At 50.3% G+C, this 57671-nt stretch carries 46 protein-coding genes and 1 pseudogene (2 of these 47 running past the window's edge); 22 read left to right on the top strand and 25 right to left on the bottom strand.

Annotation, left to right across the window (positions count from 1 at the left end):
- On the top strand, window positions 1-117 hold the 3' portion of the coding sequence (locus tag NDQ72_09875) for a hypothetical protein (GenBank protein WKD30225.1). 1953 nt of this gene lie to the left of the window's left edge; the window shows 117 of its 2070 coding nt (coding positions 1954-2070); its start codon lies off the left edge, out of view; its stop codon occupies window positions 115-117.
- A complete protein-coding gene (locus NDQ72_09870) occupies window positions 110-520 on the top strand; it encodes a hypothetical protein (GenBank protein WKD30224.1) in 411 nt (136 codons plus the stop codon). The genes NDQ72_09875 and NDQ72_09870 overlap by 8 nt, the downstream gene beginning before the upstream one ends.
- A gap of 102 nt (window positions 521-622) precedes the next feature.
- Here the strand turns inward: NDQ72_09870 and NDQ72_09865 are convergent, their stop codons facing one another.
- Together NDQ72_09865 and NDQ72_09860 are read right to left on the bottom strand one after the other, a co-directional pair.
- Window positions 623-5611 (bottom strand): DEAD/DEAH box helicase family protein, encoded by a 4989-nt coding sequence (locus NDQ72_09865; protein ID WKD30223.1) that lies wholly within the window; start codon window positions 5609-5611, stop codon window positions 623-625.
- Window positions 5612-5664: 53 nt separating this feature from the next.
- Complete coding sequence (locus NDQ72_09860) at window positions 5665-6228, bottom strand: recombinase family protein (protein ID WKD30222.1); 564 nt, start codon at window positions 6226-6228, stop codon at window positions 5665-5667.
- Window positions 6229-6440: 212 nt separating this feature from the next.
- On the opposite strand from NDQ72_09860, the gene NDQ72_09855 reads away from it, so the two are divergent.
- On the top strand, window positions 6441-6731 hold the full coding sequence (locus NDQ72_09855; protein ID WKD30221.1) for an MbcA/ParS/Xre antitoxin family protein: 291 nt from the start codon (window positions 6441-6443) through the stop codon (window positions 6729-6731).
- Window positions 6732-6798: 67 nt separating this feature from the next.
- Entirely contained in the window at window positions 6799-7011 is a 213-nt protein-coding gene (locus NDQ72_09850) for a hypothetical protein (protein ID WKD30220.1), read from the top strand.
- A gap of 262 nt (window positions 7012-7273) precedes the next feature.
- Here NDQ72_09850 and NDQ72_09845 read toward each other — a convergent pair.
- Window positions 7274-8687: pseudogene (locus tag NDQ72_09845) on the bottom strand (IS1182 family transposase).
- Window positions 8688-8905: 218 nt separating this feature from the next.
- Between NDQ72_09845 and NDQ72_09840 the strand changes: the two are divergent.
- A complete protein-coding gene (locus tag NDQ72_09840) occupies window positions 8906-10036 on the top strand; it encodes an ATP-binding protein (protein WKD30219.1) in 1131 nt (376 codons plus the stop codon).
- On the top strand, window positions 10011-10718 hold the full coding sequence (locus NDQ72_09835) for a hypothetical protein (GenBank protein ID WKD30218.1): 708 nt from the start codon (window positions 10011-10013) through the stop codon (window positions 10716-10718). Before NDQ72_09840 ends, NDQ72_09835 begins: the two co-directional genes overlap by 26 nt.
- 523 nt (window positions 10719-11241) lie before the next feature.
- On the opposite strand, the gene NDQ72_09830 is transcribed toward NDQ72_09835, so the two are convergent.
- From NDQ72_09830 to NDQ72_09805, 6 genes are all read right to left on the bottom strand, one after another.
- Window positions 11242-13023 carry an ATP-dependent helicase gene (locus NDQ72_09830; protein ID WKD30217.1) on the bottom strand — a complete coding sequence of 594 codons (1782 nt, stop codon included), beginning with the start codon at window positions 13021-13023 and terminating at the stop codon, window positions 11242-11244.
- Complete coding sequence (locus tag NDQ72_09825; protein ID WKD30216.1) at window positions 13023-15161, bottom strand: AAA family ATPase; 2139 nt, start codon at window positions 15159-15161, stop codon at window positions 13023-13025. The genes NDQ72_09830 and NDQ72_09825 overlap by 1 nt, the downstream gene beginning before the upstream one ends.
- Window positions 15162-15497: 336 nt before the next feature.
- Entirely contained in the window at window positions 15498-16166 is a 669-nt protein-coding gene (locus tag NDQ72_09820) for a hypothetical protein (GenBank protein WKD30215.1), read from the bottom strand.
- Between the two features lie 33 nt (window positions 16167-16199).
- Window positions 16200-16853, bottom strand: a complete 654-nt coding sequence (locus tag NDQ72_09815) for a hypothetical protein (GenBank protein WKD30214.1) — start codon at window positions 16851-16853, stop codon at window positions 16200-16202.
- A 111-nt stretch (window positions 16854-16964) separates the two neighbouring features.
- Complete coding sequence (locus NDQ72_09810) at window positions 16965-17117, bottom strand: DUF4113 domain-containing protein (protein WKD30213.1); 153 nt, start codon at window positions 17115-17117, stop codon at window positions 16965-16967.
- A gap of 53 nt (window positions 17118-17170) precedes the next feature.
- Window positions 17171-17482 carry a hypothetical protein gene (locus NDQ72_09805; protein ID WKD30212.1) on the bottom strand — a complete coding sequence of 104 codons (312 nt, stop codon included), beginning with the start codon at window positions 17480-17482 and terminating at the stop codon, window positions 17171-17173.
- 220 nt (window positions 17483-17702) lie between these two features.
- Between NDQ72_09805 and NDQ72_09800 the strand changes: the two genes are divergently transcribed.
- The gene (locus tag NDQ72_09800) at window positions 17703-17915 is read left to right on the top strand and encodes a DUF2384 domain-containing protein (protein WKD30211.1); all 213 of its coding nucleotides are present in this window, start codon (window positions 17703-17705) and stop codon (window positions 17913-17915) included.
- Window positions 17916-18086: 171 nt separating this feature from the next.
- Window positions 18087-22661, top strand: coding sequence for a hypothetical protein (locus tag NDQ72_09795; GenBank protein WKD30210.1), 4575 nt, complete (start codon window positions 18087-18089; stop codon window positions 22659-22661).
- Window positions 22662-23394: 733 nt separating this feature from the next.
- On the opposite strand, the gene NDQ72_09790 is transcribed toward NDQ72_09795, so the two are convergent.
- Window positions 23395-23667: a helix-turn-helix domain-containing protein gene (locus NDQ72_09790; protein ID WKD30209.1), complete on the bottom strand. Its 273-nt coding sequence runs from the start codon at window positions 23665-23667 to the stop codon at window positions 23395-23397.
- A gap of 196 nt (window positions 23668-23863) precedes the next feature.
- On the opposite strand from NDQ72_09790, the gene NDQ72_09785 reads away from it, so the two are divergent.
- Window positions 23864-24376 (top strand): hypothetical protein, encoded by a 513-nt coding sequence (locus tag NDQ72_09785; protein ID WKD30208.1) that lies wholly within the window; start codon window positions 23864-23866, stop codon window positions 24374-24376.
- A complete protein-coding gene (locus NDQ72_09780) occupies window positions 24373-25752 on the top strand; it encodes a DEAD/DEAH box helicase family protein (protein ID WKD30207.1) in 1380 nt (459 codons plus the stop codon). The genes NDQ72_09785 and NDQ72_09780 overlap by 4 nt, the downstream gene beginning before the upstream one ends.
- A 187-nt stretch (window positions 25753-25939) precedes the next feature.
- Here NDQ72_09780 and rnhA read toward each other — a convergent pair whose 3' ends face one another.
- Both rnhA and NDQ72_09770 read right to left on the bottom strand, forming a co-directional pair.
- On the bottom strand, window positions 25940-26449 hold the full coding sequence (gene rnhA / locus NDQ72_09775; GenBank protein WKD30206.1) for a ribonuclease HI: 510 nt from the start codon (window positions 26447-26449) through the stop codon (window positions 25940-25942).
- Complete coding sequence (locus tag NDQ72_09770; GenBank protein ID WKD30205.1) at window positions 26442-27239, bottom strand: class I SAM-dependent methyltransferase; 798 nt, start codon at window positions 27237-27239, stop codon at window positions 26442-26444. Before NDQ72_09770 ends, rnhA begins: the two co-directional genes overlap by 8 nt.
- Window positions 27240-27350: 111 nt before the next feature.
- On the opposite strand from NDQ72_09770, the gene gloB reads away from it, so the two are divergent.
- The 6 genes from gloB to NDQ72_09740 all read left to right on the top strand — a co-directional run bounded on the left by gloB (window position 27351) and on the right by NDQ72_09740 (window position 35268).
- Complete coding sequence (gene gloB / locus NDQ72_09765) at window positions 27351-28118, top strand: hydroxyacylglutathione hydrolase (protein ID WKD30204.1); 768 nt, start codon at window positions 27351-27353, stop codon at window positions 28116-28118.
- A gap of 29 nt (window positions 28119-28147) precedes the next feature.
- On the top strand, window positions 28148-29353 hold the full coding sequence (locus NDQ72_09760) for a transglycosylase SLT domain-containing protein (protein WKD30203.1): 1206 nt from the start codon (window positions 28148-28150) through the stop codon (window positions 29351-29353).
- 194 nt (window positions 29354-29547) lie between these two features.
- Complete coding sequence (locus NDQ72_09755; GenBank protein ID WKD30202.1) at window positions 29548-31428, top strand: extracellular solute-binding protein; 1881 nt, start codon at window positions 29548-29550, stop codon at window positions 31426-31428.
- Window positions 31429-31527: 99 nt separating this feature from the next.
- Entirely contained in the window at window positions 31528-32601 is a 1074-nt protein-coding gene (locus NDQ72_09750; GenBank protein WKD30201.1) for a microcin C ABC transporter permease YejB, read from the top strand.
- 2 nt (window positions 32602-32603) lie between these two features.
- Window positions 32604-33677, top strand: coding sequence for an ABC transporter permease (locus NDQ72_09745; protein WKD30200.1), 1074 nt, complete (start codon window positions 32604-32606; stop codon window positions 33675-33677).
- Window positions 33670-35268 (top strand): dipeptide ABC transporter ATP-binding protein, encoded by a 1599-nt coding sequence (locus tag NDQ72_09740; GenBank protein ID WKD30199.1) that lies wholly within the window; start codon window positions 33670-33672, stop codon window positions 35266-35268. Before NDQ72_09745 ends, NDQ72_09740 begins: the two co-directional genes overlap by 8 nt.
- A gap of 171 nt (window positions 35269-35439) precedes the next feature.
- Here NDQ72_09740 and NDQ72_09735 read toward each other — a convergent pair whose 3' ends face one another.
- Together NDQ72_09735 and NDQ72_09730 are read right to left on the bottom strand one after the other, a co-directional pair.
- Window positions 35440-36144 (bottom strand): pseudouridine synthase, encoded by a 705-nt coding sequence (locus NDQ72_09735; GenBank protein ID WKD30198.1) that lies wholly within the window; start codon window positions 36142-36144, stop codon window positions 35440-35442.
- On the bottom strand, window positions 36144-36959 hold the full coding sequence (locus NDQ72_09730) for an amidohydrolase (GenBank protein WKD30197.1): 816 nt from the start codon (window positions 36957-36959) through the stop codon (window positions 36144-36146). The genes NDQ72_09735 and NDQ72_09730 overlap by 1 nt, the downstream gene beginning before the upstream one ends.
- Window positions 36960-37031: 72 nt before the next feature.
- On the opposite strand from NDQ72_09730, the gene rarD reads away from it, so the two are divergent.
- Complete coding sequence (gene rarD, locus NDQ72_09725) at window positions 37032-37940, top strand: EamA family transporter RarD (protein ID WKD30196.1); 909 nt, start codon at window positions 37032-37034, stop codon at window positions 37938-37940.
- Here rarD and NDQ72_09720 read toward each other — a convergent pair.
- A complete protein-coding gene (locus NDQ72_09720; protein WKD30195.1) occupies window positions 37911-39566 on the bottom strand; it encodes a methyl-accepting chemotaxis protein in 1656 nt (551 codons plus the stop codon). The genes rarD and NDQ72_09720 overlap by 30 nt on opposite strands.
- Before the next feature lie 229 nt (window positions 39567-39795).
- Between NDQ72_09720 and sulP the strand changes: the two genes are divergently transcribed.
- The 5 genes from sulP (at window position 39796) to NDQ72_09695 (ending at window position 45120) form a co-directional block, all read left to right on the top strand.
- Window positions 39796-41496: a sulfate permease gene (gene sulP, locus NDQ72_09715; GenBank protein WKD30194.1), complete on the top strand. Its 1701-nt coding sequence runs from the start codon at window positions 39796-39798 to the stop codon at window positions 41494-41496.
- Window positions 41497-41600: 104 nt separating this feature from the next.
- On the top strand, window positions 41601-42731 hold the full coding sequence (locus NDQ72_09710) for an ABC transporter permease (protein ID WKD30193.1): 1131 nt from the start codon (window positions 41601-41603) through the stop codon (window positions 42729-42731).
- The gene (locus NDQ72_09705) at window positions 42731-43555 is read left to right on the top strand and encodes an ATP-binding cassette domain-containing protein (protein ID WKD30372.1); all 825 of its coding nucleotides are present in this window, start codon (window positions 42731-42733) and stop codon (window positions 43553-43555) included. Before NDQ72_09710 ends, NDQ72_09705 begins: the two co-directional genes overlap by 1 nt.
- Window positions 43556-43561: 6 nt before the next feature.
- Window positions 43562-44503, top strand: coding sequence for an MCE family protein (locus tag NDQ72_09700; protein ID WKD30192.1), 942 nt, complete (start codon window positions 43562-43564; stop codon window positions 44501-44503).
- A complete protein-coding gene (locus tag NDQ72_09695) occupies window positions 44500-45120 on the top strand; it encodes an ABC-type transport auxiliary lipoprotein family protein (protein ID WKD30191.1) in 621 nt (206 codons plus the stop codon). The genes NDQ72_09700 and NDQ72_09695 overlap by 4 nt, the downstream gene beginning before the upstream one ends.
- Here the strand turns inward: NDQ72_09695 and NDQ72_09690 are convergent.
- The 10 genes from NDQ72_09690 to NDQ72_09645 form a co-directional block, all read right to left on the bottom strand.
- On the bottom strand, window positions 45094-46959 hold the full coding sequence (locus NDQ72_09690) for a protein kinase (GenBank protein ID WKD30190.1): 1866 nt from the start codon (window positions 46957-46959) through the stop codon (window positions 45094-45096). The two genes, NDQ72_09695 and NDQ72_09690, sit on opposite strands and share 27 nt — an antisense overlap.
- A 63-nt stretch (window positions 46960-47022) precedes the next feature.
- The gene (locus NDQ72_09685; GenBank protein WKD30189.1) at window positions 47023-48270 is read right to left on the bottom strand and encodes a 2-oxo acid dehydrogenase subunit E2; all 1248 of its coding nucleotides are present in this window, start codon (window positions 48268-48270) and stop codon (window positions 47023-47025) included.
- Between the two features lie 17 nt (window positions 48271-48287).
- Complete coding sequence (locus NDQ72_09680; GenBank protein WKD30188.1) at window positions 48288-49265, bottom strand: alpha-ketoacid dehydrogenase subunit beta; 978 nt, start codon at window positions 49263-49265, stop codon at window positions 48288-48290.
- A 1-nt stretch (window position 49266) separates the two neighbouring features.
- Window positions 49267-50469: a thiamine pyrophosphate-dependent dehydrogenase E1 component subunit alpha gene (locus tag NDQ72_09675; protein ID WKD30187.1), complete on the bottom strand. Its 1203-nt coding sequence runs from the start codon at window positions 50467-50469 to the stop codon at window positions 49267-49269.
- A gap of 163 nt (window positions 50470-50632) precedes the next feature.
- On the bottom strand, window positions 50633-51409 hold the full coding sequence (locus NDQ72_09670; protein WKD30186.1) for an ABC transporter permease: 777 nt from the start codon (window positions 51407-51409) through the stop codon (window positions 50633-50635).
- Complete coding sequence (locus tag NDQ72_09665; GenBank protein ID WKD30185.1) at window positions 51399-52364, bottom strand: ABC transporter ATP-binding protein; 966 nt, start codon at window positions 52362-52364, stop codon at window positions 51399-51401. Before NDQ72_09665 ends, NDQ72_09670 begins: the two co-directional genes overlap by 11 nt.
- Window positions 52361-53554 (bottom strand): ABC transporter permease, encoded by a 1194-nt coding sequence (locus NDQ72_09660; GenBank protein ID WKD30184.1) that lies wholly within the window; start codon window positions 53552-53554, stop codon window positions 52361-52363. Before NDQ72_09660 ends, NDQ72_09665 begins: the two co-directional genes overlap by 4 nt.
- 3 nt (window positions 53555-53557) lie before the next feature.
- The gene (locus NDQ72_09655) at window positions 53558-54466 is read right to left on the bottom strand and encodes an ABC transporter substrate-binding protein (protein ID WKD30183.1); all 909 of its coding nucleotides are present in this window, start codon (window positions 54464-54466) and stop codon (window positions 53558-53560) included.
- A gap of 151 nt (window positions 54467-54617) precedes the next feature.
- Window positions 54618-56009: a cysteine--tRNA ligase gene (gene cysS, locus NDQ72_09650; protein ID WKD30182.1), complete on the bottom strand. Its 1392-nt coding sequence runs from the start codon at window positions 56007-56009 to the stop codon at window positions 54618-54620.
- Window positions 56010-56020: 11 nt separating this feature from the next.
- Window positions 56021-57671 carry the 3' portion of a glutamine--tRNA ligase/YqeY domain fusion protein gene (locus tag NDQ72_09645; GenBank protein WKD30181.1) on the bottom strand. The gene runs 29 nt beyond the window's last position, so the window shows 1651 of its 1680 coding nt (coding positions 30-1680); its start codon lies beyond the right edge, outside the window; its stop codon occupies window positions 56021-56023.

Raw genomic sequence — 57671 nt, 5'->3', positions numbered from 1 at the left:
GATGACAAGGCTACAACGTTTGGAGTCAAGCTGCTTGACAGGAAGGAGCTGGGCATCGAATACGGCAATGAGCTACTTGCCTGCCTAGATTTACTAAGGAACTCAGATAATGTCTAAGACGATCACTACCTTACAGCTCAACAAAATGGCGAAAATGATTCGTGATTGGCCGGAAAAAGAGGAGTTTAACTGGAATAATATCTGCATCGTCTCAAAAAGCATCCTGGGCTATGTGCCGACCCGCCAGGCGCTCTCCGGCAAACTAGTGTTAAAAAACGCTTACCAGATAAAAAAGAAACAGCGGAGAGATGCAATCGCTAAGGTCGAAGGTATCCTAAGGCCTAAAAGCATGCTTGATGCGATGGACAAGATTGCTCGGCTACAGCAAGAGAACGATGCGCTCAGAGCTGAACTAGGAAATATGGCTGAAGTCGCCCAGCGATTCATATATAACGCTAGCATTGCTGGTCTTTCTCAACAGAGGCTAATGGAGCCTCTTCCCAAGGCCCGGCGAGACTAGGCAAGAAGTGATACCGGCTATCTGCAACACGCCACTTAGCGCTAAATACAATACTCGCCCTATGAAGTGTTCAAGCTAGGCCATCCTTGGCCCTGCTGTTGATTACAAGATATCCAACTTCGGCAGGTTCCTGACGATCGCCTGAGTCCTGAGGCTGACCGTAATTACCCGCAGGAACAGCTCAAGTGGGTAGCGAGCATTGCCCATAGTTTCGATAGCCCAGTCGTTGGCATCATTGACGATGCCGGACTTCTTATCAGTAGTGACTGCCTGACGCTCCATCACCCATTCCAAAGCCGGCTTACCGTTAACCACATAGTCATAAGCGTCTTCAGGAATGTTCTCGATGGTGATTTTGCCGTTGTAGATAACCTTGGATTTGTCACCTCTTTTAGCAAACTTCATCTTGGTCACGGTGAAGTCGACATCCTGGCCACCTTTGACCCCTTGCTCCGTCACACGTAACCCCAGTGAGCCTGAAAGCGTAGCTTGGGTGTTCAAGTCAAGGGTTTCGTAATCTAAATGCAGCACAGCCAGATCACGACCGGCCTGAGCGAAGGCTGCAAAATCTTCATACTGTTTCAGGCGTGGAATGCGTGGTAACTGCTTACTCAAGTTGTCGGCGTAGCGTTCCCGGAAGTCTTCGTTGTGCAGCAGGCCATAGATATAATAGAAAATATCTTCCTTGATGATGGTGGCATTAGGGTAAGCGGACTGGAAGTGCTCAAGTGCATCATCTGTGATGGCATCTCTTTGTTCATAGCCGATTTCATTGCCCTGCGACAGCAAATCATCCCGCTGATTTTGCTTTGACTCATACAAATATAATGGAAAGGCCTGCCCTTTCTCAATATTATCAAAGCATGGCACGCAATTTGTAACAAATGCAGAAAATGAGCGAGCACCAACACCAGAGACATGAATCACCAAATTCTCAGTCCCAGCCTCGGGAAAGATTCTCGGCATCTGGTAAACCATTTCATTCAAGGTACGATTGAAATACATCCAGCGTTTAGAGAATGGACGGTACAACGAGGTTATTGTACATTCATGCTGGTAGTTAAACGTGCGATTCTTAGCAAGCTCCTGTTTCAAAGATCGAGTCCAGCTAATACACTCGGGATTAGTATCGATAAAGTCATTCAAAGCGACTTCACGACTCTTTTTATCTAAACCGGGATGAGCAGCGTTGAACCGCTCCACTTCATCGTTGTAGAAGTCAATCATGCGACTCATGTTGCCTTCTAGCTTGACCCGGCTGGCATTGTAGACCCAAAAATCTCGTGCAGTTAAAACTCCCTGAGAGAAATTTTCAAAGACCTTCATATCGTCTTCTTTTTTCTCCCCCAATACCATGTAGGTATCAAAGAAGGGATCACGCTGATTCAACCAGTCACCAAACTCATCGGGCTCTACCGTCTGCCAACCTGCTTGTTGAGTGATGCCTCCAATGCTGCCGAACTCAGAGACGATCTCCAGCTTCTGCTCACGGGTCAGGTAATTACCAATATCATGGAAATAAATCTTGCCGTGCTCTTTGGCCTGCGGGTTCTTAACCAGGATAGAGATCGCAATCGGAGCGCGGCTACCTGAACCAAAGATTTTCCCGCCTTCCTTGCGTGAACGCTCGCCCGACGTGCGCTGATTACCCCGCAAATGAAACACGTACAGGTTGCTAAACTCTTCTGACAGACAACGGCGCAAACCATCTGCCGTATTCGCCTCGATGAAGCCGCCGTTGGTAACAAAGCCGATGACTCCTCGGTCCTTAATTCGATCTGAAGACCACCTAATTGCACGGATGTAGCTATCGTACAATCCTTTTGAAAGTACAGCACCGGACCGTTTTACGTAGGTGGTGCGAATGCGCTCGTCCAGCAAAGGGTAATTGATGTTTTTATTATTATCGTTTTCACTAGTTTGGCCTGCTGAATACGGCGGGTTGCCTACAATTACACGGATATCCAAGGCTTGCTGCCGTTTGCGGCGAGCGCTGTTTTCTTCCAGCAGCTCATCGACCATATCGGCCTTCTCGCCCATTTGGAAAGTGTCGGTCAGGCAGATGCCAGTGAACGGCTCATACTCTGGCTCAAAAATCAGGTCATCCTTATCGCCACTGACATTGCCCGTCAGGATACCGTGGTAAGTAGCTTCAATATTGATCGCTGCAATGTAGTAAGCCAGCAGAACCAACTCATTGGCGTGGATCTCGTGCTTGTATTTATGGGGTAGTCGGTCCGCCGGAATGATGCCGCTTTGCAACAGCCGCGTAATAAAGGTGCCGGTACCAGTGAACGGATCCAAGATATGGACGTTCTCATCCGCCATGCTGCTGTTGAACTCGGTTTTCAGAATGTTTTCAACCGAATGAAGAATGAAATCCACCACCTCAATCGGGGTGTAGACGATCCCCAGTCGATCCGTCATGCGCGGGAAGGCATTGGCAAAGAACTTGTCGTACAGCTCCACGATGATTCGCTGTTTACCTTCAGCACTGTTAATGCCTTCAGCTCGCATTTTCACCGACGCGTAGAACGACTCCAGTGTGCTGCGCTCTTTATCTAGGCTGTGCTCTTGCAGTTTATCTAGCACCTGCTGCATCGCCTGAGACATAGGGTTGTGTTTGGCGAAGCTATATTCTTCAAACAGAGCGTCAAACACCGGCTTGGTAATCAGATGCTGAGCGAGCATTTCAATAATTTCAGCATCAGGGATGCTGTTGTTCAGATCGTCACGCAGCTCATGGGCGAATGCGTTGAACGCCTCTATTTCTTCAGTATTGCTGTCATCTTCCAGAATCGCCTGGATGCGGTCGATATGGGTGTTGGCTATCTTTGCGATGTCATTGGCCCAGTCTTCCCAATGGTGCCGGTTGCCGCACTTTTTGACGATCTTGGCGTATAAAGCACGCTCTATATCACCGATCTCATAGACCATCTCGGCCTGTTCAGGTGACGGCTTAGGATCTCTAGAACCAATCGAGCGACCATCACGGGCTTTACCGGCCGTGCGCTCTTTTTTGGATTTTCGAGTCGCTTTGGGTGCCACCTTATCCGCAACGGCCACCACTTCCATCTTGGAGTGCATACTGCCGTTAAATTCCAGCTTATTGATCATGGCATCAAAACGGTCATCGTGAGACCGCAGTGCGTTTAGCACCTGCCATACCACCTTATAGGTCTCGTTGCTGTTCAGCGCTTCTTCCGGCTCAACACCGGCAGGGATGACCACCGGCAGGATGACATACCCTAACTCTTTCCCTGGGGCTAGACGCATAACACGCCCCACAGACTGCACGACATCCACCTGAGAAGAGCGCGGGGTCAGGAACAACACCGCATCGAGTGCTGGCACATCAACGCCTTCAGACAAGCAGCGCACGTTAGACAAAATACGGCAGGTGTTGTCCTCGGTGGTGGCTTTCAGCCACTCCAGTTTGGCTTCCTTCTCACTGGCATTCATACCGCCATCAACGTGCTCTGCTTCACAGGCCATGGTCAATGCCTTATCTAGCAAAGCATCAGGGTCTTTTTCTCGCAGTGACTCGATTTCTGCTTCCTGGTACTGAGCCACTACGGCGCCAAACATCTCCGAGATCAGCTTAGAGCTAACTTTGTGGTTCTTACCTTTATACTCTTTATCAATGACTTGGCAGAACGCCACCGCCCGCTTCATCGGGTTGGGTTCCTGTCCCATCGTCTCCACCAGTCCCTGCTTGGACAATGCCTTCCAGCACCCCACGATCTTGGCCGCGTCATCCACTTTCAGCGAGTTGTCGGCGTCTTTCAGCAGGCTTTGTAAACGTCGGTTAACGTGCGCTTCTTCCACCGCCAACACGATCACTTTGTAGTCCACTAGCAGCTTTCTTGAGACCGCTTCCGAGAAGGAGATGACATACAATTCTTCACCATACAGCGACTTGTCATCCATCGAGCAAAGGGTGACTTTCTCCGTTTGCTTGGCATCATCACCGTAAATTCTTGGTGTAGCCGTCATATAGAGGCGCTTGGTGCCCTCGATATAACGGTTGTCATGGATACGGACGAATGCAGATTCCTCTTCACCCTCAAAGGTGGCACCTGTTGTACGGTGTGCCTCATCGCAGATGATCAGATCAAAGGCGAGTATCGGCTTCGTACCCGTCGTCTGAGCTTCATTTAACACCCCAATGGAGTGATAGGTAGAGAACACCACCGTCATCGCCTCATCGCTGTGATGAAGACCAATGTGCTTTTGCAGAGATGCCGCGTTGGTGGTAGCTGGATATTGCAGATCACTGATACCAGCAATCACGCGATCATCATTCTTACCTTGGCGCTTTCCAACATCACTGTCTGAACAGACCGCAAAGCTTTTCAAGGGAACCGCGGACTCCTGTGTCCATTCGGTCAGTGACTGGCCCAACAGAGAAAGGCTGGGGACAAGGAACAGTACCCGTTTACCCTTACCAGCGAGTGCTTCAGCGATCTTTAACGAAGTGAACGTTTTGCCCGTACCACAGGCCATAATCAGCTTGCCACGATCGGCGGCATTCAACCCCTTGATCGTGCTATTAAGGGCGGTAATCTGGTGTTCACGTAGCTGCTTCTGCGCTTTCAGAACAGGTTTGGTATTTTCATGGTACTGCGACCAGTCGATGACACTGTTTTCCAGATTGTGCAGATCGATCCGAGAAACGGGTGGATGCTGGCTCTCCAGAGAGTCCTGAGCGTTATCCGTCCACTTATCCGTCGTAGCAACAATGATTCGGTGACTGAAATACGTTTTTCCGGACGCCGTAAAGAAGCTGTCTATATCACTTTTGCTAATCGTATGGTCCGGCGAATAGTTTTTACACTGGATGGCATGAAACTCACCATTAGAGGTGATCGCCACTAAATCAATACCGGTGTCTTTCTTCGTGCTGATCCCAAGATCAGCACCGTATCGATTAACCCAGTCAAAGTAGGACAGCACATCCGCATACTGCTCTTTGTAGAAGGGCTCCGTTTTGAAGTATTGAACCATCAGGTTCTCGAAGCTGGTTCCCTTATCGCGCTCGCTCAGGGTCATTTCCCTGAACTGAGCCAAAATTCCTTGAAGAGCAGTCATGTTCTGTCCTATTACAATTTCAATAAGTTGTCTGTCGTTATTAAACGCAAAAGTTAAAGCGAATATCCTTGGCGCTTGAGAGAGGCATTCAGGGTCGTTCGGCTCACTTTAAAATGCTTGGCCACATCGGCTTTCGTGATTATAGGGTCGACCAGCATGGCCGCAGCTTTCTTGATATCCGACGCCGACATGGCCGGTGGACGGCCACCTTTACGACCGCGCGCGCGCGCTGCGGTAAGCCCTGCCTTTGTGCGTTCGGTAATCAAGCTGTGCTCGAACTCGGCCAGCGCGCCAAAAATATGGAAGATCAGCTTCCCGCTGGCATTGGTGGTGTCGATGGATTCCGTCAGCGACCGAAAGCCAATCTCACGCTCATGAAGCTCTTCGATAATTTCGACGAGATCCTTTAGTGAGCGGGCAAGTCGATCCAGCCGCCAGACCACCAGAGTGTCGCCCTTCCTGAGTGTACGCAGGCATAGCGACAATTCAGGTCGCTCCCTGAGCGTCCCGGTCATTTTTTCTTGGAAGATCTGCTCGCACCCAGCATTCGTCAGCGCATCAAGCTGAAGCTCAGGATGCTGATCCTGGGTGCTGACCCGTGCGTAACCTATGATCATAAGAAAAGGTACCTAATCTGTTCATAGATAGTTGTACGAGTTTCTTTGCAGTAAAACAAGCAAATTGAGAATTTTTGGCGGGTGCTTTGGCAACGTTCAACAAACGGTCGTTTGTTCTCTATGCTGTGCTCGACTAAATTCTATTCTATACATCTGAAAGGGAATAAAAACTTGTTGTCATGTAGTTGGTGATGTTGACCGAAGAGGAATCTATGCAGCCTAAACAGAAAAGTCTTGAAGTCATGCCTAATCAAGCATGCACAGCAGGTAAAAACCAGCAAACAGTCGAGCTAGATCAAAAGCTAGAGCGACTAAGCAGAGTCGCATATATCAGCATGTTAGCTTTAGATGTGTGGGAAGACAAAGACACTGCTATTGCCTGGCTTGCTCGACCAAACCAAGCGTTGAACGGTCAAATTCCTATAGCGCTTTGCGAAGCTGAGTCTGGTTCGAAACAGGTTCAGCGAGTGTTACTTGCTTTGGAGTGGGGCGGCCCTGCATAACGGACTCTTTTGATCGTAAGTGCTGAAGGCAGACGCAACCTCTCGTCAAAGCCAAAAAAGTGATCCTATGGTAGATACCCGGCTCAAAGAGAAAAATACGATTGAAGTACTAGAGACTGCTGTACGACTCTGCGGCTCTGCCTTGCTGGCTCAGATTTGGTTTCATGAAGAGCCTATAGACGTGTTCGCTTACAAGACAGCCGAATATTTGGTGGCTTCCGATCGAGCAGCCGAACTTATGCTCTATCTGCAGTCGTTAGAAGCTGGAGCAACCGGATAACCTTCAAGCGGAGGATGGTGTAAAAAAGAGAATGGTAGCTATTTTAGTCAGATTACGGCCGAGGCTGTGTGAAAACCCAAAATCAGTTGGCGATTACAGTGCTAAGCCATCTTGGCACCACTAACGGGCCAGAAAGGCAGTTCAGAGCGCCTTCATTCATTCTGCCAATATATGAGTTAGTCGAGATAAAGCCTAGGTAGAACTTACTAACAAGCGCTATTGGCTACTACAGGTATGGCAGAGCTAGGCGAGCATCAAGGCCCTATGATCGCATCGCCTGGTTAACCCCCTTGGAACCGAGGATATTCATGACGCGTTCCATGTTGTAGGCAAGCACATGAAGGCTCATTTCCGTTCCGACGTTCTTAAGCCCTTTGGTTAAAAAGTGTGTCGCCCCCATCCACGCTTTCAACGTGCCAAAGGGATGCTCGCCCGTTTGACGACGGGTGCGCATTATATCCGGCGCCTGATCCAGTGTTACCGCCTACAGTACCTCTTCGTGCTCCCAGCGCCTAATGCGCTTATAGATACCCGTGGTGCACTGCGGCTTCATTAAGCAACTCGGACAGGCCGAACTCCAATAGCAATGTAGGGTCTGGCCTTTTTCGACGTTCTTGAAGCGCCAAATCAGGCGCTCCCCAGCAGGACAGCGATATTCGTTACGCTCCTTCACGTATTGGAACGCTTCTCTGGGAAACATACCTTTGGCCTGGTTCGGCGAGGTTTTAGGCTTGGGAAGATATGTCGTGATACCGGCCTCGTGACACGCAAGAATCTCCTCTCCTGTGAAGTAACCACGATCAGCCACAACGTGAAGATCATCGATGCCGCTAGCATCGCGTACTTTCTTTGCCATCCTGAAAAGCTGACGCCGGTCACTGCCGACATTGGTGACCTCATGGGCGACAATCAAATGATGCTGGCTATCGACAGCCGTCTGCACGTTGTAGCCTACGATTCCCGTTCCTCGCGCAGTCATGGAGCGAGCGTCAGGGTCTGTCAAAGAGACTTGCTGGTCAGGGGACTCAATTCTTTGAATTTCAATGGATAGCAGTTGCTGAACTTCTTCTGTCAGGGAGGCGAGCTTTTCCTTCAAGCCTTACGCCTGCGCTTCTGTGACAACAGCGGGGCCTTGATCCATGGCATCGAGTTGGCGTAAGTAACGCTCAATACTCTTATCAATTTCCTCTGCGCGTCGTTTCATCCTGGCCAAGGTAAAGTTACGGTCTCGATTGTTGACCACCTTAAACTTGCTGCCATCAATGGTCATCACTGATTGTGAAAAGAGCCCCAGACGGCGACATATCAAGACAAAGTCTCGCCAGGTGGCTTGGATCGACTTGCCATTGTGCTTGCGAAAATCGGCAATCGTTTTGAAGTCCGGTGCGAGGCGCTCCGTTAGCAATATGAGTTCAACATTACGCTGCGCCTCACATTCTAGACGGTGGCTGGATTGCAAGCGGTTGAGGTAACCATTTTTAGAAGTACAGCGGGGTGATAGGCGGGCCTACCCGCAGATAGGGATCAACACCTTTGGAACCCAGCTGCTTGAGGTCGAGGGCGTGCACGAAAGCCTCAATAGCCCGAACCGGGTTGTCTTCTGTAACGAAATCATCCAGGAGCTCCGGAAACAACGTAGCTTGGGACCGGGATTTACCTGCGACGAAACATTTCATCGGTACATCCCACGATCTTTTATGGGTAGAGTATAGCGACAGCTACGTTTTCACACAGCCTCGGCCAGGAACTGACATACGGAGGCAAATGGCGAGCCAGAAGTTGAACTTCAGATGCAGACCGCTCCATAAGCTTCATCCTCTACCAACATAGGGTTACAATGAAAAAATATACATCGCATTGAAGAATGAAACCCAAAATAAGGATTTTGCATATTATGGAAACTGAAGATTCACGTTTTCGAAACCTGATGTCCAGCATTCATGTTGGAAAAGTAAATATCCTGACCGGCAACAATGGAACAGGAAAATCTCGTTTCTTCAGCTTGGCCACTACTACTGCCATTAATAATATCGACCTAGGTGAAAAATCTTTTCGACAAATTATTTGTCTATCTGGAACACATAATGACAAATACCCGCGTGATGTTTGGAGGTCAACAAGAAACGAAGAAGCTATCTGTTACCTAGGCTATAAAGTAGCCAATAACATGATATCAGACATTGCACCGTTCCGGGTTATCGTCAACGAAATTTTAAATGCGCAATCGTTACATTTAACTCAGCCTACTGCACTTAGATTTTGTCTTGAGCGACTCGGAATATCTTCAGAAATAAAGCTTCACTTAAGATATGGGAAAAATAAAAAATCTAACATTTCTGACTTTATTCCTAATGAAATAACGATAGACTTATTTTCTAATGAATCCAACTTTGAAGTTCTTAAAATAAAGGAATCTCTTGATGAAAAAAGCCTTTCACTTCAGACAATTTCCATCAAGAGAAAAGGAGAAATATTTTCTTTATCTGACCTAAGCTCAGGTGAACGGGCGTATATGATAGCCCTCTTTGGGGCACTTTACTGCGTTAAAGCCAGATCATTAGTTTTTTTTGATGAACCAGAAAATTCGCTCCATCCCGAGTGGCAAAAAACTATCCTTAAAGATATGCGTAAGACTCTAGCTCTACGAGACTTAATAACAACAGTATTAGTTGCCACTCATTCACCTTTGATCGCAGGCAGCGTAAAAAACGAGGACGCTGTTACTTGTAACTTCCCCTCAGGACAGAAATGGCAGCCTTCAGAATTGTATGGTAAGACAAGTGACACTATGCTGAAGGACCAATTCAAAATATTTTCGTCTAGATCGATACTAGTTGTTCAATTAACCCAAAAGTGCTTAAATCATATTGCAAAGGGCGACTTAATCTCCAATGAGCTTCATAGCTCAATAGAACAATTACTTTCTCTAAAACTCGAGCCAGAACCAGGCGATCCCTTGCACGATATTTTACATACACTACTTCACGTGAAGAACCATCATGACTTGCCCAGACCCATTGCCTAGAAATCATGCAAAAATCATTAGATACAAAATATATGAACATTTAATAAAAAAATATTTAGACAAGGAGATTGAATGGAGCGACAAAGCTTTGAAACCCCTCAGGGATAAAATTCGTCATTCAATTAGAGACTCACAGAAACAGACTTGCTACTACTGCCGGCGGCCAATCTCCATTGAGAGAAGAAATATCGGTGAGGCCATAGAGCATTTCTTAGATAAGTCAAAACCTTATTATAGAAAATGGGCATTTCACCCCCTCAATCTAGTAATTGCATGCCAACCCTGCAATATGGAGAAGTCCACAAAAGAGCTTGGCGACAAAAACATGCAAAATGCCAAGCATTTACTACCTTCAGCTGGTGATTTTCGTTGGCCACACCCTTATTTTGACAGCTACGATTCAAATATTGAAATTGCGCCAGGCCCAATATACTCAGCTATTCTAGGAGCTCCAAAACAGCAAGAAGCTTACAATATGATAAATGAATTGAAATTGGATTCGCTACCCAATATAGATGATCGAATTCACAAATCAGCTCTTGATATACAAAAGCTTCAAAACAGAATGTACAGGTTAGTTATCAAACCTACTCAGGAATTTATTAGCCCTCGTCGGTTAAAATTGGCTAATGAAATAAAAGCAAGACTCGATAGAGCAATGTTCGAAATTTTTAAAATATAACTTCTACTTTTAAATATCATCTAAAATAGCTGGCTAAAGCGATATATTTAATCAAACAACGTGCAATTGGGGTCTATACCTAATTACATCACAAGCATCGCGATTCATCCAATTCGCCTTGGTGCTGCCACCATTCTCCACCGGGAACTGATCTCCACTGGCTAACGCTGGTTGAAACTGGAAGCGTTATCCCTCGTGGTTTGCGCTTTTTTGTTTTTTGAATCAGGTATTGGATGAATTCTGAACGCTGCCGATGATGATAGGAACTGTCAGACTCGGATGGTATTTCATTAACCTCGCTAGTTTGAGTTACATCACATCCATTGCCTGAGATCATTAAGTTAAGAGTAAACTTTGTCATCAAAGGGACGCATCCAACCAACAGCGGCCAAGTACGTCCTAGATAATTTAGTACCCTTGCACACAAAATTTAACTGTACGAAAGGCTATAGTGCATTGTTACATCTCAGGCAGTGCCACACTCTGCAAGCGGAAATAGCCATGATTTTGAGACTCTTTCTTATCAACATTCGTTATAACTGAATGCGCATGAGTCTAGAACCTCAGTTGCTACATAATGCGCGTAGCGCCCTCGGGGGCGACCTACCTCTGATATAAGGTGAAGATGCTTGCGTGCGCGGGAGCCTATTACATAAAGTAGCTTCTTGGCAGCAACTTGGCCAGTAGCTTCATTAAAATGAGGGACCATACCCTCAAGAAGACCAAAAGCGATGACAACGTCGAACTCAGCACCCTTGACCCCGTGTATGGTCGAAACAGTGACACCAGTTCGTTCACGGAATACTTTCCGGAAGAAAGATATATCAGTGATATAACTAGCCCCATCCTTCTTAAGCCTTTCAATTCTTACATTTGAACTGCGAAAGAATGCCTCACGATGTTCCACGAGCGGGGGAAAGCTATCTAAAACTATGTCGAGCCGCTCAAACAGCTGGGTAAAGGCTTGATCAAGGTAGTCAAGTCCATCCGTCTCGCCAATCGAGAGTGCATTGCACTCTCTCAATAGCAATCGCTGTGTCAGACTTGACGTGTTGAAGCCAAAATCATTGAGGTCGTTGATTACATCTCTAGCCCAACGCATGCGTCGAACAAGCATGTGTGGCGAAGACTGTGTCAGCAGGATTTTCGATAGTTTGAACCAGAAATTGTCCAGGTCATTACTAAAAGGGACTAGGCCCGGGCCGTCGAACTGTTGATCTGGCAACATTGCCACTAATTTGCGCGTAGTTGACGCCAGCAATACCCACCACGGAGCGACTACGCATATCTCCGCGGGTGCGTGCCCTGCGGAGAGGCTCACTTGGATCAGCCTAACCAACTCATCATGTAGATCAGTATGAGCTATGTGCTGATTGTAAGAAATTACACTTGGAAACGTTGCGTTTGTCCCCACACCTTGAATGCTAGTCGCATGCACGTTGAAGTTTGAAAAGTGGCTGATGATTCTTTCGCTCGAGCGATAATTTCGACTGAGAGCCATTTCTTTGATCGGGATTCCCGCCTGTGCTCGGAAGTCGGCCACTGAAATCGCATAACCTCCGAGTGAACCAAAGATTTCCTGGTTCGGATCGCCGACAATGAAAGTCTTCGTTCGCCCAGCACCTGCGCGTAGAATAGCGGTTAAAAGGCTGTATTGAATCTGCTTCGTGTCTTGGTACTCATCCACGAAGATATGGGAAAATACATTTGAGAGCAGCGGCGCGATATGTTTCTGATCACGCATGAGCGTATGCGCAAACCAAAGAATGAGTTCAAAATCTATCTGCCGCTTCTCTGAAAGCTCGTGGAAATACTCACCTAGGATTTTGTGTAGCGCCTCATGCTTCCTAGCATCGGCACATCCAAGGTGGTATCCAGCTTCACTGAAGTAGTAATCGCAATCCCAATGGGTCACCCCCGAATAAGAGGCGCATAGCCGGTTAAGCATGAGTTCGCGATCATGCTTATCAAGTATGCGGTACCCACGCGCAAGCTCAGGCTGGTAGATACCGTAGGGTTTGATAACCCACTCGAGACAAAAGGAATGGATAGTTCCGATCCACAGGTCAGACGTATCAACTCCCATGTCTTCAATACGCTCTTGTATCTCGTCGGCAGCGCGATGCGTATAAGTGATCGCAACGACGATCCGCTTGTCCGTTTGGCGGGAAAGTTCATAAGCGATTTTGTACGTGAGTGCGCGCGTCTTTCCACTTCCGGGACACGCAATTAGGAAGACGCTCGATGACTCTTTTATTGCGGCTGTTTGTTCCGAGTTAAGCTCGCCCTCTTCCCAAACAAACATCAGATCATCTCCGCTAAGAATGGGTCGATGGCATCGTAAGGTACTGCTAAGGCGAATGCTGCTCTAATCTCTGGCAGTGTGATTTCTCCCTGCCGAAAGCGGTTGAGCTTATCTTCGAAGATGGCTAAACGCGTATGTGCTGAAGGATCGGCATGGAATAGGCAGGTGGCACGATACTGAAGAATCCTGGCAATCAGCGGACGGGAGAAGTGACTATGTGCGAACAGGATCGCTTTCCTGATGTAGGCAGGTATCACAACCTGGTGATCGAGTTCATTGGCGAGCAGGATCGCAAACCAGCCTTTTCCTTCTTGTTCGGCCATCAAGAGCGTCCGGTAGCCTTCCTGGTGTAGTTCACCTGAGTGGAGCTGCTCAAGCGCTTCAGCAATAGTCTGAGGGGACTTATACACCTTATGGATAGTTCTAACGAGTGCCTCTTGGTTATTTGCAGCGACGAAATCAACTTCAAACGTATGCGTTGCGTAGAAGGTATCTAGCCAAGGATTTCCGGCTACAAATTTATCGAGATTGATTTTGCGAACGGCGCCAGATTCCTGAGAGCCGATCGCCCTGAGCTTCCTCGCTGCCATGGAGGACGAATCATTTGAATCTGGCTCTACACCGAAGAAGATCGTATCAAGGTCGGTGACTATGGCACAGCGCTTACGGATACGCATGTCATGAAATAAAATGGCGACATTTTTGAAACCCGTGCTACGAATGTTGATGACACTGATGCCCAGTTCATCGACGCTCAGTCCCAGGACTTTCTTTACGAGGACTGGGACAAGTATCTCTTCGGCATCACCTTCAACCAGCAATACGCTCTTAGCGAAAAGAAGGTTGCTACGCACCGCGTCAAGGTAGCGTTGAATGCTCACGACTTGTGAGGCATCAAGCCCTGTAGCCGGTTGGTAGGCTTCGCAGAAAGAGCCTTGACGACCCAAGATATTAACATTGCTTACATTACTAACCTCGGAGATCTGGGTTGAATGTGTCGTATAGATGATCTGCGCATCGTTATAAGAAATGCGATCGAACAAGGTTTTCTGAATATGGTTGTGGATATGAGCTTCTGGTTCTTCGATTAGGAGGAAGTTGGCAATAGCGAGCTTTTCACGCTGATATTTAAATTCAAGGAGTTTAAGCGTCAGGTAAATCAGGTTTGCCCCGCCCAAGCTAAGTTCATGTATCGTACCCTCATACCCATCATCAGACTCCCCCACAAACAGGCGTAGGGATTGAAACAGTTTTTCCGCCTCGTTTGGCAGGTCAGACTTGATAGAAAGCGAAGCCGGGGAGTAGGTTTCACCAGCAGCATCTTTTATCGTCTCACGGATATGCTGGCGAACCGACTGTACATCATCAAGGCTTTCAATGGAGGTATTCAAGTCGCGAACCATCTCAGCGATGGGCAGCATTGATCCTGCATCGATATCCCCGCTTTTACTCTTCAGAAGCGTCAGTAGCGGGTTCGTGCGGTTATTATGAAACTCAGCTACAACATCTCGCAAAGCCTGGATAAACGTAAGAGAAACCTCTTTTGTAACTGAAAGAAATCCCGGCACTCTAGATCCGATCTCCGGAAATTCCGTCTCAGAACTGAAACAGCACATATCGAAATCACCAACGATCGATTCGTATACCGACTCGTCAGAAAAATCAGCGCTACTTCTTCCTGTAAATATGGTTTCGTAGTCATCGATTGTGATCGCGTCTCGAATTTCCTCTAGTTCATCAACGTCGAAGTCCCCGAGCTTAGCTAGCTTGAGACGAATTTCCTTTTTAGGACGAAAGATAAGGTTATAAGTCGCCCTTGAGAGCGGCCCATCTTCCAGCATGGCGGTGGTCTGAAGAAATAGCGCCTGCACGGCTTCGTCAGAGCTGATCTCATCGAATTCCACACTAATGATAATCCAATGGCCTTGCCACCTTTCTAGTGAACGACAGAAATCCGAATCATCCAGATGATGGGCAGCTCGCACCATATTGTCATCTAGCAGGAGACGTATCGCGCGGAGGATATTCGATTTACCAGAACCATTTTCGCCAATAATCGTGTTGACACCTCGCTTAAAGCTTAACGTGGTGTTCTTAAAATTTCGATAGTTGACCAATGTTAGCTTTGAAATATGCATGGTTTTCTGAAAGCTCCCATTCCCTTGAATAATTTTTATACGGAAACAAGCGTTACGCAGCGGTATTGATATTCCTTATAAATAATCAAATGGAGTTTCTGATGAGTTGCAGCAGCCATCAGTAGGATGTGTTCAAGGCGGAACTTGCGGTGCAATTATACTGAGTCGCCCACTTGTTTTTGAGCGCAGTAAGTAGACGTTCAAGCACCCTGCCTGTGACGTATGTTTGTATATGCGAAGTCAGCTTTGGGTAGTTATCTGTCGTCTCGCCACCAGAATAGTTTGAGGCTCTGCATTCGGCCAAGAGCGGTTTTTTAGTCAACATTGATTAACGCCTCAATCAACCGACACGTCAGCGGTCAGCTGCATTGATTGGTTAGGCTTAGCTTCGGCAGTTGTAGTACTTTCATTGCCTGCACCCAAAATATAGGAAGCATTAACGAACGCGGCAATAAGCCCACACACTAGAACAAATATTGCAAAGTACTTGGAAATCCTATAATTGAGCTCTCCGGCCTTAACTCTCTTCCATTCATATTTTAGTAGCGGCTTACTCGCTTCTCGCAAGGGCTCACAGGCGGATCGGGCCTCTGCCAGTTCATTTTTTTGGTAGTGCTTCCTAGTCTTATACAGGGCATCTAAGAAAGCATCATTCAACTCCTTTCCTTTTTTCCTCTTCTCTCGATCGTTTATTCGGAAAATTATGTCGTTGTACGATTCGTTCACTTTTGCATATATTTCTTCAACATCCCTGGCCATCTCAAACTTGTCGCGCTTTTCTTCTGGACGCGCAGAGTAATGTATGTACAAGGTCGACAGGTACGTTAATGACGAAATGTAGCGGGCGACTGAGTTTCTGAGGGAATTTATCCAATCCTGCCTAAATTCTGAAACTTTATTTTCTTTAGAGGCCACCAGGTTTGTAAACGCAAAATAGCCCGCTATAAGTGCAGCAAACATTGCGCCCAATAGAAGGATAGCGTTTTTACCAAATACTTCGTCCAAATTTCTTACTCCAGGAGCCTAACAGTGAAGCATTTATTCGCCGTGCGGAGCATGCGCCCCTGTACTCATTTGTAACACAAGCCCATAAACCCTTGCCGGATCTGTCACAATGCATAAATTGGGGCTTTTACAGTCAAGAAGGGGGTGCGTTGTTTTCATCCAACGCCTTGCATGTACTTCCCCCATTACCTGCACTGCTACTTCCCAAATATCTTCTCTGCTGGGTGAGTCGATGATTTCTCTGCCCACATTCCCCATGTGCTGCCATGCCTGTATATCATCAGGTTCTGGGGCATGTGGGTCGCATTGGTCAAGCAGTATGTTGAGCCGAGCAGGCCTGACCGTTGATGCTTTCTCTAAAACTGTCGATGTCTTCAACAACTCTTCTCGTAACCAGGTTTCAACAGCTGCGCAGACATAATCATTTTCTTGCGGCGGCACCACAGCGCTACTGTTACCGACCTGAAGGATGAAAAAATATTCGGGTATAGGCAGTGCGCGGCCATCCCGAAGATAAGCCACAATCTCACCGCTCATGTCCGGCAAGTAAGATTCATCGCTTTGTAAGCACTCAAGTGCCTGCCGAAACGTTTCCAACGGTTGTGGGAAGTGATCACGCAGATCAAACGCACGGTATGCAAATATGCGTTCTAAAAGCTCCTCGTTCAATGGCTGGGCTGATGGCATCCTGCTCTCCATATAGATTACGCACGGCTATTTTCTAAACCACCTTAGCACCAGATTATTAGATATGCTTATTATTCTGAGCTTTTTTCATTAGAAGCCTTGTCGCTTAAATTAAAGCTTAACGTTCACCGACTCATCCCAACGCGTGGTGTACCGTGGGGTGCGATGTTTAACGCGTAATGCCCAGGCGTTACCTGCAGGGGGTAATCCGAGCTGTATCGTCCCTCTGCCTAATTCGCGATTGAGTTGATCTACAGTGGCCATTAGCCACTCGCTGCGTTTAGCTACGGCTGTAGTTTTCGGTGTTTTCATTAGTGTCAGTTGGCTTTGGGAGAAAGGTCGAGCGGCATCACAGCGAACCCCTTACGCCATAGCTGTCGTAGCCCTTGAATGACTGCGTGAATCGACTCGCGGCTATCATCCGTCGGTGGATCTAATGTCACTACCACCCGATTACTGTACTGCGGCAAATCTTGTCGAAACGAATTGGTGCGCACGAATACCATCACCGCACTGGAGACACTTCCCTGTTTACGTAATTTTTCACCCGCTCTGGCAGCATGCTGGCGAAGTGCCTCGCGGTGGTCATGCGGGTTGTTAGTAAGCCGACCAAACGAGCGAGAAACCATCACTGTACATCAAGTGACTAGACCGCTGGGACGATCTGCGAGGCTGGTTTTAGGCAAAGAAAGCGCGTAAACCTTACTATATATAGGAAGAAGTCCGTTTTCGGTTACCTGATGGAGGCTGCGATGACCAATCGACGCTATAAGCCGCATGATCGGCTACGGGGAAGCATCCTCAAGCAAAACCACGCTGGAGCCAGCTGCAGAAAAAGAGGGTTGGTCTATGCTCGGCACTGATGAAACGGAAGAACAAATCGCAATCGAAGTCTGGCGTATGGCAATCAAGCTGTTTGAGGGTGATCGAACAGAGGCAGACCGCTGGTTACATCATGAGGCTATAGGGCTTGGGTGGAAGCGCCCCGCCGATGTCATGCAAGAAAACCCTCAGCAGGTGCTAGACCTGATAGCCAGGATAGAGCATGGGGTTTACACCTGACCCGAATCCGACCCCGACGGGGGCTAGAAAACCCGTTTTGTTTCCGTGGAGTGCAGCCAAAGGAAGCCATTTAACGTGCGATCCATGACAGCTGACGACCCAAAAGCGGCCATGCAAGAAAAAGCAGCATGTGCTTTCATCGATTTTGAACAGGTAGATATGAGACCCTGAATGACCGAACCATTGATAACCCATATCGAAAACCTGAGGAAAGCTCTACTGAGTCTGAAGCCAACGGGAGAAGATGGCTTTGAAGGGCTTATTGGCGAAGCGCTTGACGGAATAACTGGCATCCCCTTTCGGCTTGCGAGCAGTGGCTACCAGCGTGGAGTAGACGGCAAGGCATCTTTTGAAGGTAAAGTTGCCTTCGAGGCAAAGCGCTACAATGGCACTCTAGGACGTTCAGAAGTGATCTCAAAGATACCTGATTTTGTTCGCCACAACGATCACGCAGACTTCGTTTGGGTGCTAGGGGCAACCTGCGAAGTACCTAGCCAGCTAGCGGATGACTTGCGTACCGATGGCGCACAGCAAGGTATCAGCGTTCTAATCCTCGATTGGACTCCTTTCGACTTTCCACGTCTAGCCGTAGCACTCGTAATAGCTGGTCTGAAGACCGAGGCCTTTCTGAAAGCCAATCTCAACAATCAGATTGCTTTGAGTGATGTGCTTGATGCACTGGATGCTATTCGTTCAGATGCTCGGTTTCAGGATAGTGAGAAATTAATTCGCAAACGTCTTGACGCTCCGGGAATGGCCACAGCGATGGCAGAAAAGGCCAACGCAGAGTGGTTTGAAGATACTGTATCTGAAAAGGCCATTGCACGCAGCAATCTCAGTCAACCCCTCGCACCCAGAGATAAAACTGTCACCGTTTTACCCCGCAAAGGCTTGGTCAATAAACTGGAACCCTATTTATCGAATATGGGTGAGGACAATATTGTCTGCGTCCATGGTGAAGAAGGCTGCGGCAAGTCATGGATTGTGTTGCAGTCATGGCTTGCACCACCTGACAAGCCTCTTCTGGTGTTTTTAACGCCTGATGATTTTTCAGAGGTCTCTACACAGGACGACATAGAGACACTTCTGATCGCAAAACTCATTGCGCAAACCAACGATGAAAAAAGCGATAAGAGCATAATACGCTGGCGGCGACGACTGAAGGCATGGAAAGCTGATGACAAACCGGCACGTCCGCGCTTTGTTTTCGTTTTCGACGGGATCAATCAGCGCCCCGACCGAAAATGGGGAAAGATCGTCGATAATGTCGCTACCTATGTTAACCAGCGTGGCGGTCGCATCGTACTCACGGTACGCACACACTACTTCAACACGCGAGTTAAGAAGGCGCTGCAATACCCCTTTAAAGAAGTAGTAATTCCCAAATGGAATGCTGACGAACGTGACAGCATTCTAAGGAGGCACCTAGTTCCCCTTAACAAGCTCAATCCATTTGTTGCAGAGTTCCTAAGGAATCCTCGCATTCTGTCGATTGCACTTGAGGTTTTCGGCGATGACGTTGCAATATTTGAGGAACTTAGCATCGAACGCCTGTTGTTCGAGCATATCATGGCAGGAATCAAGGAAGACTTTGGCGATGATCCTATCGAATTCGTAGCACATCTACGCGGGCAAGCGCAGGAACTACTAATACGCGCTACGAGCCAAGTAAAGGACGATCTGCGCATCTTTGACAACGAAGTTCCAGCGGTTGCCGAAGGCCGCTTCTATTCCTCCGTCCCCGGGGAGCCGCAAAAATACGAACTCAGGGATGAGGGGCTAACATTGGCCCTTGGGTTCTCCATTATCGAAAATCTGCGCAAAGCCAAGCGCAACAACCGTAGTCTTGATGATGCTCTCAAGGAGGTTCTTGAGCCGATCGAAGCGCTGGATAAAACGGCTGAGGCAGTGAAAGCGGCAATTACAGTATGCGCAGCTGACGAGGATGAGCATTCACCTGAGATTGCCCAGGCACTTATTAAGGGATTCGCCGAGCTTCAGAACCCACCGCCAGATTCGCTTGACGCCTTGGTCAGTTTAGCAAGGGAAAGACCGCTGGATATCGCAAAGGCGGCTCGGAATCTCTGTTTGCATTCTAGTCACCAGCCAAACTTCGACTGGATACAAGCGGCGCTTGTTCAAGCTGCAAAATCAAGTGCCGTCTGGGACTCGGTAGCACAGGAAGTTCGGGATTGGCTACGCGCATACTCTCTGGCGGTGGAGCGCCGTATGCATTGTCATGTCCGTCGTGATCCCCAGGACAAAGTTAAGCAGGAGCGTGAAAAGCTGCGAGCGGAAATGGATGACAAGCTTGCTGCCCTCTCACCCGCCGAAAAGACTCGTCAGAGACGTCTAATAGAAATGGAGGGTAATCTGGATGCACTATCAGGGCTTGCTTTGACTTTGCTGGCTGGCAAGAGACTCGCACCGTTTGCAAACGAGCTTACTGACTGGAGTTTTGCCAACGCGCTTAACGGCTCCTATCAGGTGCCAAGCAAGAGTTTCCTTGCCCTCATTAGCCTGAACCTTCGTGATTGGTCAGAGACGCGAAGTTCACTGTTGCAAAGTTGTAAGGACCTCAACTCTGATACCATCTCAAAAACAGGCAAGTGGGCTCTGCTTAGAATCTTGCGAGCAACGGGCGATTCAGGTGACGATCGGGAAGCTAGCATCCTTTATGAGGAACTAACCCAAGATCGTCAGATGCCACTTGGCCTATTCCCTGCAAAGGAAAAAATAGAGCCCTGTGATCCGTCAGCACCGGTACCTGCTAACATGGATCAAACTGTCCAGCGTTACCAGAGCCTTGATTTCACCGCACTCCGACAGGGCAGAGGGCAATCGTCTCAGGATCACGTTTTTGTTGATTCCCTGCCTGTCGTTGCTCGTTTTGGACTGAAAGCCGCCGCAGCTAAGCTTCGCGAGTTTGCAGAGAACGTTGTAAAACGCACCGACATATCGCTTCGACAAGGGTTATTGGAGCTGCGCGAACATGGCGCGCTCGTCACGGCGAATCAGGCACGGGCGCTGGTCGAAAAATGGAAAAATGCACAAGGAGCAGGCGATAATCAAGGACTGCCAAAAAGTGAGAGCATCTTGCTGCAGTATGAATTGCTCATCGCTTTTCCATTCCTTGATTGCTCCGAGCAGATTGAAATTCTGCTGGCAACGACCAAGGATCAGCCACTCCTGCTGGAACTCATAGATGAAACCAAAACTCCTGATCCACAGATCCTTGACCGTTTCTTAAAAGAAACCCTGGCCGAGGGTACGGAATGTTATAGGCAGCACCTACTTCTTGAGATAGCGGCTGCGACGGGCGCAGAACTCTCAACCGAGATATGCGATTTCACCCGGTCTTCCATTACTTCGAAAGAGGGACGGCTTCGCCGCAGCGCACTCGGTCTGGCAGCCCACTCGGGGCATCCCGACCTAATAAGGGCGGTAGCGGAGAGTGACTGGAAATATGTTCTGTCCGAGGGCAAAGATAATTTTGAGAACTGGTATGGCTCTCTTGCATTGCTAAAGGCTGCAGAAGCCGGACTCACCGATCAGAGTATGGTTATAGACCGGATTTCATCATCACTCTATGGGCGAGCAGCAACGGTGCTCAAAAGAACAGCGGTTCAACAAATAGCTCAACGCATTGATGCCTCTATTCACTGTGCAGTCGGCCTACCGATTGAACTGGTTACTCCTGAAATTGAGTTGGAGGCAGAGTATATTTTTTCCGAGAATCCAATACTTTTCTCTGTTTCAGAGCGAGAGACGCCCTCAGAGAATATAGAAGATTTTTTCAGACGTTTATCCGAGAGCGATAATGAATTCCGTGATAGGCAAAAACATAATAAAGACTCGTTCGTTGCTTTCAGGGAAGAGCTGACAGCAGCAAAAGCGCATATCATTCTTGATCACCTTACGCATGAGGATTTTGCGGCGTTGGCAGTTATCGATCCCGAAATTATAAATAAGTGGGGTGACCACTTCATGGAGATCAACGACACTAGGCTCCCAGTCGTCCACAATCTCATTCTGCTGGTGGCTAGTGCGATTGCAGACACCAATCCTGAGAAGAGTGTGCTGCTATTTGAGCGAACGGCACATAGCCGCCCGTTGGTAAGGTTTACATTCGGTAAGAGCGGCGTTGATCTTGGATCAATTAGCGTATGGAAGGGAGGCAAATCTTCATCATTTGATGCGTTGCGTAGAAAGCGATTGGACAGCGCGGCAACTGACCAAGCGATTGCAATCGAAGTATTATCCGCATTGCAATGCAATCAAGGGGCTTTTCTTGATACCTATATCGATGAAAAGATTGCGCAGCTCGAACCAGCCCAAATTGCTCGCGGGCTTATGGTTGCCGGCTTTTGCGATAAAAGCCCACACAGTGAAAGGATATTAGCGGAATTCAAAGATACCGAGGGCCTTCCCGGCAAAGCATACGCGGCGGCGATCACTGCCTATCGGTATAATAGCTGGGCTCGACACTGGTTCAAGATCATGTGCGAAACCAATAATCCTGTCACGTTTTGGCAGGCTGGGGTTCTTTTCACACAATGTGTTGATGGCCGGTTTGATATCTGGAGAGATAGCTTTACTCAAGATGGCGGACCGATTGTAGCCTTTGGTACGAGCCTAAAAAACCCACTGAATAGACGCTATGGAAAGCTTGCAAAGGAGCGCCAGAAACGACTTTTTGGGCAGGACGCTCCGTCAGCTATTTTCATCCACTCAACCGATCGATAGTCGGCATCACTTAATCATCGCCCATGTGTCCACCAGTGCGAATAGTGATTGGCGTCAGCTTTTCAGGATGCCAAGCAAGCACTCGATGCTGGCGGTGTCGATGTTTTCACGTCATGGCTGATCGTGTCTACTTTGCAGGGTAGAAAATTCTTGTGTGTCATAAGGTATTACGATGTGTCCTCCCAAGCCCAAAAGCTTGCTCAAGCCAAAGGTATGTTTTACCAGGGAAGCTGCACTTTGCTACCCATATATGAATGGTATTAGCGTTACCCAAGAAAATAGGTTATCAAGGTCTCTGTTAATTTTCAGGTAGCTTGATGTGATGAGCATACGAAAAATAAGTGATTTGAAGCCGGTGTTTAGCGGTGACAATGTTGTCGAGTGGCAATCACCTGCTGGAACAAGATTTCGCTATGAGCGAGACCGTTGTGCAGTGGGGCAGGAAATGATACCGGGAAGCGAAGCATACGACTGGCACGTCCTGGCTAAAAGTAACCTAACTCATGCAAAGCGAATGGTATTTCACCTAATTAATGAAGATGAGTTCTAAGTATTAGCAAAGTAGCGTTTTTTGGAAGTAGCTTGGAATGGTGATAATTAGCTGTAATTAATAAATTAAAAGTTTGTGGGCCGTACCCGCTAGTTTTCACATGCGCTTGGCTACGGTTATACATGACCTGTGTAGCTATGCCTTATTAAGTTACAAGCAAATCAATTGTAAGCGCAAAAAAAGCTATCTCCCCTCGCTACCTCCGCTTTTATTTGACTTACGAGGGGCCGGTAAGCTGATGGAAGACATCCTGGGGAGCAAGATTATCGGCTCGCACTGTAATATCGCTGCGATTCTATACAGCTTCTCAATGGTGAGGTTCACCTCTCCACGCTCTATCCTGCCCATATAGCTACGATCAATGTCTGCTATCAACGCAAAGCGATCCTGAGACAAGCCATTTTCTTGACGCTTTTTTCTAATGCTCTTTCCGATGGCGACTGCAAGCTCTTCCATACCAGCCTCATTGTTCATGAGGCTGGACTATCGGGCGTTGCGGCCAATCAAGCCACGGATTATAATCCGCATTTTTTCCCCTTTGATGCCTATACCCATGCCCCATCACCTTCCGAACATAGATAGTCGGATCATTGAGCTCTTACTGAAGCCAGAAAACTCAACATTCTGTGTTCAAAACCTTCGGGATCAGTATTTGGATCTGTACGAAATACAACCTGCGCATAAAGCGCCGCTGCGACGTTTCATTTATGAGCGAATCAAAAAGTTGGTTAAGGCTCATTTGATTGAAAAGGATAGTGAGAGACGCAAGCGTGGCCAGCTGTATCACGTGAGCACTGAACTGATGGAGACTGATCTAGGTACTGGTAAAGATGGCTTTGCCGAGTGGCTTCAACGCACTCATCCTCAAATGCTTAATGAGCCAGCTATCAATCACGTAAGCTCGCCACCAACCGAAGAAAGCAAATCAGGAAAAAGGGCAGCTTCCGATAGCCACACAGTTTTGGAAAAAAAGTTGAATGAGGCACAAAGCCGATTTTTAGAATCGCTAGGAGAAGTAGAGACCTTTCAGCAGCTTATGCATGACCATCCAGAGCTTAAAAATACCCTTTCGTGTGATTGCCGTAAGGCTCATGAGCGTAGCTCACGACTGTTAGGGTGTGTCAGCGCTCTAGAGAAAGCCCTTGACCACCTCAGTGCATCATGACGGAACTGCGAGCATGGCAAGCGGAGTGTTTAGATCTTGCTAAGTCACACTATTTGAATCACAGTGATTTTTTCGTCCAGGCAACACCTGGCAGCGGAAAAACGCGTCTTGCTGCCGAACTAGCCAAGTTGTTACTTGAAGACCATCTGATCGACTTCGTTATTTGCTTTGCTCCTACGCGTGAAGTGGTAGCAGGTATGCAGCGTACGTTTTCTGCTGTCTTAGGCCAGCGTTTTGGAAACGTCATTGCATCATCAGGCGCCGCTTACACTTACCAATCAATGGAGTATCAACCGGAAGATTTTTGGGACCTTTTTCAAAAATTTCGCATATTAGCTATCTTCGACGAAATCCATCACTGTGCAGGCCACGATCCTCTACTAAGTAACACGTGGGGACAGCAGATTATTCGAAATATCCAGGATCAAGCGACCTATACTCTCGGCTTATCTGGAACCCCTTGGCGTTCTGATGACCTGCCTATCGCATTAGCTAGGTACTCTGATCCAGAGGGGCAGTTGATCTGTGACTATCGTTATGACCTTCAAAGTGCCGTAAACGATGGCGTTTGCAGAGCACCTAGGATTACGTTAATTGACAACCCAGTAATTAGGCTCGTCGAAGAAAAAGAGAACACTGAGTCCGTTCGGGGGTTTTCATGCTTCTCTCAACTGCTCAGTGAGTCACCTGTTAGCTACGAAGACCTATTGCGCCATGACGACATTCTCAATGCCGTACTAGATATTGGTATTCAGCAGTTGACTGAAATTAGAAATACGATCCCAAAAGCTGGTGGGCTCGTTGTGGCAACGGATATTGAACATGCCCATCAGATAGCGGAGCTACTGCATGCCAAACATCAAAGTCATGTCGTAGTCACCAGTAAAACTCCAAGGGCTCAACAATTAATTGACCGCTTTCGACATGACAGCACTTGTTGGATTGTCGCAGTCAGCATGATTTCTGAAGGCACAGATATACAGCGACTTGCAGTATGCTGCTACCTCAGTCGCATTCGCACAGAGCTTCACTATAGGCAAGTGCTTGGCCGAATTTTGAGAAAGATAGGTGCTGAAGACAGAGAGGCGTGGCTCTATGTCATCGCTGAGCCTACTTTGCGCAAGTACTCACAAAGAATCGCGAATGATCTGCCGGAAGATCAATCAACGCTGCAGTCAAAGAAAGTAAATGGGAGCAGTACCGGATCATACGCTAGACATACCTATGGCAACACAGTGGGCGAAACAGGAAATAATGAGCACCCTCCTCCCCCTATTGAGCAGGAGGGTAAGAGCGAGTTGCAAGTTACTGACTCCACATTGTTGACACTAAGCTTTTCTCAATACTACCGACAGTACCTCCTTTCTTTGATATGACTACACAGGCTCTCCCTAAGCGGTCTAAACAGTTCCTGGAATACTCAGTCGAGATTAATGAATCTTTGAGGAGGCGATAAAAAATGTAAACAGGAAAACCTAAAAACAGGTCAACGTTTACATTTTAAGGGAACACCGACTCTATATCTCGCATTAAAACATTGAATTATCTATACTCGGATACTGTTTACAAAGACGTCTTGTGTATAGAAGAACAGCACTTGGCGCATGCTGCTCTCCTGTTATGCTCATCAATGGCTTCGTTAGCCAACGCATCGGCGCGTTCATTGCCGGGATGCCCGCTATGCCCTTTTACCCAGTGCCACTCGACACGATGCCGCTGTGTTTCCTCGTGAAGGGTCTTCCAAAGCTCAGCGTTTTTAACCGGTTGCTTGGCCGCTGTCTTCCAGCCTCGTTTAATCCAATTGTGAATCCATTGAGTAATCCCCTGGCGCACATACTGGGAATCGGTCCAGAGAGCCACTTCACACGGTTTATTTAGCGTTCGCAACGCCATAATGGCCGCCATTAATTCCATACGATTGTTAGTGGTATCTGCTTCGAAGCCTTTTAACGTCTTCTCATGCTGCCCGCTTGACAGCACTACACCCCAGCCACCTGGGCCCGGATTTCCTCGACAGGCCCCATCGGTATACACCGTAACGCGAGGCAACCCATCGGTTGCTTGCTTACTCACTTTCACTATCCTTTTCTAGACGACGTTGACCTGAGTGGTATCGCGCAGACACACCGGTTCGTGTAGCTCCCAGAGAAGTGGGAGTGATCGGTGCACGCAACCCAAATTTAAGACGCTCTACCGGCGCATGGCGTTGTCGCCGCTGCGCTTGAATCATGTAACTTTCACCCAACGGTAAATTATGCCTGCGGCCCAACGCTTCCCAGCGCTCTCCACAGGTGGTGCTCATCGGCCCCCGAAAACAGCAATAGTCTACGCGTTCTACGTCAAAATCGACAAACGCCAGCCAATCGCGCAAACGGCTAGCCGTACGCCACTGTCCGCTCCAAGGGAAATTCCCTTGCTGCTTACGCCAACGCTGGGTTAACCCGTTTAATCCTAGCGGATTGAAACCAAACAGAACTAACACACCGCTATCAGAAGTTACCCGAGCAGCCTCTTGTAACGTGTGATGGGCGTCTGGCAAATGCTCTAGCCAATGATGAATAACCACCACCTCTAAACTGCGGTCTGGTAAGGCAAGGTGATCTGGTGGACAGACTAAAGTGGACGAAGCCTCCGCCATTGCTCTCGTCGGTGACCAGCGAATGATATGAGGAATGGCTGACATCGTCATCAACGTCGGGCCCATACTCATCTCTAAACTGTGGCCACCTTTGCGCCCCTCAACCAACGGCCCCAAACACGCTCGCTGCGTCTCCCATAGCGAACGGCCAGCCGCTGTTTGCCAGTATGCTTGGCTTTCCGCCATTTGCTGGGCGAGCCGAGTTGCCGTTGACGAAGTTGACATGAACAGCGCTTCCCTCCACAGTAAACGCTTTTTAACGTTTTGAACGCCAGCGTAAGCGCATTCGAAAGCGTCTAATTGAGCGTCTATTTTTTGAACTAAAGGATCTCGCCCATGATGAGCGTGACACCGATTCCCGCACTTAGCGATAACTACATTTGGCTATTAAGACAGGATACCAGTCAAAGCGTTTGCGTGGTGGATCCCGGTGAAGCAGCACCTGTCATTGAGTTTCTTGAGCGTGAATCCTTAACGCTTGATACGATTTTAATCACTCATCACCACCATGATCATACGGGTGGCCTTACAGAGTTGATTAAACGCTTCTCGCCTCGGGTTATTGGCCCCTCCAATCCTACTATTGAAGGTATTAATGAACAGGTAGGGCACGGCGATGAAGTACGTATTATGGGGCGTCTTTTTGAAGTCATGGCCACGCCAGGGCATACATTAGATCACGTGAGTTACTTCACTCCAGGAATTCCTGCGCTACTTTTCTGCGGCGACACCCTGTTTTGTGGTGGCTGTGGCCGCTTATTTGAAGGGTCGCCAGAGCAAATGTTTGCATCTCTGCAAACCTTAGCGGAACTCCCAGAGGATACGCTGGTCTTTGCAGCGCATGAATATACGCAAGCGAATCTAACATTTGCTCGTGCTGCAGATCCTGATAACGAAGACGTTAAATATGCACTGCAGGAGTGTGAGAAGGCTCGGGCGTTAGACCGACCTACCTTACCCAGCACGATAGGACGCGAGCTGAAGATCAACCCCTACTTGCGCGTGAGCACCGATAGTGTGCGTCAAGCAGTAGGTACACATGGGGTCAATGATGATGATCTCGCCACGTTCACCACTTTACGCGAGTGGAAGAACCGTTTTTAAGAACGCTATCGAGTAAAAACGAACCGACTATGACTTATCGAACGATTCGCCAGCGCTTATTACTAAGCGCTGGAAGCACTGTTATTGTGAGCCTATTTTTAGCCGCAGCGGCCAGCTCTCAAGCCTCTACTACCGAAGCATACCAATCTAACAGCGCCCTCAATGACGCGCCCGCTTTACCCGACTTCCGCCCCAATGCCTTTCAGCATCACTTCTGGGAAGCACTTGAGCTACAACCCCAAGATGCCTGGAGCACACTACGTGACAGCTTCCAGTGGCAGGAAAAAAATCTCCCCGCCGATGCTCAAGCACGTGTCGACAAGTGGATAGAGTACTACCGTTCCAGCCCGCAAAATATTGTCGCTATCACGGAACGAGCAACTCCCTGGCTTGCTTGGATCACCCAGCAAGTGAGCGAGCGTGGCCTTCCTGGAGAAATCGCGCTGATTCCGTTTGTTGAGAGTTCTTTCGACCCCAGCGCCCGAAGCCATCGAGGAGCCGCTGGGCTTTGGCAGTTTATGCCGGGTACCGGAGATGCACTAGGTCTGGTTCGCAACGGCAACTACGATGGACGTTTAGACGTTGTGACGTCTACCGCAGCAGCGCTTGATTACCTGGAAATGCAGGCAGATGAGTGGTATGAGGGTGACCTAATGCTCTCGCTGGCCGCTTACAACGCCGGTGCTGGCACCGTTAACCGTGCGCAACGCCAAGCTCAGGGCCAAGGCCTTGCAGGCGACTACTGGGAACTATCACTGCCCCACGAAACGATGCAGTACGTTCCCAAACTTAAAGCCATTGCGACGATCATCAATAATCCGGAACAGTACGGGGTTTCACTTCCCGACATTCATCCTGATCCCGCTTTTGCCAAAGTTCAGCTAGAGCAGCCAGTAAGCCTGGCACAGGCCTCTCAGCTTCTGGATGTTAGTCAATCCGCGCTGGCCGAGCTAAACCCTGGCTTGCTGAATGGCAGCCTTGACCCACGCAGCGCACAGACGTTACTTGTGCCTGAAGAAGTCGACACTCAGGTGTTAGCTCAGCTTTCGCAACCAAACAGTACTGCATTAGCGTCAACCAGCACGCCAAGCGTTCACCGCGTTGAAAGTGGCGATAACCTGTCAGTGATTGCGTCACGCTATAATGTCACGCAACAAGACCTGATCAGATGGAATGCGATTGAACGGCCAGAGGTACTGAAGCCAGGTCAACTGCTGACGCTTTCAGGACGGTAATTTGGGGAATCTAACCAGGCTTTGTTAACTAGGATTAAAACGCAGTCTTTCTTGGCTATGTCTCAGTTACTATTAGCGCCGCCACTGTGACTCAGCAGTTGTGTCTAAGTTTCTAAGCCCAGGTTCTAAGCCCAGGGTCTGAGTTCAGGTGCTAAGCCCAGTTTCTAAGCCTTCGTTGCTACAGGAAGTTACCAATGCCACGCGGTGTGTTGTTTACCAAAGTACTTTTGTTAACCAGCGGCTTGCTGTTGAGCCTGTCGCTGTTGGCTTCTGAAAACGACGTCGAAAACAACACCGCTACCCCCGTCGAGACCGTACACGGGCTATCTCTCTACAATAGCCCGCAGCTACCTCCCGATTTTGCCTACTTCCCCCATGTTAATCCGTCCGCCCCCAAGGGCGGAACGATTACCCGTACCGCCGTGGGGGGCAGTTTCGACTCTACCAACCCATTTATTATTCGCGGCACGCCTGCTACCGGTATTTCACATATTTATGACTCGTTGATGGTCAGCAATCCAGGCGAGCCCTTCAGTTTGTACGGGCTGCTAGCAGAAGGCGTCCGCCTGGACCCTGAACGCCGATGGATAGAGTTCGATTTGCGCCCAGAAGCTCGCTTTCAGGACGGGGAGCCGGTAACGGCCTATGATGTGGTGTTCTCACTGAACCTGCTGCGTGAACAAGGCAACCCCTTCTACAGTAGCTATTACGCCGGTGTCGAACGCGCTGTCGCCTTAAATGATCATCAAGTGCGCTTTGAATTTAATGACACTGAGTCACGCGAGCTGCCACTGATTGTGGCCCAGTTGCCTATCTTACCTCGTCACTACTGGGAACCCCGCGACTTCAGCTCTCCGACCCTGGATGCACACCCTGGGTCAGGTCCCTATCGCATTAGCGAGGTAGATCCTGGACGGCGCATTGTCTATCAACGAGATGACAACTATTGGGGTAAGAATTTGCCCGTCAATGTGGGTCGCTACAACATCGACCGTGTTGTTTATGAGTACTACCGCGACCGTGATATTGCCTGGGAAGCCTTCAAAGCAGGCCTTACCGACTTCAGAACTGATGCACGTGCGGCCACTTGGGCCATTGGCTATGATAATTTTCCTGCCTACCAAGACGGCTTAATTAAGCGGATTACCGTGCCCGATGTTAACCCCTCCATGATGCAGGCGTTTGTCTTCAACTTACGCGAAGAAAAGTTTCAGGACCCAAGGGTTCGAGAAGCACTGAGCCTCACGTTTGATTTCCCCTGGCTCAACACCAATATCTTCTATGGCACCTATCGGCGCACGGAAAGCTTTTTTCAAAATTCTGAAATGGAAGCTACTGGAACGCCATCAGAAGAAGAACTTGCGCTACTCGAACCCTTTCGTGAAGCGTTGATGGACTCCCATCATTCAGAACGACTGTTCACTGACCCGCTGCCCATTGAACACCCCACAGAGCTGCGTGAACGCCTGCGGCTTGCGCTTGATCTGCTGCGCGACGCTGGCTACCGCGTAGAAGATGGTGTGTTGGTGCACGGTGAAACAGGCCGACCGCTTACCCTGGAAGTACTGCTCTACGACTCGGGCCTGGAGCGTGTTGTGCAACCCATGCTACGCAATATGGCACGCCTTGGGGTGCAAACATCGCTACGCATTGTCGATATCAATCAATACCTTAACCGAGTGCGCAGCTACGATTACGATATGGTCATCAGCCATTTCCCTCAGTCTAACAATCCTGGCAATGAACAACGCGATTTTTGGACCAGTGCTGCCGCAGAGGCTCCCCAAAGTCGCAATCGCATGGCCCTTGCCCACCCGGCTGTCGATGCGCTGGTGGAGCAACTGATTCGTGCTGATGACCGTGAAACGCTTGATACTATTACACAAGCGCTTGATCGCGTGCTGCGCTGGGGCTTTTATGTCATTCCGCACTATCATTCAGGCGAAACGCGGATTGCTGTGTGGGATAAATTTGGCTACCCAGAACCGTTTCCAGCTTATGCCATGGATTTAGACGCTTGGTGGGTAAACACCGATCGAGAAGCAGAACTACAACGCCGTCATCGACGCCGCTGATTTCGCCAACCTAGATTCATCAAACATAGATTCTTTCAACATCGTTATAACAGCTTACCGGCAATAACTTTTGGCCCCCAATTACTCATGGAGCGCGCTGTGGCACGTTATACCTTACGCCGACTGCTACTGATGATCCCGACCCTGTTCGGCATCATGCTGCTTAACTTCATGATTGTTCAGGCTGCCCCTGGGGGGCCCATCGACCAAATGCTGGCCCGCTTTGAGGGGGCCGACGCCATGGCAAGCACGCGCCTGGATATGGGGGGCGCGGATATACAAGTTAGTGATGACTCTAGGGGCGCGCGTGGAATCGATCCGCGCTTTATCGAGCAGTTAGAGCAGCAATTTGGCTTTGACAAACCTGCTCATGAACGGTTTATCGGCATGATGGTGGACTATCTCACCTTCGATTTCGGCACCAGCTTTTTTCGTGATCGACCGGTGATTGAACTGATGATCGAGCGCCTGCCCGTGTCTATTTCATTAGGCTTATGGACAACGCTGCTGGTCTATCTCATTTCTATTCCTTTAGGCATCCGCAAAGCGCTACGACACGGCTCTCGCTTTGATGTCTGGACCTCAGGTCTGGTGATCGTAGGCTATGCCATTCCGGGCTTTTTGTTCGCCATTCTGCTTATTGTCGTATTTGCTGGTGGCACTTACCTGGATTGGTTTCCTCTACGCGGCTTAACATCGCCCGATTTTTCCGAGCTATCCGCTTGGGGCAAAACTAAAGACTACTTCTGGCATATCATCCTACCGGTACTGGCTGCCGCGATTGGCAGTTTTGCCACTCTCACCATGCTGACCAAAAACAGCTTTTTGGATGAAATTCATAAGCAGTACGTGCTGACAGCCCGGGCCAAAGGTGCCGACGAACAGCGTATTTTGTATGGCCATGTTTTCCGCAATGCCATGCTGATTATCATTGCTGGGCTGCCCTCTGCAATGATTGGCATTTTCTTTACCGGCGCACTGCTCATCGAGGTAATTTTTTCCTTGGATGGCCTCGGCTTATTAGGCTTTGAGGCAGTAATGCAGCGAGACTACCCCGTCATTTTCGGAACGCTATTTCTGTATACAGTGATCGGGCTGCTGCTAAAGCTAATATCCGACTTGACCTATGTATGGGTAGACCCACGCATTGATTTTGCGTCGAGGGAGTCATAAACATGACATTTATCAGCTCGCGTCTTTCGCCGATTACGCTGCGTCGCCTAGCAGCATTTAAAGCCAATCGCCGCGCCCGAGTATCGCTGTGGCTATTTGGCGTTCTGTTTATTATCAGCTTATTGGCTGAACTGATCGCCAACGACAAGCCTCTCGTAATGAAATATGACGGGCAGTGGTATGTACCGCTACTGGTCGATTATCCGGAAACCGAATTCGGCGGCTTCTTACCCACCCGTACCGACTACCTAGATCCCTTTGTCCAACAGCAAATCAGCGATCACGGTTGGGCGCTATGGCCGATGATTCCCTACTCCTATCAAACTCTCGATATGCTGATGACACGACCTTCGCCTGCACCGCCAGATAGGCGCCATTGGCTGGGTACCGATGATCAAGGGCGTGATGTATTAGCGCGAGTCATTTACGGGTTTCGACTATCGGTTGCCTTTGCCCTGGTGCTCACCGCAGGCTCTTTAGTACTGGGCGTAGTAGTGGGCGGTGTGCAGGGTTATTTTGGCGGCAAAGTAGACCTCATCGGACAGCGCATCACGGAAATCTGGTCGGGATTACCGGTGCTATTTCTGCTGATTATATTGGCCAGTTTTGTGCAACCCGGTTTCTGGTGGTTACTTGGCATCATGCTGTTGTTTTCGTGGCTGGGACTGGTTGATATTGTGCGCGCCGAGTTTTTGCGCGCACGCAATCTTGAGTACGTGCGTGCAGCCAAGGCCATGGGACTCCCTTCTCGGCTGATTATGTGGCGCCACGTGCTACCTAACGCGATGGTAGCCACGCTGACGTTTATCCCCTTCCTGTTCACTGGTGCCATTGGCACACTCACCGCGCTGGACTTTTTAGGCTTTGGTCTGCCACCTGGCGCGCCTTCACTTGGCGAACTCGCGGCACAGGGCAAAAACAACCTGCATGCTCCATGGCTTGGCATCACCGCGTTTATGACGCTTGCCATTATGCTCTCACTACTGGTGTTTATTGGTGAAGGACTTCGCGATGCCTTCGACCCACGACATGTGAAGCAGCATCAGTCACCCGCCCAGGAAGCCAAGCATGCCTAATCACGCAAACACTGCCAAACCACTACTGCGCTTAAGCGAGTTTTCTGTTTCCTTCGATGGCAACGTCGTTGTTGATTCCCTCTCTCTCACTGTCAATGCGGGCGAAACGCTCGCTATCGTGGGGGAATCTGGCTCGGGCAAGTCGGTTTCTGCACTGGGCGCGATTAATTTACTGCCTGACAATGCTAGCGTAAGCGGTCAGCGCTGGTTAGAAGAGACCGACCTTAACCAACTAGGCAAACGTGATTGGAATGGTATTCGCGGTAATCAGGTGGGGTTTATTTTCCAAGAGCCAATGACGTCGCTCAACCCGCTTCACCGCATTGGCAAGCAAATAGGTGAAACCCTTCGTTTACACCAGGGCCTTAGCGGGCAGGCTGCACGTACACGGGCCAAGGCACTGTTAGAACAAGTCAAACTACCGCGTCCTGACGAACTGCTTGACGCCTGGCCACATCAACTTTCTGGCGGCCAGCGCCAGCGGGTAATGATCGCCATGGCCATTGCCAATAATCCGGCACTGCTGATTGCGGATGAGCCAACGACGGCGCTCGATGTGACCGTTCAGCAAGAGATTTTAGCCCTGCTGAAAGAACTCCGCGATCATCACGGCATGGGTGTGCTGTTTATCAGTCACGACTTAAATTTGGTACGTCGCCATGCAGACCGGATATGCGTCATGTATCAAGGGAAAATCCAGGAAACCGGTAGCGTTGCCGATGTATTTAATAATCCCCAAAGCGACTACACCAAAGCCCTTATTGCCGCCGAACCAGAAGGCCGACCTGCTGAGCCTGCCGATACCACGCCGCTTTTGACCACACGCCAGCTTAGCGTGAGCTTCAAGCGCCCGAGGACAGGACTTTTTCAGCGCCAGCCACCCGCTTTTGAGGCCCTGAAAGCCACCGACCTAACCATCGCCCCTGGCGAAACGCTGGGCATTGTTGGCGAATCAGGCTCTGGAAAAACGACGCTGGCGTCAGCGGTTATGCGATTAGTCGCTAGCCAAGGTGAGGTGATACTGGGCAATGCCACGTTGAGCCAGCTCTCTGGCGACACGCTTCGACGCCAGCGCCATCGGCTACAAATGGTGTTTCAAGATCCTTACGGAGCGCTTTCTCCGCGCATGCCGGTATTTGATATTGTCAGTGAAGGCCTGCAGTTTCATTACCCTAACTTGACCAATGCAGAAGTCACCGAACGCGTGCATCGAACGCTGCGAGAAGTGGGTCTGCCGGAAAGCTGTGCTGCCCGCTACCCTCATGAGTTTTCAGGGGGACAGCGCCAGCGCATAGCAGTGGCGCGGGCCATTATCCTAGAACCTGAACTACTGGTACTGGACGAACCAACCTCAGCATTAGACCGGACCGTACAAAAACAGTTGGTCACGCTACTGCGAGAACTTCAGGCACGCCGCCAACTAAGCTACCTGTTTATTAGCCATGATCTTGCCGTGGTGCGCGCTATGGCCCACCGCATTATGGTGCTAAAAGATGGCGATGTGGTAGAGCAAGGCGATTGCCTGGAAGTACTCGCCGCCCCACAGCACCCCTATACCAAAGCGTTGATAGAAGCTGCCCACTTGCACTAGCTACCTAGTTAACATAAGAGGTTATCTCGGCGTTTTTTCAAGCTGGCAACGCATGAACGCAGAAGTAAGATAACGGTATAAAAATTAATTACTCATAATAAAAACGCCCCGGTCTTGGCACGGGTGTGCTGACCGAGGCGTTTTATCCACTAGCAGTGACGCTAAGTGTGTTTAGAAGCTGGCAATTTCTTCAGGTGTAAGCTCCCGCCACTCACCAGGTGCCAGGTCATCTGGCAAGACCACATCACCAATCGAACGGCGATGAAGCGCATTGACGTGATTGCCTAGGGCTGCAAACATGCGTTTTACTTGGTGATAGCGCCCTTCTGTAATGGTCAATTCCGCTTGCTGGGGAGTAATAAACCTCAGCACGGCAGGTTGCGTTGGCGTTTCTTCACCATCCAGTAGAAGTCCTTCCTCTACTTGGTTAATGGCCCACTCAGCGGCGCTACCTTCCATAGGCTCTGCCAACTCTGCAATGTATACCTTGGCACAGCGATGGCGCGGCGAGGTGACACGATGGGACCATTGGCCATCATCAGTGAGCAGTAACAAGCCGGTGGTATCTACATCCAACCGCCCTACCGGCTGCAGTCGCTCTACTTTGGGTAGATCAATGAGGTCAATCACCCTTGGGTAGAGCCCACGGCGGGCAGTGCACTCTACTTCCAGTGGCTTATGCATCATCAGGTAACGCAACCCAACCAGCGCTAGCGTCTCACCGTTGAGTTTTATTTCGTCGTTCTGGGTGTCAACTTGGGTCGCCGACTGTTTGATGGGCTCGCCATTCAGGGTCACCTCGCCATTTTTTAGCGCCCGCTTTGCTAAGCTGCGCGTTAGCGGGGTTGTTTCACTCAAAAAGCGATCAAGGCGCATTATTGACCCACTCCTGGCAGAAGCGAAAAGCGGTCGGCGTCTTGCCAGGCAGGAAATTTTTCTCGAAAAGCATCTAGGTCCGTTTTATTTAGCGTCCCCGTTTCAATAAACGGAGAGTTTGCAGGGTGGTCGATCAGCGGTTCCCCTTTGAAATCGACCAGCATGGAATCGCCGCTATAGGCGAGTCCTTTGGCATCTTCACCGACGCGGTTTACACCTACTACATAAACTAGGTTTTCAACTGCACGCGCTTGTAAAAGCGTGCGCCATGGGTGACGCCGGGGTGCAGGCCAGTTCGCCACACACAGCGCGGCATCATACTCGAAATGTTCGCCCTCTGCTGGCTGCTGACGCATCCAAACGGGAAACCTCAGGTCGTAGCATACGCTCAATAGCAGCCTGAAGCCTTTCAGTTCAACGATCTTCCGGCTGTTGCCCATACCATAGCGTTCATGCTCTCCGGCCATACGAAATAAATGGCGCTTATCGTAGTACTGCAAGTCGCCGCTGGGGGTAGCCCATACCATGCGGTTGAAGTATTGCCCTTCATCGACAATTGCCACGCTGCCGGTCATGACACAGCCTCTCGCCTTGGCCTGCGTCTGTAACCAGGCAACGCTCTGGCTCGCGTTCATGGGCTGGGCCATTTCCCGTGAATTCATGGTAAAACCCGTAGCAAACATCTCTGGCAACACAATTAAATCGGTATCGCGGCTATCTAATTCGCCTAATAACTGCTCAAGATGCGCATGATTGGCCTGAGGATCTTCCCAGCGCAAATCGCACTGCACTAAGCTCGTTTTCAGTTGACTCATGCCATGTCTCCTTTGCATCAGTGTGTTCGTCAATTATGTGCTAGATTAGCATTTTTAATTAGTGAGGCTGCTATGTTTCCACCCGCATCAAGGGACCCTGAAGCGGTCAAGGGCGTTATGTTTGGCTTAACTGCCTACATTATGTGGGGCTGCTTCCCACTATTTTTCGCTCTGTTTGATGGCATTCCCGCCTTTGAAATCCTGATACATCGGATTTTGTGGTCGTGCCTTTTCCTGGTCGGGCTAATCAGCATACTGCGCCGATGGACGCCAGTGGTTAGCGCACTTGTTGAGCCTAAGCGCTTGGGGCGCGTACTCGCGTGCGCATTACTGATTGCCTTTAATTGGGGCCTCTATATCTATGCTGTTGAAAGCAAGCAGGTATTACAAGCCAGTTTAGGCTACTTTCTAACGCCGCTGGTCAACATTGCCTTGGGCGTACTGGTGCTACGCGAAGTAATGGCTCGCCTCCAGTTGGTTGCTCTTGGTTTGGCAAGTTTAGCGATTGCAATCCAGTTCCTGATGTTGGGTGAACTGCCCTGGATTAGCCTATTGCTAGCACTCAGCTTTGGTAGCTACGGATTATTTCGCAAGCAAGTGCCTCTTGATGGGCTTTCAGGCCTGTTTGTAGAGACGCTGTTGCTATTCCCACTAGCACTAATAGCGCTCACTTGGCTCAGTTGGCAGGGGGAGTCTCACTTTATTCATAATGTGCCGATGAGCACCCTACTAATAATTAGCGGTGTGTTAACCGCCCTGCCCTTGATGGCCTTTGCTGGGGCTGCACGACGCTTACGGCTGGCAACGCTAGGGTTTCTGATGTATATCAATCCCAGCATTCAGTTTTTGATTGCAATCATTATCTTTGGCGAGCCTCTAGGGCTCATCCAGTTAGCGACCTTTGTGATGATCTGGGCGAGCTTAGCGCTATATTCTTGGTCCTCTTGGCAATCACGTTCGCGCCAGCAGGTGGCTTCCTGAGGCTAATTCTTCCGCAGGTTTTTCAATACTCACTGCACTGGTGTTATTCGTCTTTTCAGGCTGGTAGCCCACGCGAAAGCCTCCCCAGTGCTTGCCATTAATGTAAATGGGAACCGAAAGATCGTGCATGATTTCGCCCGTGTCACGCTTATAGGTTTGTAGCAGCAACGGTTTTTCGTGGGCGCCGCAACGACTGCCCGTAGGATCATCAAAAATGCGTTTGCTGCGGCAATACTTGAGATCGTGATCGTAATCACCGGTGGGCTCGCGGCTGACGCCTGCGTTATGGGTCGGCACATAGCCGTTGCGGTCACATGCAATGGCGTAACTCAACCCATGCTCAGCAAGCAAAGGTTCTTGCAAGCTGGGTAACTGTAAGTCCGTGAATGCATCAAAGCCTGTGTGGTAAAGCGGTGGCTGTGTCCCAGGCATGACCTTGTAATCAGGCTGGAACAGCGACGCTTCTGATAACGCACCGGAGGCAATGGCCTTTTCAAACGATTTACCAATACGGTTCGCCGCTTGGCGAGCAACGCTAAACACATGCTGATGACGCCCCTGTAAACGCTGCTGCGCCAGCTCGCCATCAACGCCTTCTGCAGCGTCCATTAACGCCCGAGCTTGCTGAGCTAAATCGCGCATATCGCGATTGCCCTCATCTACATCGTCTTCCAGCTGACGTAAGCTATCAGCAACTGTTTGGCTATGGACTTTGGTGCTTTCCATTGCTTCTGCGACGCTGGTGATTTCCTGCTCAACTTGATCGAACTGTTGCGTGATAGTGGCAAGACTACTGCCCACCTGCTGCATTCCTTGGGAACGCTCTCTGATGCGGTTCATCAGCGCTCCCATGGTACCAACAACACGTTGGCCACTCTGGTGCATATCTTTAACAAGCTCATCGACGCTTTGTGTCGCCGTTGACGTCTTGAGTGCCAAGTTGCGCACTTCGCCCGCGACCACCGCAAATCCTCGTCCATGCTCGCCCGCTCGAGCTGCCTCAATAGAAGCATTGAGTGATAACAGATGCGTTTGTTCTGCTATTCCCTCAATCATCGACGTCACGTTGCGGACACGCTCAATTTTGTCGTTAAGCGCCGATAGCATTTCCAGCGCCTGATCAGAGCGCTCGGAAACATCACTCATATCACCAATAATATCAGCCAGCTCATCATGATTGTGATGGCTTGCCTGACGAGCGCTCTCGGCAAGCGAGGCGACATGGCTAGCACTGACACTCACTTGCATGATGGCGGTATTAATAGCGTTCATACTCGATGACGCATCACTGGCCATGGCCTCCTGCTTAGTAAGGCGTTGCGCCATAAGATCAGCGTAATGAGAAACTTCTGCCGAGGCGATAGCCGTGCTACTTGCTCGATTCATCAACCGATAGGCCATCGCGCGAAGCGAACCATAGTCGCGAATGGGCTTGAAACCATGAATGGGTTTCGTCAAACGCGCTTGATCAGCAGAGTAAACCAACATCATCGTTGCGAGCATTAAACCTGCACCAGCCCCCGTCGCCAACAGCAGCGCAGCATAGGGAAAAACACCAGACCCAGTCATCATCCAAACAGAAACACCTAGCACTGCCAAGGGCACTAATAGCCAAAGTAGTCGCATGTGGGGTACTCTTTTTTATTTGACGTTATTGAGCAGTCAATCAATAAAGAAGGAGCGATTAGCCACTTTTCAGTCAGCTTAACGGGTTATGCTAATGAATGAAGTAGCACTTTCGGGTCAGAACATGCTTTTGTTTGCAAGCAAAGGCCATTATTGCCTACACAACACGCTAAACTGACGGACTCACCAGTGGTTGGGGTTTAAAAAACGAAGCTGACGCAAGGAGCTTATGTTCAAGCGCTATTTTCCTATTCTTACATGGCTGCCCCACTACCATAAGCGCCTGCTAGGTGCCGATATATTAGCGGGACTCATCGTAACCGTGATGGTGATTCCGCAGTCATTAGCCTATGCCCTACTTGCTGGTTTGCCCGCGGTAGTGGGCCTATATGCCAGTATTTTGCCGCAACTTCTGTATACCTTTTTAGGCACAAGCCGCACTCTAGCCGTAGGCCCGGTGGCCATCATTGCATTAATGACGGGCGCTGCGCTCTCTTCTGTAGCAACGCCCGGCAGCCCCGACTATTTGCAAGCTGCGCTGGTACTTTCATTACTTTCTGGCGGCATATTGGTGGCAATGGGTGCCCTTAAAATGGGCTTTTTTAGCAATTTTTTAAGTCATCCGGTTATCTCGGGCTTTTTAACCGCATCGGGAATTCTGATTGCCGTTAGTCAACTGGGAAGCCTATTGGGTATCTCCAGCAGTGGCTTTACGCTGGTAGAGCGTGTGATAACGCTTTTTCCTAATCTCCCCACCTTTAACCCCTATACGCTTGTAATCGGCGCTGGAACGCTGTTTTTTCTCGTTATGATGCGGCGTTTTGGTAAGCAGAGCCTTAGCGCTATTGGTTTGCCTAGAACGCTCGCCGATTTAATCACCAAGGCGGGTCCTGTCTTTGCGGTGATTATTACCACGCTGGCTGCTTGGCATTGGCAGTTGGCCGACCAAGGCGTTGCCATTGTCGGCGCTATTCCAAGCGGGCTACCTGCGCTAAGTTTTCCCTGGGCAGATACGTCACTATGGCGCGCCCTGTTCATCCCGGCGCTACTCATTAGTTTGGTGGGGTTTGTCGAGTCTGTTTCCATGGGACAAATGTTGGCAGCAAAACGGCGCCAACGTATCTCCCCTAATCAGGAACTGATTGGCTTAGGTGCCGCTAATCTAGCCGCTGGGTTTACCAGTGGCATGCCGGTCACCGGTGGCCTTTCGCGCACGGTCATCAACTATGATGCTGGGGCACAAACCCCCGCGGCCGGAGCCTTTGCTGCACTGGGAATAGCCTTGGTAACGATGGCGTTTACTGGCTGGCTCTACTACCTGCCGATTGCTACGTTGGCCGCGACAATTACCGTGTCTATTTTAACCCTGGTCGATATCCCCATGTTGCGCCAAACGTGGCGCTATTCTCGCAGTGATTTCGCCGCAATGGCCGTCACCATTCTGCTCACCCTAGTTGAAGGTATCGAAGCAGGCATCCTCGGCGGCGTTAGTCTTTCTATCGCGTTATTTCTGTATCGCACCAGCCGCCCCCATAGCGCGCTGGTGGGCCGGGTGCCGGACACCGAGCATTTCCGCAATACCGAACGCCACGATGTTGAAACCGTCAGTAATGTGGCGCTACTGCGAATCGACGAAAGCCTCTATTTTGCGAACGCCCGCTATCTTGAGGATACCGTCTATAATTTGGTCGCTAGCTATCCTGAGCTGGAGCACGTCGTTCTTATCTGTTCAGCCGTTAACTTAATTGATGCATCAGCGCTCGAGAGCCTGGATGCGATCAATGCGCGCTTAAAAGACTCCGATGTGAAACTTCATCTGTCCGAGGTGAAGGGCCCCGTTATGGATCAGCTCAAAAAGAGCGATTTTTTAGAGGCCCTGACCGGGCGCGTTTTTCTAAGTACTTACGCCGCTTGGCGAGAATTTTCATAAGCATGTTTTCTTAAGCTTACAAAGCACCTTTAACTAACGCTCGTTTGAATGCATCATAGACTTCTAAACAAGTGCATCGATACTAAGAGCGCCAAGGAGTGGGGATGCCAAGCGAGTGGATAGCGCGTGATGACCAAACAGTCACCCTTAAAGGCGAGTGGACGCTTGCCAATTATCGCCATATCAAAGCGGCGCTTCAGCACAGTGAAACTCAAACTGAGCTTGGCAAGCCAACGGATACGGCGGTTTCATTAGAAGCAGTAACTCGCCTTGATACCGCTGGTGCCATACTCATTGTGGAGCTGATTGGCGTTGAGAAAGCGCAATCGGTAGCAGATTGGGCAGCCGAACTGCCGAAAGAGCAGCAGGCGTTGCTAGTGCGTATTGCCGAAGCCATGGAAGCGCCGCTTGACGTTGACACGCCTTCCTATTCGCGCATTAGCCAAGCACTTGCCAGCGTGGGTCAACACATGGTGGGGCTTTGGTCCCAGCAGCGCCAGCTATTGGCCTTTATTGGCCTGGTGGTGGCCACTCTTTTCCAGTTGATATTGCGGCCACGTCACTGGCGTTTAACGGCCACCGTGGCCCATATTCAGCAGAGCGGCCTGAATGCCGTCCCTATCGTTGCGCTACTCACCTTTATGGTGGGCGCCGTGGTGGCTTTCCTTGGCGCTACCGTTTTGCAGGATTTTGGCGCCACAATTTATACCATCGATCTTGTGGCGTTCTCATTCTTGCGAGAGTTCGGCGTTCTGCTCGCTGCGATCCTACTCGCGGGACGAACCGCTAGTGCCTTTACCGCCCAAATTGGCGCCATGAAATCCAATGAAGAGATAGATGCCCTCCAAGCGCAGGGGCTTGATCCTATCGAGCTTTTGGTACTCCCACGGGTAATGGCGATGTTAATTAGTCTGCCCATGCTCGCCTTTGTAGGTATGCTCAGCGGCTTAGCGGGCGGCGCCATGGTCACCTCCCTGTCACTGGATATTTCACTTACCCAGTTTATGGCCACGCTGCAAAAAGACGTATCGGTGACACACTTTTTGGTAGGACTAAGCAAAGCCCCGGTGTTTGCCTTCGTGATCGCCGTGATCGGCTGCCTGGAAGGCTTTAAGGTCAGCGGTAGCGCGCAGTCGGTGGGAGAACACACCACTTCAAGTGTCGTTCAATCGATTTTTATGGTGATTCTAATTGATGCCGTCGCCGCGCTATTCTTTATGGAGATGGGCTGGTGATCAATTCAGATAAACCGATAGAGCAAAACGACTTACCGGTCATTAAGGTTCGAGGCTTAGTGAACCGCTTTGGCACGCATGTGGTTCACGAAAATTTAGATCTAACCCTTGAACGCGGGGAAATCCTCGGCGTTGTCGGCGGTTCTGGCACCGGCAAATCAGTGCTGTTACGCAGCATCGTCGGCTTGAAACGCCCCAATGGCGGCACGGTTGAAGTCCTAGGCACAACGCTTAACGAGCTTAACGAGGCGCAGCGCAGTCAAATAGAGCGCCGCTTTGGCGTGCTGTTTCAGCGCGGCGCGCTGTTCAGCTCGTTGAACCTGCAAGAGAATATTGCCCTACCGCTAATTGAACATGCCAGGCTACCCCGCGAAGACGCCGAGCATCTTGCCAGGGTCAAGCTATCGTTGGTCGGGCTTCCGCCCCAGGCCGCGCTGCAGTTTCCTGAGTCGCTGTCTGGCGGCATGGTCAAGCGCGCCGCCCTTGCCCGTGCCTTAGCGCTGGATCCTGACATCCTGTTTCTGGATGAGCCAACCGCGGGGCTTGACCCTATTGGCGCGGCGGCCTTCGATCAGTTGCTGGTCACCCTTCGCGATGCGCTGGGATTCAGCGTATTCCTGGTTACCCATGACCTAGATACGCTCTACGCTGCCTGCGACCGGGTCGCGGTACTCTCACAGAAACGTGTGCTGGTAGTGGATACTATCGATAACGTGGCGGATACCGACGATGAATGGATTCAAGACTACTTTCACGGCCCGCGTGGTCGAGCCGCTCAGCGTGCTCATAGCGCCTCTTCAAATAACGCAAACGTCCAGGAGTGACTGCACATGGAAACCCGCGCGCATCACGTTTTGATAGGTTTGTTCACACTGGGAACCGCCGTCGCGGCGCTGCTGTTTGCACTTTGGATGAGCTATGCCGCCGGAGAGCGTAACTATCAGCCTTACCGCATTCTATTTGAGCGCAGTGTTAGTGGTTTATCAATTGGCAGCAAGGTGCAGTACAACGGCATTGAAGTTGGCGATGTTACCGAGCTGACGCTGAACCCTGACGACCCACGCCAAGTGATTGCCAGTGTGCGAGTCTATGAAGACACCCCCGTCAAAACAGATACCCGAGCAAAATTAGCCTTTGCCAGCATTACCGGCAGTATGTCGGTTCAACTGTATGGTGGCACCCCAGAAAGCCCCCGCCTGGCAAATCAAACGGACAGCATGGCACCGCTTATCAAGGCAGACCCTTCACCGATCGCCACGCTATTTGATGAAGGCGAAACAATGATTCAAAACATTAATTCTATTCTGATAAACGTTAATGAACTATTTAATGACGGCAATCGTGAACAAGCCGGCACTATTTTGACGAGTATTGCGCAGATCACAGAGATGATCGCCTCACAACAAACAGCGCTTGATCAAAATATGGCACTGTTCGGCGAAGTATCACGCCAAGCCACAACGACCCTTGAAAGCATCGATACCCTCAGCCAAGAGGCGACACAGCTATTGCGCCAAGATGGCCAGCAAATGATGCAAAGCGCTGCAAGCGCCAGTCGTGATGTGGCCAGCGCCGCGCAACGAATTGAACAACTCGTTAACGACAATGCCGGTGCTGTCGACAGTATGCTGCAGGGGGCACAAGACATTGCTCCCGCACTTTCAGCCTTACGTTCTACACTAACTAATCTTGAGCGTATTACTCGCCAGCTTGAAGAGAGTCCCACAGACTTCTTCCTGGGCCGGGATCAGGTAGAGGAGTTTCGTCCATGAGCTTGCGCTTTACGTTTAGCATCGTCACATTAGCGGCGCTTGTATTAAGCGCCGGTTGTTCAATACTGCCCGAAAGTAATCCCGCAACGCTCTATCGGCTGCCATCGCCTGCCACGCTGTCTGAACACACGACCGCCACCCTCCCGGTAAAACTTGGCATTGCCACCCCGGAGGCAGGTCACTTGCTTAACAGCAACCGTATTGTGGTATACCCAGAAGGCAATGTAGTCAATGTATATGAGGGGGTACGCTGGCATGAAGACGCCCCAGAAATGCTTCAAGCGCGCTTAATTTCTGATCTCCAGCAGCGCCAGCTATTCACTGGCGTGAGTAGCGACCGATTGCCTCACGATATACTGCTACTGAGCGAGCTGCGCCATTTCCAAAGTGAGTACGACACTTCCCCACCCAGTATTCATCTTCAATTAGATGTCCAACTTGTGAATACACAACACCGAAAGCCGCTAGCAGCGACTAGTTTTGTTATCCGCACCCGCGCGAATAGCCCGGAGATTCCGGACGTCGTCAATGCGTTTGGCGCGGCCAGCGACGCGCTAGCTGAGCAGCTTTCAGCATGGATCGCGGCGCAATCAAGCAGTCTGAGGACCGCCGATTGACGGCGTCTTTCTTAAAAAATCACGCGGGTCTTTAGGATAAAAATGTTCAGGCTGGCACTCTAAATGGGTAAAAAATCGCGTGTCTTTGTAAGGCATTTTCATAAAGCCGGACACGCCTAACCCCTCGATCTGGCTTACAGACGCCAACATCTGCGCCAGCAAAGCCCGAAACTCGGCCTCTCGGCTAGGGTCCAGTAGCCGATAATAGCTATGGATTTTAAGATGCTTTGGTAGTGACTCAAAGATGATCATGCCGGTGTGATGAATCTCATTCAGCCGTTGCAGTATGTGCATAATGGTGTCAGGCAGGACCAGTAGCTCTTCTGGATCAGGGCCGTCTTCAAAGTAGCTATGCTGGCGAGTGAGGTCTTCCATTTCTGGAACCGCGCTCAGCTCGTAGTCAATCGTGGTGCCAGGATCACAATGAAAAGGCTCTTCCGCACTCGCGCGCTCTAAATGCAGCGTTTGGCGTGCATTAAACAAACAGCTTTTAAACACCCCTTGGCGATGGATGGCTCGCGCCAAGTGCACCATATTGTTGACGGCTTGAATGAACGCTGGCTTTAATGCGGGATCATGCAGGTTAAGTGAGGAGTCTATATAGACGCCCTCTCGCTCCCAGCGTACTGCTAAACCACCAACAACCGGGTATTTTCCTAAGCGACTCACCGAGGCCAAAAACGCCTTTTCGGTTTCCCCCATGCCCTGCATAAATTGTTTGTAATAGCGGTCTAGCTGCACATCATTGACATCATTAAGTGTTTCTTCCGCGTTCGCTTCGCGCAGAAACGCTTTCCGGGAGCTGTAAACGACCGTATCAATTTCTTGGTGCGCCGCACGACCCCAAACAGGCACTAGCGGGGTTTGTATTGGCGTAGGTAAATCTAACATCACTACTTTGGCCATACGGGACATTGCCTGTAAATAGTGATCCCCTGCTTTATGGCGTATGTGTGGGTCGGGATCCAGCATGCCGTCTAAGGTGCGGGCAAACTCCAAGGGTAGCCCCAGCGAGCTAGCGGGAATGGCGCGATGACCAAAGCGGCAAGATTGCGCCGAAGCTAATGCATATAGCGTTCCTGCCGCCCCTTGCTCATCGAAACGCGGCGATGATAGCGCTCCATTTAGCTGCTCTTCACCAATAAAGTAGACATCGCCCAGCCGGGCGTTGGTTTGCTGCAGGTTGTCGGACATTAATTCCATCACGTTTGCCCCAACAAATTGGAGCTTTTCGTCTAACTGGGCAAATACGGACGATCCCCAGTCAATCAATGCGATGGATTCGGTATCTGGATCAAATACCAAATTTGACGGCTTGATGTCGCCATGCACAACGGGACGCGCATTGGGACCCGTTTCGCGGCGCAATGCGGAAAGAATATCGGCCAACTGGTTGGCAATGCGCACCACTAACCGTGGAGAGAGACGGCCTTCTTTCAGTGACACCTGTTCAAGATTCCAACCAGGCGCACGCTCCATCACCAGAATTGACTGGCCTCGGGAGCGTTGGTAAGCCACCAGCTTTGGTATGCGGGGATGGGAAACCTGATCAAGCATAAACGCCTCTTCTTCAAGGCGTTCTTGTAAATGGGTCGGTAGCGTAATACGTGAAAATTTAAACACGTAGTGGGCAGGCACATCTTGGTGTTGCGCGCTGCCCGCAAATACAAAGCCATAGGCACCTTTACCCACCAGCTCAATCCCCGTGTAGCCTAGCTGGGCGAGCTGTGCCTGACACAGTGCTACCCAGTCTTTAAGCTTACGGGCATCGTGATGGCTGAGTAGATATACCGACTGCTCTTCCGGTATATAAAACTGCTGGAGCGGTGCCTGAGACATTTCTCATTCCTTGCTAACCAACTTCTGGCTATTTAACCTCTTGCTACTCAATATCTAACAACCTTAGCCCAAGTGCAGCAGCATGGTTTCAGGTGCTTCCAAGTAGCCTTTCCAGGCATTGCAGAACCTGGCGATGGTACCGCCATCAATAAAGCGGTGATCGCCTGCCCAGGTGATGGTCATAATGGCTCGCCGCTGAACTTCTCCTTGCTCGTCGAAGCGCGGTAACCATTGGGTTTTACCAATCGCCACTATCGCCGCTTCCGGCGCATTGATAATCGGCGCGGCATAGGTGCCGCCCAACGCACCAATGTTAGAAATACTAATGGTGCCACCTTTGAGATCAGCCTGATCGACACGCCCTTCTCGGGCCGCAACGGTTAAACGCCCCACTTCACGAGCAATGTCTAGCAGCGTTAAACGCTCAACACCTTTCACATTGGGCACCAGCAAACCGGCTTTACTATCCACCGCCATGCCGATATTGCACTGTTTGTAGTAGTGCAGCTCGTTGGCTTCCGCGTTTAGCTGGGCATTGATGATCGGCGCCTCAGTAACCGCTAGCGCCATGGCTTTCATGAAAAAGGGCATGAGTGTTAGCCGCTCACCAAGCGCTTCTACCCGTGGCTTTAGACGCTCGCGCAGCGCCAACAGATCGGTCACATCGATCTCTTCGCCATAGTGGAAATGCGGGATGGAGCTGGCTGCCTCAACCATTCTTTTCGCCATCACCGCGCGCACACCGCGAAGCGGTTCGACGCGGGGAGGTTGGGCTACTTGCGATGGTGCTTGGCTAGGGGCCGCAGAAGGTTGATTCAGGTGCGCCAGCACGTCTTCTTTTAATACCCGGCCATCTTTACCACTGCCAGCAATGGCAGTTAACTCAAGCTGGTGTTCACGAACAAGACGTCGCACGGCTGGGCTGGCCGGTATTTTGCCGCTGCTCGTACTAAGGCTGCAGGTACTGGATGCCACAGCGGCTTGCTCAACCGTCTTGGCTGAGCCACTGTCAGCGTCAGCGACAGGTGATTGAGGCTCGTTAGCCTGTTCCGTCGCGCCGGCTTCTTGCGTGTCATTTTCTGCTTGGTAGGCATAAAGCGGTGCGTGTACTTTGGCAATTTTTCCTTGGGCAACATAAAGCTTGGTGACAACGCCCGCTTCGGGAGCGGTAATTTCCACTAGCGCTTTATCGGTCATCACCTCGACAATTGGCTGATCTTCCTCAATCCGATCACCCTCCGCAACGCGCCACTCCACTACTTCACATTCAACAATGCCTTCGCCGATATCCGGCAGCATGAAATCGCTCATTATTTTTCTCCCTGGCGTTAAAAGTTAACGCTTTCGCGAATCGCTTCAAAAATTTTCAGATGGTCGGGCAAATACTCTTTTTCCAGCACTAGCGGGAAAGGTGTATCTAGCCCCGTTACCCGAGTAATCGGCGATTCAAGATAGAGAAAACAGCGCTCTTGGATCGTCGCGGCGATTTCACCCGCAAAGCCACCTGTTAACGGCGCTTCATGGCTGACGATCAAACGTCCTGTTTTTAGAACAGACTCAACGACAGTATCCGCGTCCCATGGCATCACCGTGCGCAGATCAATCACTTCACAGGCAATGCCCTGCTCTTCAGCAAGCTCAACGGCTTTGCCGATGACTTCCATTTGCGCGCCCCAGCCCACCAGCGTTATATCAGTCCCCTCTTTAATGACCTCCGCTTCACCAATCGGAAGCTGGTAATCTTCTTGGGGCACCTCACCCACCGATGCACGATAGAGACGCTTGGGTTCCAAAAAAAGCACTGGATCTGGATCGCGAATGGAAGCGAGCAGTAGCCCTTTCGCTTGGTAGGGGTTGCGCGGTACAACGACTTTCAAGCCGGGCGTATGTGTAAAGTAAGCCTCTGGTGATTGCGAATGATAGAGCCCCCCCGCGATACCACCGCCATAGGGCGTGCGGATGGTTAATCCACCCACATTGAATAAATCCCCCGAACGGTAGCGGAATTTCGCAGACTCATTAACGATTTGGTCAAAAGCGGGAAAGATGTAGTCGGCAAACTGAATTTCAGCAACGGGCACTGAGCCTTGAGCAGCCAGCCCATTGGCGAAACCAATGATGCCTTGCTCTACCAACGGCGTGTTAAAGCAGCGCGCTTTACCATACTTTTCCTGTAAATGGCTGGTAGCACGGAATACGCCGCCAAAAACGCCAACATCTTCACCAAAACAGATAACTTTGTCATCTTCAGCCATGGCGATATCAAGCGCATTGTTGATCGCCTGGAGCATGTTCATTGTGGGCATGTTATGCCTCCCCCTGGGAATCTGTGGACGTATTCACCTCAAGGTCTAGCGACCGCGCTCCACGCGGGTAGGCCTCTGGATAGCGGCGAATATGGCGTTTAAGCTGATCAAATTGACGCTGTAACTCAGGGGTTATGTCGGCATAGACATCAGTAATCAGCGATTCCAGCGGTGGGGGTGAACGCTTTTCTGCCCGTTTCAAGGTATCCAGCACGTCGCGGCGCAACGTTTCCTGCTGGCTGGTTTCCTCCTCCTCGCTCCACCAGCCTTTTTTCAACAGCCATTTCTGCATGCGCAGTATGGGATCTTTTAACCGCCATGCTTCTTCTTCACTTTTGGCACGATAGCCGGAAGGGTCATCCGAAGAGGAGTGAGCAGCAAGGCGGTAAGACATGGCTTCAATCAGCACAGGTTTGTTCTGTTCAACAGCAATCTGACGCGCTTGGCGTGTCGCTTCATAAACTGCCAGTGCATCGTTCCCGTCAACGCGTATCACATGCATATGATAGCCAAACGCCCTGGGGGCAATGCCATCGGCTGCAAACTGCTCGGTTGACGGCGTCGAAATGGCATAGCCATTGTTGCGGCAGAAAAAAATCACCGGTACTTGATGGACAGACGCCATATTCAGCGCGGCGTGGAAATCACCTTCTGATGCAGCACCCTCACCGAAAAACGTTAAGGTGCAATGCCCATCACCCGCTAATTTCTGACCGTATGCGTAGCCTGTCGCCTGGGGGATTTGCGTTGCAAGCGGAGAAGAGATGGTCATGTAGTGCAGCTTGCGTGATCCATAGTGAATCGGCATTTGACGGCCTTTACCGTAGTCAAGCTCGTTGCCAAATAGCTGATTCATAAACTCATCAATGGAGAACCCGCGGTACATTAAGGCGCCTTGCTCGCGGTACTGCGCCATGATCATATCGGCATCGTCTAGCGCAGCAGCTGCACCAACAACGGCGGCTTCTTCACCCGTGCTTTGCATATAAAAACTGAGCCGCCCCTGGCGCTGGGCAGCCATCATGCGCTCATCTAGGATACGGGTGGCCAGCATGGCTTGATAGAGCCGTCTGGCATGATCACGCGGTAGGTCTGGCTCTATCGCACCTTCGTAAAGCTCGCCCTCAGGGTCGAGCAGGCTGAAAGTAGCCATTGAGAATTCGTCGCCGGTCATAAAGCTCGGCTGATGTACGTAGTTTGTCATGCTTATTATCCTTGTATTACCCCTTTTGAGGGCAGTGTTGTTGGTGTTGACCGTTTTTACCAGTGGATTTATCTAGCATAGGTCAATCTTGTCGAGGTTAGTGTCACCTCGATCAACTCAACATAAGGACAGTAACGCAGTCTGCTACTTTTAGGGATACAACTTAAGACGCAGATAGACGAGTGCGCAGCTGTTGTTGCAACGCATCAAACAGACTATCGACGGTCAACGCGAGTAACGCGATCAACAGCGCACCTTGTAAAACATACGCCATATTGCCATTCACGATACCGGCTATGATCGGGTCACCTAAGTTACTGGCGCCTACCGTCGCCCCTATAGCCGCTGTGGCAATATTAATGGTTACCGATGTTCGGATACCGGCCAGAATCACCGGCGCGGCCAATGGCAGCTCAACGCGAGTTAATACCTGCCAAGGGGTCATCCCCATGGCAAACGCAGCCTGTTTCAGACTCGCATCTACATCCTGCAACCCGGCAAGCGTGTTTCGCACAATCGGCAATAAGCCATAGAGCATTAGCGCCACGATAATCGGCAATGTTCCAAAACCCAATACAGGAACCGCCAGGGCAAGCACTGCCACAGGAGGAAATGTCTGACCCAGTGAAGCCAACTGCCCGGCTAGGGGTAAGAAGTCTCGCCCCCACTGCCGAGTGACTGCGATGCCGGCCAATACGCCTACACATATCGTAATGACAGCTGCGATGCCAACAACGAACACGTGCCTTGCCAGCAGAGAAGCAAAATCAGCGCGGGAATAAATCACCTGACGGGCGTCTGGCTCCAGCCAACGAAATACGGGCTCTAACGCCGGGATACCCAATACCCCTATCAGCAGCAAAAGTGCCCAACCAATAGGCCATAGCCAGCGCGGGCCAACTGCAATCGATGATTCGCCACGGTTACGATCACGCGTCACGGTGACTCACCTTGTCTAACTGGGCCTCTTTGACCACTTTGCGCAGCGATAACTCACCAATCGGCATATCATGCTGGTCGACAACCGTCAGCCTATCGCAGTGGTCTCGCAGCATCATTGAAAGCGCTTGGCGCAGTGAAAAATCACCCGGAATACGCGACTGGGCAGGCAGTGTCTGCCCAAGCGACGACATGTGGTCTTTCACGCGTGTTAAGGCAGCCTGCTTTAAGCCACGCTCCAACCCTCCCAATAGCGACTCAACAAACGGATCGGCGGGGGTTTGAAGCAGCGCTAGCGGTGACCCCTGCTGAACAATACGACCTTCGCGCATAACGACTAAATGATCTGCCAGTTTGAGCGCTTCATCCATATCGTGAGTCACGAACACCACGGTTTTATGCAACCGCGCCTGAAGCTTTGCCAGCTCGTCTTGAAGCTTTTCTCGCGTAATAGGGTCTAGCGCTCCAAAAGGCTCATCCATCAGCAAAATATCAGGATCTGCCGCCAATGCGCGCGCAACGCCTACCCGCTGCGCCTGGCCGCCAGAGAGCTGATGAGGATACTTATGAGCAAACTCTTCCGTGGGAAGGCCTAACAGACGCATTAACTCTTCTACGCGTGCTTTAACATCAGCGGCAGGCCATTTTAACAAACGCGGTACCAGCCCAATGTTGTGCGCTACCGTCCAATGAGGAAACAGGCCGGTACTCTGGATCGCATAGCCTATTCGGCGGCGAAGCTTAACCGGGTCATAGTGGCCTATTGCCTGTCCGTCGATGATAATGTCGCCGCTACTATGCTCAATCAAACGATTTATCATACGTAACGTCGTCGATTTTCCGCAGCCTGATGACCCTACCAGCGCACAGAACTTTCCTTTCGCGACGTGTAAGGATATGTCGTCAACCGCTGTGTCTTCGCCAAAGTGCTTCGACACATGGGAAAGCTCTATCATTTATGTCCCCCGGGGCGAAGCGCGTCGGCTAATGCCCCCAAACTAGCATCTACAATTAGTGCCAAGACCAAAATAGGCAGCGCGCCAAGTAGCACCATGTCCATAGCCGCTTGGCCTAACCCCTGAAAAATAAACGTGCCAAGCCCACCTGCCCCAATCAACGCAGCAACGGCCGTTAATCCAATCGCTTGCACAGCGGTAATTCGTACACCTTCTAATAGTATTGGCAGCGCCAACGGAAATCTTACCTGCCAGAAGCGCTGATACGGACGCATCCCCATCGCCTTAGCAGCATCTAAGGTTTCAGGGTCGACTTCATCAAGCGCAATATACGTATTGCGCACCATGGGTAACAGGCTATAAGCAATGAGCGCAATCAATGCGGGTGTGGCGCCAATACCGCTAACTCCTAACTGCGCTAAAAAGGGCACGTTAGCAGCTAGCCAAGCAAGCGGAGCGAGCAGTAGCCCAAACAGAGCTAAGCTCGGAATCGTTTGCAGGAAGTTCAGCCATGCAAACGCTATTCGTTGTAGACGTTGGTAACGTCGCATTAGCATAGCGAGCACTAAACCAACCACGATACTAACGCTCACCGCTATGCCGACCAGTACCACATGTTGCAGCATGGCACGATAAAACTGCTGGTCGCGCGCTTGAAACTCCTGAACAAGGGCTAAATTTTCAAGCCATAAGGCGGCACAAAGCAGCCACGCTCCCCCCACGCTGCTGAGCAGTAGAGTGGTCCATAAACGCGACAACCCCAAACGTAAACGCACTTCCACTAGGCACAATAAAAGCAAAAAAAGCACGACCCAATAGGCTGCCCCAATCCCTAAACGCGCTTGCGGCAGAGTCGGATCAATCAGCCAGTGGCCTGCTACCATAAGCCCGAATGGCATCAATAAGAGTGTCAGGGTAATGATACACAGCTGAGCATAGCCATGAAGGCGGCTTGGCCTTATAGCCAAGCCGCCCATAGCGATAAATAACAAGGAAACAAGCAGTGCACCGGGCCACCCAATCGCAGCTACTAAGCCATAAGATGTGCCCGCTACAATTCTATTAGGCGCGACGCTAACAAGACCTAGTAGCCAAGAGGCCCCTAACATAGCGGCACTTAAACAAATCAGTACTGAGTTTAAATGCCCATATTGACGGAGTGGCGATGGCAAGGCGTCTATCTGCGACATTCATTAGTCATCCAGGCTATCAAGATAGTCGCTTGCGACTTGATCAGGCGAGAAACCATTCACCGCTACATCTGCGTTCAGCGTTTGCAACGTCACAAGGTCAAGTGTTGCAAATACGTCGTTGAGTAGCGTCTCAATTTCAGGGTAGGCATCCAGCACTTCGGCACGCACCATTGGCGACGGCTGATATACCGGCTGAACCCCCTTAATATCTTCTAAAACAACCAGTCCAAGCGCACTTAAGCCACCATCGGTTCCATACGTCATGGCACCATTTACACCGCTTGTTTGTTGGGCAGCGGCTCGCATAGTAGCCGCCGTATTACCACCGGACAGCACAAGCAGTTGATCATCGCTAAGTTCGAACCCATAAGCATCCTGAAATGCAGGCAATGCCTGAGCGGATTCTACAAATTCTGCACTCGCTGCGAATTTAAACTCGCCGCCTTCGTTAACATAGTCGGCAAGATCATCAAGGGTCGTTAAGCCGTTGGCCGTCGCCACGTCTTCACGAATACTCATCGCCCAGGTGTTATTCGCGCTAGCAGGCTTCAGCCATATCAGCCCTTGCGCCGCATCGCGCTCTTTAACCGTCTGGTAGGCATCCTCTGCACTATTCCAGACAGGGCTGTCAGTCATATCAAAGAAAAAAGCGCCGTTACCGGTATATTCGGGATAAAGGTCGATTTCTCCCGCTTCAAGCGCACTACGCACAACGCTGGTGCCACCTAGTTGTAGGCGATCTTCTGTAGGCACACCGCCACGTTCTAGCGTTTGAATAATCAGCTCACCCAGCACGGCCCCTTCTGTGTCGATTTTGGAGGACACGACAACAGGATCGCTGGCGTAAGCAGTCGAAAAAGTAATAGCTGATAAGCAAGCGACGATGGTCGGTTTTAGAGTAAAGCGCATAGTGGTCATCCTCTTATTTAGCGTCTTGAAGGTATCATCTCAGTATAAGAGCCAACGACATTGACATCAGACGCCATATCAACGGCGCCTGACATCGACAACGTTTCTATTCGATGACACCCACTGTCATCACGCTCAACATCGATAACGCTTAAGGCGCTTCAATCACCCAGGTTGTTCCCTCCCGGGAATCCTTCAGGATAATACCCAAACTCGCTAGTTCATCTCGGATAGCATCTGCCTGAGCAAAATTTTTATTGGCTTTTGCTTCTTTACGCTGTGCTATTTTGGCCTCAATCTCAGTCTCGCTCAGCGCTACCTGCTGCTGATTACCTTTCAAAAAGGTCTGAGGGTCTTGCTGCAAAAGCCCTAGCACACCCGCTAGACGGGTTAATTCCGCTGCTAAACGCTGCGCCTTTTCTGACGACTCGCTCTTAGCGCGGTTGAGATCCCGCGCCAGATCGAATAATACCGCTAACGCCTCAGGCGAATTAAAGTCATCATCCATCGCCGTGGTGAAACGCTCAGCATAACCTTCCTCAACACCATCACCGCTAGATAACACTTCCACACCCTCTAACGCTGTGTAAAAACGCGTCAGTGATTTGCGGGCCTCATGGAGAGAACCCACCGAGTAGTTAATTGGGCTACGGTAGTGGCTAGCCACTAGCAAGAAACGCACGACTTCCGGATCATGCTCGGCCAACACATCACGGATGGTGAAAAAGTTACCCAGCGATTTTGACATCTTTTCCTGGTTAACCCGCACAGCCCCGGCATGCATCCAGGTGTTGACGTAGGTTTTACCCGTCGCTGCCTCTGATTGGGCAATTTCGTTTTCATGATGAGGAAACGTAAGGTCAGGGCCACCACCATGAATATCGAAGGTATCGCCTAAGCAGCATGTCGACATTGCAGAACATTCAATGTGCCACCCAGGACGGCCATTGCCCCAAGGAGAGTGCCAGTGTGCTTCGCCCGGTTTAGCGGCTTTCCAAAGCACAAAATCAAGCGGGTCTTCTTTATGGACATCAACCTCGACCCGGGCACCAGAACGCATATCATCAAGTTGACGATTATTTAGCTTGCCGTAATCAGCGAACTTGCGTACCCGATAATACACATCACCATTGGCAGCAGCATAAGCAAAGTCTTTCTTAATCAGCGTCTCAACCATGGCAACAATGTCATCAATATGACCTGTCGCCCGAGGCTCATGGCTTGGGGGCAATACCCCAAGACGTGCTTCGTCTTCATGCATTGCCTGAATCATGCGTTCGGTGAGTGCGCTGATCGATTCGTTATTCTCTTCGGCACGCTTGAGAATTTTATCGTCAATGTCGGTGATGTTACGGACATAAGTAACATCATAACCGCGATAACGCAGATAGCGGGTTATCACATCGAAGGCTACCATGACCCGCGCGTGGCCAAGGTGACAGTAGTCATACACCGTCATGCCACAGACATACATACTGACTTTACCCGCCACTAGCGGGGTAAACGGTTCTTTGCGGCGTGTCAGCGTATTATAAATGTGCATATGACGATTCCTTAGCCCTTCTGTTTGATTTTCGCCCAGCTATCTTTCAACCCAACGGTACGATTAAACACCAGCTGCCCTGGCTTAGAAGCATGACGGTCAGCGCAGAAATAGCCCACCCGCTCAAACTGGAAGCGATCTTCTGGAACAGCATCCGCCAAACTGGGCTCGCCAATGGCGTGGCACACCGCCAAGGAGTCGGGGTTCAGGTGTTCGAGGAAGTCGACATCTTTATCACGATCCGGCTGTTCAACCGTGAATAAATTGTCATACAAACGCACTTCCATCGGCACACCATGGGCGGCACTCACCCAGTGAATCACGCCTTTCACCTTGCGGCCTTCAGGATTTTTACCCAGCGTATCGAAATCCACCGAACAGTGCAGTTCCGTCACGTCACCGGCTTCGTTCTTAACAACGTCATCACAACGAATCACGTAGCTGTTACGCAGGCGGACTTCTTTGCCGGGCGCTAAACGGAAAAACTTTTTGGGCGCGTCTTCCATGAAGTCGTCTTGGTCAATATACAGCTCGCGACTAAACGGCACCTTACGCACCGCCATATCTTCTCGCGCAGGGTGCCCAGGCACCTCATACACTTCTTCATGGTCTTCAGGAACGTTGGTCAGTACCACCTTAAGGGGTTTCAACACGCACATTGCCCGCGGCGCATTGTCCTCAAGATCAGAGCGAATCGCATGCGTTAGCATGGCAATATCCACCAAGCCGCCATCGGCGCGCGTAACACCAATCATCTCACAGAACTTGCGAATGGATGCCGGCGTATAGCCGCGACGACGCATACCTGAAATGGTTGGCATACGCGGGTCGTCCCAGCCATCGACAATCTGTTCGTCAACCAGCAGTTTCAGCTTGCGCTTGGAAGTGAGGGTGTAATCCAGATTCAGTCGAGCAAACTCGATTTGGCGCGGTTTGGCAGGAACCGGCAAATTATTCAAAAACCACTCGTACAGCGGGCGATGGTCTTCAAACTCCAGCGTACAGATTGAATGGGTAATGCCTTCGATGGCGTCAGACTGGCCATGGGTAAAATCGTACGACGGGTAGATTTTCCACTTGTCACCTGTTTGATGGTGGCTGGCATGGCGAATCCGGTAAAGGATCGGGTCGCGTAGATTGATATTGGGCGACGCCATATCAATTTTTGCACGCAGTACTTTTTCGCCTTCACCAAACTCGCCGTTACGCATGCGTTCCAGCAAATCTAGGTTTTCGTCAACGCTGCGCTCGCGGTAAGGACTTGGCTTACCCGGTGCCGTGAGTGTGCCACGGTATTCGCGAATTTCATCTGGAGAAAGATCATCAACGTAAGCTTTGCTCTCGCGAATAAGATGTTGGGCCCACGCATAAAGCTGGTCGAAATAATCAGAAGCAAAGCGAACTGGGCCTGCCCAGTTAAAGCCTAACCAGCTGACGTCCTCTTTAATAGCGTCGATATACGCCTGTTCTTCCTTCGCGGGGTTGGTGTCGTCAAAGCGCAGATGACACTCACCACCTAGCTGCTCTGCCAACCCGAAGTTTAAACAGATCGACTTTGCATGACCGATATGCAAAAAGCCATTAGGTTCGGGAGGAAAGCGCGTCACAATTTTGGTGACCTGGCCGCCCTCTATTTCGTCGCGTACTTGGTTGCGAATGAAG

The sequence above is a fragment of the Halomonas sp. KG2 genome (assembly GCA_030440445.1).
Classification (GTDB): Bacteria; Pseudomonadota; Gammaproteobacteria; order Pseudomonadales; family Halomonadaceae; genus Vreelandella.
This window is presented reverse-complemented; position numbering and strand designations above follow the sequence as displayed.

What these genes read in the sequence shown, in the direction of transcription:
- NDQ72_09870 (WKD30224.1), top strand. Translation starts at nt 110, where the DNA reads ATGTCTAAGACGATCACTACCTTACAGCTCAACAAAATGGCGAAAATG.
- NDQ72_09865 (WKD30223.1), bottom strand. Translation starts at nt 5,611, where the DNA reads ATGACTGCTCTTCAAGGAATTTTGGCTCAGTTCAGGGAAATGACCCTG.
- NDQ72_09860 (WKD30222.1), bottom strand. Translation starts at nt 6,228, where the DNA reads ATGATCATAGGTTACGCACGGGTCAGCACCCAGGATCAGCATCCTGAG.
- NDQ72_09855 (WKD30221.1), top strand. Translation starts at nt 6,441, where the DNA reads ATGCAGCCTAAACAGAAAAGTCTTGAAGTCATGCCTAATCAAGCATGC.
- NDQ72_09850 (WKD30220.1), top strand. Translation starts at nt 6,799, where the DNA reads ATGGTAGATACCCGGCTCAAAGAGAAAAATACGATTGAAGTACTAGAG.
- NDQ72_09840 (WKD30219.1), top strand. Translation starts at nt 8,906, where the DNA reads ATGGAAACTGAAGATTCACGTTTTCGAAACCTGATGTCCAGCATTCAT.
- NDQ72_09835 (WKD30218.1), top strand. Translation starts at nt 10,011, where the DNA reads ATGACTTGCCCAGACCCATTGCCTAGAAATCATGCAAAAATCATTAGA.
- NDQ72_09830 (WKD30217.1), bottom strand. Translation starts at nt 13,023, where the DNA reads ATGTTTGTTTGGGAAGAGGGCGAGCTTAACTCGGAACAAACAGCCGCA.
- NDQ72_09825 (WKD30216.1), bottom strand. Translation starts at nt 15,161, where the DNA reads ATGCATATTTCAAAGCTAACATTGGTCAACTATCGAAATTTTAAGAAC.
- NDQ72_09815 (WKD30214.1), bottom strand. Translation starts at nt 16,853, where the DNA reads ATGCCATCAGCCCAGCCATTGAACGAGGAGCTTTTAGAACGCATATTT.
- NDQ72_09810 (WKD30213.1), bottom strand. Translation starts at nt 17,117, where the DNA reads ATGGCCACTGTAGATCAACTCAATCGCGAATTAGGCAGAGGGACGATA.
- NDQ72_09805 (WKD30212.1), bottom strand. Translation starts at nt 17,482, where the DNA reads ATGGTTTCTCGCTCGTTTGGTCGGCTTACTAACAACCCGCATGACCAC.
- NDQ72_09800 (WKD30211.1), top strand. Translation starts at nt 17,703, where the DNA reads ATGCTCGGCACTGATGAAACGGAAGAACAAATCGCAATCGAAGTCTGG.
- NDQ72_09795 (WKD30210.1), top strand. Translation starts at nt 18,087, where the DNA reads ATGACCGAACCATTGATAACCCATATCGAAAACCTGAGGAAAGCTCTA.
- NDQ72_09790 (WKD30209.1), bottom strand. Translation starts at nt 23,667, where the DNA reads ATGGAAGAGCTTGCAGTCGCCATCGGAAAGAGCATTAGAAAAAAGCGT.
- NDQ72_09780 (WKD30207.1), top strand. Translation starts at nt 24,373, where the DNA reads ATGACGGAACTGCGAGCATGGCAAGCGGAGTGTTTAGATCTTGCTAAG.
- NDQ72_09770 (WKD30205.1), bottom strand. Translation starts at nt 27,239, where the DNA reads ATGTCAACTTCGTCAACGGCAACTCGGCTCGCCCAGCAAATGGCGGAA.
- gloB (WKD30204.1), top strand. Translation starts at nt 27,351, where the DNA reads ATGATGAGCGTGACACCGATTCCCGCACTTAGCGATAACTACATTTGG.
- NDQ72_09760 (WKD30203.1), top strand. Translation starts at nt 28,148, where the DNA reads ATGACTTATCGAACGATTCGCCAGCGCTTATTACTAAGCGCTGGAAGC.
- NDQ72_09755 (WKD30202.1), top strand. Translation starts at nt 29,548, where the DNA reads ATGCCACGCGGTGTGTTGTTTACCAAAGTACTTTTGTTAACCAGCGGC.
- NDQ72_09745 (WKD30200.1), top strand. Translation starts at nt 32,604, where the DNA reads ATGACATTTATCAGCTCGCGTCTTTCGCCGATTACGCTGCGTCGCCTA.
- NDQ72_09740 (WKD30199.1), top strand. Translation starts at nt 33,670, where the DNA reads ATGCCTAATCACGCAAACACTGCCAAACCACTACTGCGCTTAAGCGAG.
- NDQ72_09735 (WKD30198.1), bottom strand. Translation starts at nt 36,144, where the DNA reads ATGCGCCTTGATCGCTTTTTGAGTGAAACAACCCCGCTAACGCGCAGC.
- NDQ72_09730 (WKD30197.1), bottom strand. Translation starts at nt 36,959, where the DNA reads ATGAGTCAACTGAAAACGAGCTTAGTGCAGTGCGATTTGCGCTGGGAA.
- rarD (WKD30196.1), top strand. Translation starts at nt 37,032, where the DNA reads ATGTTTCCACCCGCATCAAGGGACCCTGAAGCGGTCAAGGGCGTTATG.
- NDQ72_09720 (WKD30195.1), bottom strand. Translation starts at nt 39,566, where the DNA reads ATGCGACTACTTTGGCTATTAGTGCCCTTGGCAGTGCTAGGTGTTTCT.
- sulP (WKD30194.1), top strand. Translation starts at nt 39,796, where the DNA reads ATGTTCAAGCGCTATTTTCCTATTCTTACATGGCTGCCCCACTACCAT.
- NDQ72_09710 (WKD30193.1), top strand. Translation starts at nt 41,601, where the DNA reads ATGCCAAGCGAGTGGATAGCGCGTGATGACCAAACAGTCACCCTTAAA.
- NDQ72_09700 (WKD30192.1), top strand. Translation starts at nt 43,562, where the DNA reads ATGGAAACCCGCGCGCATCACGTTTTGATAGGTTTGTTCACACTGGGA.
- NDQ72_09695 (WKD30191.1), top strand. Translation starts at nt 44,500, where the DNA reads ATGAGCTTGCGCTTTACGTTTAGCATCGTCACATTAGCGGCGCTTGTA.
- NDQ72_09690 (WKD30190.1), bottom strand. Translation starts at nt 46,959, where the DNA reads ATGTCTCAGGCACCGCTCCAGCAGTTTTATATACCGGAAGAGCAGTCG.
- NDQ72_09685 (WKD30189.1), bottom strand. Translation starts at nt 48,270, where the DNA reads ATGAGCGATTTCATGCTGCCGGATATCGGCGAAGGCATTGTTGAATGT.
- NDQ72_09680 (WKD30188.1), bottom strand. Translation starts at nt 49,265, where the DNA reads ATGCCCACAATGAACATGCTCCAGGCGATCAACAATGCGCTTGATATC.
- NDQ72_09675 (WKD30187.1), bottom strand. Translation starts at nt 50,469, where the DNA reads ATGACAAACTACGTACATCAGCCGAGCTTTATGACCGGCGACGAATTC.
- NDQ72_09665 (WKD30185.1), bottom strand. Translation starts at nt 52,364, where the DNA reads ATGATAGAGCTTTCCCATGTGTCGAAGCACTTTGGCGAAGACACAGCG.
- NDQ72_09660 (WKD30184.1), bottom strand. Translation starts at nt 53,554, where the DNA reads ATGTCGCAGATAGACGCCTTGCCATCGCCACTCCGTCAATATGGGCAT.
- NDQ72_09655 (WKD30183.1), bottom strand. Translation starts at nt 54,466, where the DNA reads ATGCGCTTTACTCTAAAACCGACCATCGTCGCTTGCTTATCAGCTATT.
- cysS (WKD30182.1), bottom strand. Translation starts at nt 56,009, where the DNA reads ATGCACATTTATAATACGCTGACACGCCGCAAAGAACCGTTTACCCCG.